This window comes from Klebsiella sp. CN_Kp091 (genome assembly GCF_040065095.1).
In the GTDB taxonomy this organism is placed as follows: Bacteria; Pseudomonadota; Gammaproteobacteria; order Enterobacterales; family Enterobacteriaceae; genus Klebsiella; species Klebsiella aerogenes.
In genome coordinates this window covers 285880-342817 of the sequence record NZ_JBEAIO010000005.1, presented here as the reverse complement: position 1 = coordinate 342817, position 56938 = coordinate 285880, and the positions used below count along the sequence as shown (strand labels likewise).

Annotated in this window: 54 protein-coding genes, 1 tRNA gene and 4 pseudogenes (2 of these 59 running past the window's edge); 29 read left to right on the top strand and 30 right to left on the bottom strand. The window is 54.1% G+C overall.

Translation table 11 applies throughout. The features are described 5' to 3' along the window. The 4 genes from ABLV17_RS06195 to ABLV17_RS06180 all read left to right on the top strand — a co-directional run. Positions 1-739, top strand: the 3' portion of a protein-coding gene (locus tag ABLV17_RS06195; protein WP_308958073.1) for an anaerobic sulfatase maturase. Its footprint begins 449 nt before the window's first position; the window shows 739 of its 1188 coding nt (coding positions 450-1188); the start codon falls outside the window, past its left edge; the stop codon is at positions 737-739. A 44-nt stretch (positions 740-783) separates the two neighbouring features. Then, positions 784-2517, top strand: coding sequence for an arylsulfatase (locus tag ABLV17_RS06190; RefSeq protein ID WP_087860305.1), 1734 nt, complete (start codon positions 784-786; stop codon positions 2515-2517). A gap of 88 nt (positions 2518-2605) precedes the next feature. Next, positions 2606-3382 (top strand): SDR family oxidoreductase, encoded by a 777-nt coding sequence (locus tag ABLV17_RS06185; RefSeq protein WP_308958072.1) that lies wholly within the window; start codon positions 2606-2608, stop codon positions 3380-3382. Positions 3383-3408: 26 nt separating this feature from the next. After that, entirely contained in the window at positions 3409-4200 is a 792-nt protein-coding gene (locus ABLV17_RS06180; RefSeq protein WP_348854138.1) for a MoaF C-terminal domain-containing protein, read from the top strand. A gap of 114 nt (positions 4201-4314) precedes the next feature. Here ABLV17_RS06180 and ABLV17_RS06175 read toward each other — a convergent pair whose 3' ends face one another. The 3 genes from ABLV17_RS06175 to ABLV17_RS06165 all read right to left on the bottom strand — a co-directional run bounded on the left by ABLV17_RS06175 (position 4315) and on the right by ABLV17_RS06165 (position 7372). Further along, entirely contained in the window at positions 4315-5268 is a 954-nt protein-coding gene (locus ABLV17_RS06175) for an aldo/keto reductase (protein ID WP_308958071.1), read from the bottom strand. A gap of 129 nt (positions 5269-5397) precedes the next feature. Further along, a complete protein-coding gene (locus tag ABLV17_RS06170) occupies positions 5398-6174 on the bottom strand; it encodes an ABC transporter substrate-binding protein (RefSeq protein ID WP_015367838.1) in 777 nt (258 codons plus the stop codon). A 19-nt stretch (positions 6175-6193) separates the two neighbouring features. Then, positions 6194-7372, bottom strand: a complete 1179-nt coding sequence (locus tag ABLV17_RS06165; protein WP_032714021.1) for a M20 aminoacylase family protein — start codon at positions 7370-7372, stop codon at positions 6194-6196. Positions 7373-7608: 236 nt separating this feature from the next. On the opposite strand from ABLV17_RS06165, the gene ABLV17_RS06160 reads away from it, so the two are divergent. Then, positions 7609-8199 (top strand): YSC84-related protein, encoded by a 591-nt coding sequence (locus ABLV17_RS06160; protein ID WP_308958070.1) that lies wholly within the window; start codon positions 7609-7611, stop codon positions 8197-8199. 89 nt (positions 8200-8288) lie between these two features. Here the strand turns inward: ABLV17_RS06160 and ABLV17_RS06155 are convergent, their stop codons facing one another. The 7 genes from ABLV17_RS06155 to ABLV17_RS06125 all read right to left on the bottom strand — a co-directional run bounded on the left by ABLV17_RS06155 (position 8289) and on the right by ABLV17_RS06125 (position 13334). Then, on the bottom strand, positions 8289-8753 hold the full coding sequence (locus ABLV17_RS06155) for an RcnB family protein (RefSeq protein WP_113373789.1): 465 nt from the start codon (positions 8751-8753) through the stop codon (positions 8289-8291). Between the two features lie 174 nt (positions 8754-8927). Beyond that, positions 8928-9353 (bottom strand): hypothetical protein, encoded by a 426-nt coding sequence (locus tag ABLV17_RS06150; protein ID WP_045393394.1) that lies wholly within the window; start codon positions 9351-9353, stop codon positions 8928-8930. A gap of 115 nt (positions 9354-9468) precedes the next feature. Beyond that, positions 9469-10611, bottom strand: coding sequence for an HlyD family secretion protein (locus ABLV17_RS06145; protein ID WP_308958069.1), 1143 nt, complete (start codon positions 10609-10611; stop codon positions 9469-9471). Continuing rightward, positions 10611-10946, bottom strand: a complete 336-nt coding sequence (locus ABLV17_RS06140) for a DUF3302 domain-containing protein (RefSeq protein ID WP_020079414.1) — start codon at positions 10944-10946, stop codon at positions 10611-10613. The genes ABLV17_RS06145 and ABLV17_RS06140 overlap by 1 nt, the downstream gene beginning before the upstream one ends. Before the next feature lie 93 nt (positions 10947-11039). Next, a complete protein-coding gene (locus tag ABLV17_RS06135; protein ID WP_087860312.1) occupies positions 11040-11696 on the bottom strand; it encodes a helix-turn-helix domain-containing protein in 657 nt (218 codons plus the stop codon). Between the two features lie 103 nt (positions 11697-11799). Beyond that, a complete protein-coding gene (locus tag ABLV17_RS06130) occupies positions 11800-12738 on the bottom strand; it encodes a LysR substrate-binding domain-containing protein (RefSeq protein WP_087860313.1) in 939 nt (312 codons plus the stop codon). Between the two features lie 110 nt (positions 12739-12848). Next, positions 12849-13334: a DUF1097 domain-containing protein gene (locus tag ABLV17_RS06125; protein ID WP_271032031.1), complete on the bottom strand. Its 486-nt coding sequence runs from the start codon at positions 13332-13334 to the stop codon at positions 12849-12851. A 259-nt stretch (positions 13335-13593) separates the two neighbouring features. Here ABLV17_RS06125 and ABLV17_RS06120 point away from each other — a divergent pair, with 259 nt between their 5' ends. The 6 genes from ABLV17_RS06120 (at position 13594) to ABLV17_RS06095 (ending at position 20541) form a co-directional block, all read left to right on the top strand. Then, the gene (locus ABLV17_RS06120; RefSeq protein ID WP_271032055.1) at positions 13594-14199 is read left to right on the top strand and encodes an ankyrin repeat domain-containing protein; all 606 of its coding nucleotides are present in this window, start codon (positions 13594-13596) and stop codon (positions 14197-14199) included. Positions 14200-14238: 39 nt separating this feature from the next. Continuing rightward, positions 14239-15102, top strand: a complete 864-nt coding sequence (locus ABLV17_RS06115) for a DUF2877 domain-containing protein (protein ID WP_271032030.1) — start codon at positions 14239-14241, stop codon at positions 15100-15102. Further along, positions 15092-16639 (top strand): acyl-CoA synthetase FdrA, encoded by a 1548-nt coding sequence (gene fdrA, locus ABLV17_RS06110; RefSeq protein ID WP_271032029.1) that lies wholly within the window; start codon positions 15092-15094, stop codon positions 16637-16639. The genes ABLV17_RS06115 and fdrA overlap by 11 nt, the downstream gene beginning before the upstream one ends. Beyond that, a complete protein-coding gene (locus ABLV17_RS06105; RefSeq protein WP_271032028.1) occupies positions 16639-18057 on the top strand; it encodes a DUF1116 domain-containing protein in 1419 nt (472 codons plus the stop codon). Before fdrA ends, ABLV17_RS06105 begins: the two co-directional genes overlap by 1 nt. Before the next feature lie 127 nt (positions 18058-18184). Next, positions 18185-19135, top strand: a complete 951-nt coding sequence (locus ABLV17_RS06100) for a carbamate kinase family protein (protein ID WP_271032027.1) — start codon at positions 18185-18187, stop codon at positions 19133-19135. 17 nt (positions 19136-19152) lie between these two features. Beyond that, entirely contained in the window at positions 19153-20541 is a 1389-nt protein-coding gene (locus tag ABLV17_RS06095) for an amidohydrolase family protein (RefSeq protein WP_271032026.1), read from the top strand. A 58-nt stretch (positions 20542-20599) separates the two neighbouring features. Here ABLV17_RS06095 and lysS read toward each other — a convergent pair whose 3' ends face one another. From lysS to cadC, 5 genes are all read right to left on the bottom strand, one after another. Continuing rightward, complete coding sequence (gene lysS / locus ABLV17_RS06090) at positions 20600-22117, bottom strand: lysine--tRNA ligase (protein WP_015704650.1); 1518 nt, start codon at positions 22115-22117, stop codon at positions 20600-20602. Positions 22118-22321: 204 nt separating this feature from the next. Next, complete coding sequence (gene dtpD, locus ABLV17_RS06085) at positions 22322-23794, bottom strand: dipeptide permease DtpD (protein ID WP_015704649.1); 1473 nt, start codon at positions 23792-23794, stop codon at positions 22322-22324. Between the two features lie 60 nt (positions 23795-23854). Continuing rightward, positions 23855-26002: a lysine decarboxylase CadA gene (cadA, locus tag ABLV17_RS06080; protein ID WP_015367858.1), complete on the bottom strand. Its 2148-nt coding sequence runs from the start codon at positions 26000-26002 to the stop codon at positions 23855-23857. 82 nt (positions 26003-26084) lie between these two features. Then, a complete protein-coding gene (gene cadB, locus ABLV17_RS06075) occupies positions 26085-27422 on the bottom strand; it encodes a cadaverine/lysine antiporter (RefSeq protein WP_015367859.1) in 1338 nt (445 codons plus the stop codon). 365 nt (positions 27423-27787) lie between these two features. After that, positions 27788-29314, bottom strand: a complete 1527-nt coding sequence (gene cadC, locus ABLV17_RS06070) for a lysine decarboxylation/transport transcriptional activator CadC (RefSeq protein ID WP_271032025.1) — start codon at positions 29312-29314, stop codon at positions 27788-27790. A 205-nt stretch (positions 29315-29519) separates the two neighbouring features. Between cadC and ABLV17_RS06065 the strand changes: the two genes are divergently transcribed. Beyond that, complete coding sequence (locus ABLV17_RS06065; protein ID WP_271032024.1) at positions 29520-30626, top strand: alkene reductase; 1107 nt, start codon at positions 29520-29522, stop codon at positions 30624-30626. A 110-nt stretch (positions 30627-30736) separates the two neighbouring features. Here ABLV17_RS06065 and ABLV17_RS06060 read toward each other — a convergent pair whose 3' ends face one another. The 3 genes from ABLV17_RS06060 to ABLV17_RS06050 form a co-directional block, all read right to left on the bottom strand. Then, positions 30737-31009 carry a DUF1471 domain-containing protein gene (locus ABLV17_RS06060; protein ID WP_015367862.1) on the bottom strand — a complete coding sequence of 91 codons (273 nt, stop codon included), beginning with the start codon at positions 31007-31009 and terminating at the stop codon, positions 30737-30739. Between the two features lie 227 nt (positions 31010-31236). Continuing rightward, positions 31237-32157 carry a Kdo(2)-lipid IV(A) acyltransferase gene (locus ABLV17_RS06055; RefSeq protein ID WP_087860324.1) on the bottom strand — a complete coding sequence of 307 codons (921 nt, stop codon included), beginning with the start codon at positions 32155-32157 and terminating at the stop codon, positions 31237-31239. 287 nt (positions 32158-32444) lie between these two features. Then, positions 32445-33281 carry an alpha/beta hydrolase gene (locus ABLV17_RS06050; RefSeq protein WP_045393439.1) on the bottom strand — a complete coding sequence of 279 codons (837 nt, stop codon included), beginning with the start codon at positions 33279-33281 and terminating at the stop codon, positions 32445-32447. A 603-nt stretch (positions 33282-33884) separates the two neighbouring features. Here ABLV17_RS06050 and ABLV17_RS06045 point away from each other — a divergent pair. Beyond that, positions 33885-34751 (top strand): GNAT family N-acetyltransferase, encoded by an 867-nt coding sequence (locus ABLV17_RS06045; protein WP_308958068.1) that lies wholly within the window; start codon positions 33885-33887, stop codon positions 34749-34751. A 118-nt stretch (positions 34752-34869) separates the two neighbouring features. Then, entirely contained in the window at positions 34870-35769 is a 900-nt protein-coding gene (locus ABLV17_RS06040) for a LysR family transcriptional regulator (RefSeq protein WP_087860325.1), read from the top strand. Here ABLV17_RS06040 and ABLV17_RS06035 read toward each other — a convergent pair whose 3' ends face one another. From ABLV17_RS06035 to uraH, 5 genes are all read right to left on the bottom strand, one after another. After that, positions 35770-36570 (bottom strand): substrate-binding domain-containing protein, encoded by an 801-nt coding sequence (locus ABLV17_RS06035; RefSeq protein ID WP_271032021.1) that lies wholly within the window; start codon positions 36568-36570, stop codon positions 35770-35772. A 9-nt stretch (positions 36571-36579) separates the two neighbouring features. Continuing rightward, positions 36580-37887: an MFS transporter gene (locus ABLV17_RS06030; protein ID WP_308958067.1), complete on the bottom strand. Its 1308-nt coding sequence runs from the start codon at positions 37885-37887 to the stop codon at positions 36580-36582. Positions 37888-38142: 255 nt separating this feature from the next. Continuing rightward, positions 38143-38979, bottom strand: coding sequence for a 5-dehydro-4-deoxy-D-glucuronate isomerase (gene kduI, locus ABLV17_RS06025; protein WP_308958066.1), 837 nt, complete (start codon positions 38977-38979; stop codon positions 38143-38145). Positions 38980-39037: 58 nt separating this feature from the next. Then, positions 39038-40036: a 2-keto-3-deoxygluconate transporter gene (gene kdgT, locus ABLV17_RS06020; RefSeq protein ID WP_087860329.1), complete on the bottom strand. Its 999-nt coding sequence runs from the start codon at positions 40034-40036 to the stop codon at positions 39038-39040. A gap of 402 nt (positions 40037-40438) precedes the next feature. Further along, a complete protein-coding gene (uraH, locus tag ABLV17_RS06015) occupies positions 40439-40840 on the bottom strand; it encodes a hydroxyisourate hydrolase (RefSeq protein WP_271032019.1) in 402 nt (133 codons plus the stop codon). A 384-nt stretch (positions 40841-41224) separates the two neighbouring features. On the opposite strand from uraH, the pseudogene ABLV17_RS06010 reads away from it, so the two are divergent. Then, positions 41225-41365 (top strand): annotated as a pseudogene (locus ABLV17_RS06010) (hypothetical protein); the annotation flags it as partial. Here the strand turns inward: ABLV17_RS06010 and ABLV17_RS06005 are convergent. The 3 genes and pseudogenes from ABLV17_RS06005 to ABLV17_RS05995 all read right to left on the bottom strand — a co-directional run bounded on the left by ABLV17_RS06005 (position 41364) and on the right by ABLV17_RS05995 (position 43260). After that, positions 41364-42017, bottom strand: a complete 654-nt coding sequence (locus ABLV17_RS06005) for a hypothetical protein (protein ID WP_271032018.1) — start codon at positions 42015-42017, stop codon at positions 41364-41366. The pseudogene ABLV17_RS06010 and the gene ABLV17_RS06005 sit on opposite strands and share 2 nt — an antisense overlap. 368 nt (positions 42018-42385) lie before the next feature. Further along, positions 42386-42740, bottom strand: a pseudogene (locus ABLV17_RS06000) (phage head-binding domain-containing protein); the annotation flags it as partial. 88 nt (positions 42741-42828) lie between these two features. Then, positions 42829-43260, bottom strand: a complete 432-nt coding sequence (locus ABLV17_RS05995; protein WP_308958065.1) for a hypothetical protein — start codon at positions 43258-43260, stop codon at positions 42829-42831. 688 nt (positions 43261-43948) lie between these two features. Between ABLV17_RS05995 and ABLV17_RS05990 the strand changes: the two genes are divergently transcribed. The 4 genes and pseudogenes from ABLV17_RS05990 to ABLV17_RS05975 form a co-directional block, all read left to right on the top strand. Further along, a complete protein-coding gene (locus ABLV17_RS05990) occupies positions 43949-44233 on the top strand; it encodes a hypothetical protein (protein ID WP_271032016.1) in 285 nt (94 codons plus the stop codon). A 15-nt stretch (positions 44234-44248) separates the two neighbouring features. Continuing rightward, positions 44249-44416: a DUF2737 family protein gene (locus ABLV17_RS05985; RefSeq protein WP_271032015.1), complete on the top strand. Its 168-nt coding sequence runs from the start codon at positions 44249-44251 to the stop codon at positions 44414-44416. Further along, positions 44416-44595 (top strand): hypothetical protein, encoded by a 180-nt coding sequence (locus ABLV17_RS05980; RefSeq protein ID WP_271032014.1) that lies wholly within the window; start codon positions 44416-44418, stop codon positions 44593-44595. Before ABLV17_RS05985 ends, ABLV17_RS05980 begins: the two co-directional genes overlap by 1 nt. Continuing rightward, a pseudogene (locus ABLV17_RS05975) lies at positions 44576-44704 on the top strand (hypothetical protein); the annotation flags it as partial. The gene ABLV17_RS05980 and the pseudogene ABLV17_RS05975, both read left to right, overlap by 20 nt. A 7-nt stretch (positions 44705-44711) precedes the next feature. Here the strand turns inward: ABLV17_RS05975 and ABLV17_RS05970 are convergent. Beyond that, positions 44712-44788: transfer RNA gene (locus ABLV17_RS05970), tRNA-Arg, on the bottom strand. A 319-nt stretch (positions 44789-45107) separates the two neighbouring features. Between ABLV17_RS05970 and folD the strand changes: the two genes are divergently transcribed. The 5 genes and pseudogenes from folD (at position 45108) to ABLV17_RS05945 (ending at position 47941) form a co-directional block, all read left to right on the top strand. After that, on the top strand, positions 45108-45974 hold the full coding sequence (gene folD, locus ABLV17_RS05965) for a bifunctional methylenetetrahydrofolate dehydrogenase/methenyltetrahydrofolate cyclohydrolase FolD (protein WP_087860332.1): 867 nt from the start codon (positions 45108-45110) through the stop codon (positions 45972-45974). 1 nt (position 45975) lies between these two features. Next, positions 45976-46188 carry a ribosome-associated protein YbcJ gene (ybcJ, locus tag ABLV17_RS05960; protein WP_015367876.1) on the top strand — a complete coding sequence of 71 codons (213 nt, stop codon included), beginning with the start codon at positions 45976-45978 and terminating at the stop codon, positions 46186-46188. A gap of 118 nt (positions 46189-46306) precedes the next feature. Then, positions 46307-46673: pseudogene (locus ABLV17_RS05955) on the top strand (metal-dependent hydrolase). 9 nt (positions 46674-46682) lie between these two features. Next, positions 46683-47114, top strand: coding sequence for an STM0539 family protein (locus ABLV17_RS05950; protein ID WP_113373776.1), 432 nt, complete (start codon positions 46683-46685; stop codon positions 47112-47114). Further along, a complete protein-coding gene (locus ABLV17_RS05945) occupies positions 47111-47941 on the top strand; it encodes a DUF2145 domain-containing protein (protein ID WP_271032013.1) in 831 nt (276 codons plus the stop codon). The genes ABLV17_RS05950 and ABLV17_RS05945 overlap by 4 nt, the downstream gene beginning before the upstream one ends. Before the next feature lie 45 nt (positions 47942-47986). Here the strand turns inward: ABLV17_RS05945 and cysS are convergent, their stop codons facing one another. Then, positions 47987-49372, bottom strand: a complete 1386-nt coding sequence (cysS, locus tag ABLV17_RS05940; protein WP_045393462.1) for a cysteine--tRNA ligase — start codon at positions 49370-49372, stop codon at positions 47987-47989. Positions 49373-49545: 173 nt separating this feature from the next. Between cysS and ppiB the strand changes: the two genes are divergently transcribed. The 5 genes from ppiB to mnmH all read left to right on the top strand — a co-directional run bounded on the left by ppiB (position 49546) and on the right by mnmH (position 53645). Beyond that, positions 49546-50040, top strand: a complete 495-nt coding sequence (gene ppiB, locus ABLV17_RS05935) for a peptidylprolyl isomerase B (protein WP_015367878.1) — start codon at positions 49546-49548, stop codon at positions 50038-50040. A gap of 3 nt (positions 50041-50043) precedes the next feature. Beyond that, complete coding sequence (lpxH, locus tag ABLV17_RS05930; RefSeq protein WP_271032012.1) at positions 50044-50766, top strand: UDP-2,3-diacylglucosamine diphosphatase; 723 nt, start codon at positions 50044-50046, stop codon at positions 50764-50766. 119 nt (positions 50767-50885) lie between these two features. Next, positions 50886-51395 carry a 5-(carboxyamino)imidazole ribonucleotide mutase gene (purE, locus tag ABLV17_RS05925; RefSeq protein WP_087860339.1) on the top strand — a complete coding sequence of 170 codons (510 nt, stop codon included), beginning with the start codon at positions 50886-50888 and terminating at the stop codon, positions 51393-51395. Beyond that, the gene (gene purK / locus ABLV17_RS05920; RefSeq protein WP_087860340.1) at positions 51392-52459 is read left to right on the top strand and encodes a 5-(carboxyamino)imidazole ribonucleotide synthase; all 1068 of its coding nucleotides are present in this window, start codon (positions 51392-51394) and stop codon (positions 52457-52459) included. Before purE ends, purK begins: the two co-directional genes overlap by 4 nt. 109 nt (positions 52460-52568) lie before the next feature. Continuing rightward, complete coding sequence (gene mnmH / locus ABLV17_RS05915) at positions 52569-53645, top strand: tRNA 2-selenouridine(34) synthase MnmH (protein WP_271032011.1); 1077 nt, start codon at positions 52569-52571, stop codon at positions 53643-53645. Between the two features lie 107 nt (positions 53646-53752). On the opposite strand, the gene ABLV17_RS05910 is transcribed toward mnmH, so the two are convergent. Together ABLV17_RS05910 and ybbP are read right to left on the bottom strand one after the other, a co-directional pair. Continuing rightward, on the bottom strand, positions 53753-54898 hold the full coding sequence (locus tag ABLV17_RS05910) for a porin (RefSeq protein ID WP_087860342.1): 1146 nt from the start codon (positions 54896-54898) through the stop codon (positions 53753-53755). Positions 54899-55079: 181 nt separating this feature from the next. Further along, a protein-coding gene (gene ybbP, locus ABLV17_RS05905) for a putative ABC transporter permease subunit YbbP (RefSeq protein WP_213317127.1) crosses the window boundary here: on the bottom strand, positions 55080-56938 show its 3' portion. It continues 556 nt past the right edge of the window; 1859 of the gene's 2415 nt are visible here — the last part of the coding sequence; its start codon lies beyond the right edge, outside the window; it ends in the stop codon at positions 55080-55082.

Below are 56938 nucleotides of genomic sequence, written 5' to 3'. Positions count from 1 at the left end.
CCACCGTCCTGATAAACGCGGGCAGGCTTCCTGGCCGGCTGCGCTGCGCGGTATCGCCCTGCTCCACCAGCATCAGGTGGAGTTTAATCTGCTGGTAGTGGTGCATAACGAAATCGCCGCCCACGCGGGGGCGATTTATGACCGGATGGTCACGCTTGGCGCGCGCTATCTGCAGTTCCAGCCGCTAATGAGCGAAGGCGCGGCGCTGCGCGAGGGTTATCAGCTCAGCGCCGATAATTGGGGGCGTTTTATGGTCGGTATCTGGCGACAGTGGCAAAAGCGCTGCGATATGGGGCGGGTGTTCGTCATCAATATCGAACAGGCGTGGGCGCAGTACTTTACCCATAGCAGCGGCAACTGCGTGCATAGCGCCCGCTGCGGCAGCAATCTGATGATGGAGTCTGACGGCCAGCTTTACGCCTGCGATCATCTGATCAACGCCGAACATCGGCTGGGCCGTCTTGACGAGCAGACGCTCGCCGCGGCGGTCGACGCGTCTGTTCAGCTCCCTTTTGGCCAGCAAAAAAGCCGGCGCCGCGAATGTCAGACTTGCGCTGTAAAAATGGTCTGCCAGGGCGGCTGCCCCGCACATCTCAACGCCGCTGGCAACAACCGCCTCTGCGGCGGCTATTACCGGTTCTTTAGCGAAATCCTCGCGCCAGTACGCCCCTTTTCCCGCGACCTTAACGGCCTGAAGGCCTGGCGGGCCGCGTTTGTTGGGTCTGCGCATACTGCGTAGCGCCTTACCCTGATGATATCCCCCTCTGAACAGGAGAGTCAGTCGTGAACAAAAAAGCCATGGCCGCGGCGGTCAGCATGATCCTCGCCGGCGGCGCGCACGGCGCGCAGAATGAGCATCCAAACGTCATCGTGATTATCGCCGATGATATGGGTTATTCCGATATCAGCCCCTTCGGCGGTGAGATCCCCACCCCCAACCTGCAGGCCATGGCGGAGCAAAGTATCCGCATGAGCCAGTATTACACCTCGCCGATGTCGGCCCCGGCGCGTTCGATGCTGTTGACCGGCAACAGTAACCAGCAGGCCGGGATGGGCGGCATGTGGTGGTACGACAGTACCATTGGCAAGGAGGGTTACGAGCTGCGGCTGACCGACCGCGTCACCACCATGGCCGAGCGCTTTAAAGATGCCGGCTATAACACGCTGATGGCCGGCAAATGGCATCTCGGTTTTGTTCCCGGCGCCACGCCGAAGGACCGCGGTTTTAACCACTCCTTCGCCTTTATGGGCGGCGGCACCAGCCATTTTAACGATGCGATACCGCTCGGAACCGTCGAGGCGTTCCACACTTACTATACCCGCGATGGCGAGCGCGTCTCCCTGCCAGATGATTTTTACTCCAGCGAAGCTTACGCCCGCCAGATGAATAGCTGGATTAAAGCGACGCCGAAGGAGCAGCCGGTCTTCGCCTGGCTGGCGTTTACCGCCCCTCATGATCCCCTGCAGGCGCCGGACGAGTGGATTAAGCGCTTTAAAGGCCAGTATGAGCAGGGTTACGCCGAGGTCTACCGCCAGCGCATCGCCCGCCTGAAAGCATTGGGAATCATTCATGACGACACCCCGCTGCCGCATCTGGAGCTGGATAAAGAGTGGGAAGCGCTAACGCCAGAGCAGCAGAAATATACGGCGAAAGTGATGCAGGTATATGCGGCGATGATCGCCAATATGGACGCGCAAATCGGCACGCTGATAGAGACGCTGAAACAAACCGGGCGCGATAAAAATACCCTGCTGGTATTTTTAACCGATAACGGCGCCAACCCGGCACAGGGTTTTTATTACGAATCTACCCCCGAATTCTGGAAGCAGTTCGATAACAGCTATGACAACGTGGGCCGCAAAGGATCATTTGTCTCCTACGGCCCCCACTGGGCGAACGTCAGCAATGCCCCCTACGCCAATTATCACAAAACCACCAGCGCCCAGGGCGGCATCAATACCGACTTTATGATCTCCGGTCCCGGCATTACCCGGCGCGGTAAAATTGACGCCTCAACGATGGCGGTGTACGACGTGGCGCCGACGCTATATGAATTCGCCGGCATCGATCCCAATAAATCGCTGGCGAAGAAACCCGTGTTACCGATGATTGGCGTCAGCTTTAAGCGCTATCTAACCGGTGAAGTCCAGCAGCCGCCGCGCGGCAACTACGGGGTTGAACTGCATAATCAGGCGGCCTGGGTCGATGGCGAATGGAAGTTGCGGCGGCTGGTACCTCGCGGCCTCAACGCCGGCGATGCGCCGTGGCAGCTGTTTAACCTGCATGACGATCCGCTGGAAACGCATGACGTCGCGGCCCAACATGCCGATCGGGTCAAAACGATGAGCGACGCTTACGAGGCATTCGCCAAACGTACGATGGTCACCAAAGCGCAGGGCAAGATGATCGATTACGTCGGTATCGATAACAAAACCGGGCGTTATCTGGCGGTCGATCCGGCGACCATGAAGCCGGTGCCCGCGCCGCAGGCTATTCCTGTGAGCGAGGGCAAATAAACGAACCCGGCTATCGTTCTTCCGGGCGATAGCCGGAAGCTAACTCGCTTTCTAAGGTAATCCTGAACCCCATTACTGGAGAGAGCGAATGGCGAGAGTCGTGGTGATTACCGGCGGTGGAAGCGGGATCGGCGCCGCCTGCGCGCGGTTGATGAGCGCGGCGGGCGATCGGGTGTTTATTACCGGCAGACGCGAAGCGCCGCTACACAAGATCGCCGTTGAAACCGGCGCGACGGCGCTGGTGGGCGATGCCGCCGACGGCGACGTCTGGCGGGAACGGCTGCTACCGCCGATTCTCGACCAGACTCACGGTATTGATGTACTCATCTGCAGCGCCGGCGGCATGGGCAATAGCGCCACCGCCGATACCAGCGATCGCCAATGGCGCGAGGCGCTGAACGCGAACCTGAATAGCGCTTTCGTCAGCGTGCGCGCCTGCCTGCCTTCACTGATTGCCTGCCGCGGCAATGTGCTGTTTGTCGCCTCCATCGCCTCCATCGCTGCCGGGCCGCAGGCCTGTGGCTATGTCACCGCCAAACACGCGTTAATTGGCCTGATGCGCTCCATCGCCCGTGATTACGGCCCACAGGGCGTCCGCGCCAATGCGATTTGTCCCGGCTGGGTCACCACCCCGATGGCGGATGAAGAGATGATCCCACTGATGCAGCAACACGGGCTGTCGCTTACCGAAGCCTATCAACGGGTGTGCCGCGACGTTCCGCTACGCCGCCCCGCCAGCCCCGAGGAGATAGCCCTGGCCTGTCAGTTTCTCTGCTCGCCGCAGGCCGCCATCATCAGCGGCGCGACGCTGGTCGCCGATGGCGGGTCCAGCATCGTCGATGTTCCAACGCTGGCGTTTACTTAGCGCCCCCACTCTACTCAGGAGCTCACATGACTTCAGAAGCCGTATTTATCCAGGTCGGCGCGCTGGCCGATGGTTTCGCCCCGCACGGCAACCTGCTGGCCACCGCCAGTCTTCCCGCAGGCGAACGCTTTACCTTTTATGCCGCCGGGAGCGAGCCGCAGCAGTTGATTATCGAAGATGAACAAACGCTTAGCTGGAACGGCAAACGCGCGCCCTGGCGGGCAACCGCCCTGCGCCCCGATATTCTGTTTATCGATTTTCTTGACCCGGAGCGCGATAACGCCAGTATCAGCGCGGTATGCAACCTGACGCAGCGCAACGCCACGCTGGTATACGGCCAGCTACCTGACGAAGCCGCCGCGCGACTGGACGCCTTCAGCCGGGTAGAGCAAGGGTTGCCGCTGACCGCCGTCGAGGCGCGATTTGTCTTCGCCCGCCTGGATGCCCAGCCGGGACCGCTGCCTGACTTTACCACCGCGCTGGTCGGCATGCGCAATCAGTACACCTATAGCCCGACCGAGCGTTATGAACACATCTATCTCAACGATAATTTTTACGCCTGGCAGTGTCTCGATGGCGTGGAAAAGGGGCTGGCGGATGTCGATCGCTGCCATTACGTGCAGGTGGCTGAGGATCTCTATTTGTTCGTCTGGCGGGAGAAAATCATTCCCACGCTGGGGGTTATCCTTATCGATCTTAAGCAGATGCGAACCGATGGCAAGATCATGGGCTATCAGGGCAGTGATTTTGGCGCCTTGAGCAAATTCCCGGTCGGCGCGAGCGCGAAGATCCTCAACGTCACCCGCCATCAGGAATAATATTGCGTTGCCGCAAAATCCCCGGTGGCGCTAGCGCTTACCGGGGCTACGGCACTGTGCGATTTGGTAGCCCGGACAAGGCGCAACGCGCCGCCTCCGGGGAGAGCGACTGACTCAGGCGCTGGCGCTGTCGAGCCGCGCCAGTTGTTCGCTGCCGAGGTTCAGCGCCGCCGCGCGGGCGAAGCTTTGCACCTGCGCCAGGCTGGTGGCGCTGGCAATCGGCGCGGTAACGCCTTCCCGGCTCATCAGCCACGCTAACGCCACTTCTGCAGGCTTCGCGCGCTGTTCTTCCGCCACCGCGACCAGCGTGTCAATAATCCGCATTCCGCGTGGATTGAGATATTTAGCGATGCCGCTGCCGCGCTGGCTTTGCGCTAAATCGGACGACTGGCGATACTTGCCGCTCAGGAAGCCGGAAGCCAGGCTGTAGTAGGTCACCACGCCTATATCGCGGCTGACGCAGAGATCGCGAAGCGCCCCTTCAAAGGCGGAGCGGTGATAGAGGTTATATTCCGGCTGCAGCACCTGCCAGGCCGGTACACCGCCTTTACGCGCCACTTCCAGCGCCGACGATAGCTGCCCGGCGTCGAGGTTCGAGGCGCCAATCGCCCGCACCTTCCCCGCCTGCTGCAGCGCCTGGAATGCCTCTAACGTTTCATCGATGGGCGTTTCGGGATCCGGCCAGTGGGCAAAATAGAGGTCGACATAGTCGGTATTGAGGCGGCGCAGAGAGTCGTCGATCGCCTGATGGATCCAGGCTTTCTTCAAGCCTTTATGCCCAGCAATACCTAAGTCTGAACCTACTTTAGTGAAGATTTTAACTTTATCGCGCATCCCGGGACGCGCCTGCAGCCAGCGGCCAATAATAGTTTCGGATTCACCGCCCTGATTGCCTTCCGCCCAGCGGGAGTACACATCCGCCGTATCGATAGCATCAAAACCGTGGTCAACAAAAGCATCAAGAATGGCAAAACTGGTTTTCTCATCGATGGTCCAGCCAAAGACGTTGCCGCCAAATACTAATGGGGCGATGGAAAATCCGCTTTTGCCCAATGGACGTGTCATCATGCCGATACTCCTTAGCTTATATTCTGTTTCCCTCAGATAACCGCAGGGGGTCTGAAGAGGATGTCGAGTGGATAATCAGAAAAGGAATCTTGCGGCGGGCAGTCCATGCCCGCAGGGTACACTCTGACATTATGTCCCGGAATAAACGTCAAAGCTAAAATATTTCCCGGCCAGTTTTTTGTAGGTGCCGTCGGCAAGCATTTTCGCAATCGCGCCATTTATCTCTTCGCGCAGCGCATCGTCGCCTTGACGCAGGCCAATCGCCGCCCCGGCGCCAAACAGTTTATTATCCTGCAGTTGTCCGCCAACAAAGGCGAAATCCTTGCCCTGCGGCTGCTGCAGGAAGCTGTAATCGGCCATCATGCCGGAGAGCACCGCGCCATCGAGACGACCTGATTCAAGGTCGCGAACGACGCTATCGGCCCCCTGATAGGCGACAATGTTAATCCCCTGCGGCCGCCAGTACTGGTTAACGTAAGTTTCCTGCGCCGACCCCTGTTCGACGCCGATAGTTTTCCCCTTCAACTGCTCTGGCGTATTGCCTTTGAGGGTATTTTTGCGCGCCACCAGAAACACCGGCCCGTTGTACAGCTTATCGCTAAAGGCAATCTGCTCTTTACGTTTTTCGGTCATATACATCCCTGAGAGGATCGCGTCGAATTTACGCGCCTTCAGCGCCGGGATGATGCCGTCGAAGTTGCTTTCCACCCACACGCACTTCGCCTGCAGCTGCTGACAAATCGCGTTGCCTAAATCGATATCAAATCCCGCCAGCTTGCCCTGCGGATCTTTCCATTCAAACGGCGCGAAGGTCGGGTCAACGCCAAAACGGATCTCTTTCGCCCCGGCGGCCAGCGCCGACGTCGACGCCATTAATGCCAAACATAACAACAGTGATTTTTTCATTCGAGATTTTCTCCAGGGATTAACGGCAGTGCGCTTGCACTAAACGCGCGAACAGCGTCGCGCCGGTGCTGATAATGTCATCGTTAAAGTCATAACCGGGGTTATGCACCATGCAGCCGCCCTTCTCGCCTTTTTCACCGTTGCCGAGCAGGAAGTAACAGCCCGGACGCTCGCGCAGCATAAAAGCGAAATCTTCGCTGGCGTTCATTGGCGATACCGACTCCAGCACCCCTTCGCGGCCAAAGACTTCCAGCGCCAGCGCCTGGGCGAAATCGGTCTCTTCGTTACTGTTGGTTAATACCGGGTAAGAGTCGTAAATCTCGACTTCGCTGCTGGCGCCATAGCTTTTGGCAGTAAACTCGGTCAGCTCTTGAATACGCTTAATCAGCAGATCGCGAATTTCCGGTTTCATCGCCCGCACGCTGAGCTCCATCACCACGCTCTCAGGAATCACGTTCGAGGCGATGCCGGCCTGGAAAGTCCCCACGCTGACGACCGCCGTTTCACCCGGCGGCACGTTGCGCGCGACGATGCTCTGCAACGCCATCACCAGCGCCGCGCCGGCCACGATAGGGTCGACGGTGCGTTCCGGATGCGCGCCGTGGCCGCCGTAGCCGGTAATCGTGATTTTGACCGTGTCCGCCGAGGCCATAAAGTTGCCGGCATAGAAGCCCAGCTTGCCAACCGGTAGCCCCGGCATATTGTGCAGGCCGAAGATGCGTTCGCAGGGGAACTGCTCAAACAGGCCATCTTTAATCATCAGATCCGCGCCGCCGATGGCTTCTTCCGCGGGCTGGAAAATCAGATGCACCGTGCCGTTAAACTGGCAGGCCGGCGAGGCGATATATTTCGCCGCCGCGAGCAAAATCGTGGTATGTCCATCATGGCCGCAGGCGTGCATTTTTCCAGGTACCGTGCTGGCCCAGGGTAAATCGGTGGTTTCATAAATCGGTAATGCGTCCATGTCGGCACGCAGGCCAATAGTGCGCGGCGAATCGCCTTTACTCAGGCTGCCGACGACGCCGGTTTTACCGAGGCCGCGGGTCACCTGATAGCCCCATTCTGTCAGCTTACCGGCAACCAGCTCGCTGGTATTAAACTCTTCCAGACTTAATTCCGGATTGGCATGTAAATAATGACGGATAGAAATCATTTCATCTTCCGTGGCTTTAATTTCTGGAATTACACAATCAGACATGCCGTTCTCCGGGAATAGATTAAGAACTTAACAAGTTATCCTGGCTCAAAGTTTATGCAAGTAGCATTTCTAATTGCTGGAACGTCATCCATCATATTTTTAATACAGAAAAATCGCAGAACAATAGCCATTAAAACTGGCAAAATTTAAATATAAACGTTTATTTTATGGGCTCCATACCAACACTTACTCTACCATCCCCGCTTTAATTCAGTTTTAAATAAAAATAAACAGCCATGAAATATCATTTACTTTTACTTACCTGCGCGCTGACGCTGACAGGCTGCAGCGCTGAGGGCGACACCGCCAGCCAGCAACGCGCCAGTATTCAAAAGATGCGTACCAACACGCTCAGTAAACTCTATAGCCTGTACCCGGAAGCACGTAGCGATATCCAGCATTCAAAGGGCTACGCGGTCTTCGCCAGCAACAGTAGTAAGATATTAGTCTTTGGCTTCGGCAGCGGTTACGGCGTCGTTAAAAATAGCGCCACCGGCAAAGATACCTATATGAAAATGGCCCAGGGCGGCGCCGGTGTGGGTATGGGCGTGAAACAGCTGCGCACCGTACTGGTATTCCACGATAAAGACGCCTTGAATACTTTCATTACTAAAGGCTATATGGTCGGCGCGGATGCCAACGCGGCAGCGAAATATGACGACAACGGCATCGCCCCGATAGGCGCGTCGGCCAACGGCGTGGCGAAAGATACCGCCTCGCTGCCGTCAAAAGTCAACGTTTATGAAATCACCGAGAAAGGTTTGGCGGCTCAGGCAATGGTCAACGGTTATAAATACTGGCCGGATGACGAGCTGAATAAAAGGTAGGGCTTTGCGGTCCGTACAAGTTAGCATCAATAAGCCGGGTCAGACGCTAGCCTGACCCGGCGCGAATGCCATGCCACTGATATCATTATTTAATGACCAAGGGCGCCGCTTACCAGTATTGAGGTAATGATTCCTGTCGCCGCGGCGATCAGCACGTAATTGCCATCAATATAAGACCAATGATGGCCCTCCGGCGGGCGCGGCAGGCCACGCTCGTTCCAGTTACTGACGCGATATTCATCACCGCGATAACGCTCCGGCGCCGGATGGCCTTTACGGAAATCGTTCCCCCTCCAGGCGAAATGATCCTGCTCATGGCGTTCCTGGCGACGATCGTCATGACCGCTACGCTCCGGGCCGCGGTGGTCATTGTTGTCCTGATGGTTATCGCCAGGACCGCCCGGCTGGTGGCGTCCGTTTTGGTCGCCCTGTTTCGGGCCATTCTGCCATACCTGCTGTTGCCCCGGACGATGGTCATCATTTGGGCCATCGGCAAAAGCCTGAGCGCTCAGCACGCAGGATAAAATAACCGCCAGAGAAATAATCTTTTTCATAGTACACCTCCTGATATATTTCTTTTTTACCCTGCAAATGTGGAGAAATAGTGATTAGCAAACTATCCAGGACTATTCCTGGCTAAATCAGGAAGGCAGCAAACAATAAATTCAGCGAGCGCCAGACGTAAAAAAGGCCGCTTGCGCGGCCATTTTATTCTCAGTGAGTCCGTTTTACTCAGAGACTTTATTCTTTAACTCTTCAGCGCCTTGCTTGGTTTTATCCCAGCCTTTCTCGCTGACTTCTTTGGTCTTATCCCAACCTTTGCTGGCGCCTTCTTTAGTAGCGTTCCAGCCTTTCTCGGTGCCTTCTTTGGTCTTATCCCAACCCTTCTCGGCGCCTTCTTTGGTTTTGTTCCAGGTTTTCTGCGTGCCTTCACTTACCTGGCTGCCGACGCTATCGCTTTTCCCTTCAGCAGCATGTTTGGACTTGAGCTTCATCTCTTCGCCCTGATTCTGCGCCTGGTGCAGTTTTTCTTTCGCCGTGTTGGCATTCTCATGCGCTGCGGCCACGGTGTCATCGGTTGCATGTGTAGTGGTTGCTGCGAATACCGGAGAAGCGACCAGAATAGCGGATAGTGCAATCATTGCTTTTTTCATATTTTTCCTCTCTTAACGCGTGCTTTATGTTACGAGTCACATTCAGCATGGCATAAGCTCCTGCGCTTAGCATTAGGAAAAGTTCTTAAAACTGCCTCACCGCTATTCCGTCGTTTTAGTGATCGAGATAAAGATAGCTTTCCCAGCTTTTCATGCGGATGAGGATCTTTCTTATCAGCGACAGGTGCTCAAAATGCTGCGAATAGACGGCGGCTTCGACGTCCGCGCCCTGCGGCAGCTGATAATTTGCCAGACGATCGTCGGTCACTTTTAATACCACCAGCGCTCGACCGCGCGCCGCCAGATCGTTGGCCGTCAGCAACGTTCCCTGCCCCTGAAACTGGCTTTCGCCAATCGCCGGCAGCACTTCCGCCACCTGCGCTTTAAACACGGTTCCGGGAATAGAGGGGAACAGCAATTCAGCCTGTTCACCTTTTTGCAAACGCTGCAGCGCGTTTTGACGGAATGCGGCGACGTATTCACGTGAATTCACATTATCCGTTGGCACAAACGTCATTACCGGCTTCAACCCCAACGCGGTGGACATGGTCCCAGGACGCAGACCGACGGTACTGACGTAGCCGTCAGACGGCGCGCGCACCACCGTGTTATCGAGCTTAAATTGCGCCTCACGCAGCTGCGCCAGCAGCGAAGCAACTTTGGTGTTCTCGCCGTGCACCACCGAATTGAGATCGTTATGCGCCTGTACGACCTTTGCCCGGGCGGCGTCAACCGCCGCCTGCGTCGCTTTCCAGTTCTGGCGACGCGTATCGACCATCTGATCGGAAAAGGCCCCTTTATCATGACCTGCCTGGAAGCGGGCGTATTCACGCTGGGCCCGGTCGCGCTCGGCGACCGCTTTGCTTAAATCAGCCTGCGCGCTGGTTAACCCCGCATCCAGCGACAACGCATCCTGGCTGGCCGCTTTCACCTGAGCGGTCAGGTCGTCGACTTTCGCCTGGAACGGGGTTGGGTCGATGGTGAACAAGATGTCGCCTTCATGCAGCATCTGATTTGGTTTCACCGGCACGCTGGTGACTCGACCGCGGGTTTGCGAAACAATGGGCACCGTGCGATAAACCTGCTTCCCGACTTCGCTATAGGGGAAGTTATAATTCATACCGAGGATTAACATGCCAATCAGTATCACGCCACCTAATACCGCAGTGGGAACCGTCCATTTATTTAATGGAATACGGAATACTTTAAATATCACGATACACAAGGCGGCATAACACAGCAGTAATAACGTTTCCATTATTTACCCTCCTGATTGACGGCGCTATTTTTCAGACGGTTTAATTCCGCCTGCATCGCATCCAGACGCTGATGTAAATCGTGCTGGTCGGTCTTTAACTGCTGCATTCCCCAGCCGCGGTCTTCTCGCCACAGCGTGGCCCAGATCCACAGCAGCGGCCACAGCACGTGCAGGGTGAACAAGCTCACCCAGCCAGCGTAATGAATCGCATCCTGGTGCGGATGATTTCTTTTTTTGGCTATTTCATAAGGAATATCGTGGATCACGATAATTCCATAAAATAAAATCAGCACCACCGCAATCAGGATGGCTAAAGCAATATAATCCAGGGTCATAAAATAACTCCAGAATGTGTGACGTATTTCACATTCACTTTATACAGGCGTCAGCAAGCCGGGCATAACCGCCCTGATAACTGACCATATTAATCAGAATTTATCCGGTATTTTTCGGTCGATAGAAATGAGTTGACCTTTTTTCACCGTGATATAACCGCCTTCTTTTAACGCCGCTAAAACCTGATAAACATAGCTGCGCGAAAGATTGGTCCGTTTAATAATAAAAGCGGACAGGCTTTCACGTTTTCCACTATCGATCTCGTTACGGTACAGATAACGCGATAACATCGATTTTATGGTCTGAAAACCGGACAGGTTGCCGCGCTCGTTGTGCGCATCGAGAGCAAAAATGCCCATGTAGGCCAGAATGGTCGTCAGTTCTTTCATATACTCCGGCGAAGAGTAAAAGAAGATACGCTCGAAATCCTCCACGCTGATTCTGGCGAAACGGCAGCGGTCGAGGCATTGATATAGCAGCTCTACCGCCGGGCAGTAATACTCAAGCAGGCCCAGCGGCATATGCTCAATCACAATACCCAACAGGTTGTCAGGGTCGTTGACTGCGAGGGTGATTTGCCCGGACAGCAGAAAGTAAATGAACCCATCCTGCGGCTGAAAACGCTCGCCGGCGGCGCACTCGACGTTTTCGCTACAGGCGATGACGTGCGGGAGATGCGCATTTAACTGCAGCTTCTGGTAGCACGCATGAATACGACCAAAACTGCTATTCAACTTCCCCGTATCCATTGCCGTACTTTCCCGTATCACCGACGTCATCAAATATATATAAGGCAAAGCGAGGGGAAAAGTCCACAGCTGGAGTTTTGGCGTAAAGATATGTGTGGCAAGACTATTTCGCCTCTCCACGATGCAATAAATCAGCATATACAGCCGTTAAAATCCCGCCGGGGCGAAATTGCTTTTTTATCCACTGCGTCACCTGGCCGGTGGCGGCATGCTGCGTCGCCAGCAGCATGCCGGAATCCTGACGCGGATTGTGGATCTGACGGATCACCAACAGTTTCTCAGCTATCGCTTCGTTCACCATATAGTCAGGTAAAAAACCGATCCCCTCACCGAGGATCTGACACTGGCATTTAGTATTGAAGTCAGGGACCAGGATCGCCTCCTGACCATGCAGCAGCCAACCGACCTTTTTATTGATCGTGCTGGCGGTGTCCTCAACCATGATATTGGGATAGAGGCGTAACTGGCTTTCCGAAATAGGTTCGGGCATAAACGCCAGCGGATGATCCGGGGCAATAGCAAACACCCAGCGGATCGCGCCGATCTCGGTGTAATCAATACCGCCGCCGTCGAGCAGCGTGTCCGGCGCGCCGATGGCAATATTCGCCTGGTTATTGATGATCGAATCCCAAACGCCGTTGTATACCTCGGTGGTGACGGTTATCTGACAGGTGGGAAACTGTTTTTTCAGCACCTGCAGCAGGCGGGCGGTATGGCGCGGCGTGTATAGCAGTTGATTAATGCAGATGCGCACCCGCGCTTCGATACCTTGCGAGATAGTATCTATGCTGCGCTTTATCGCATGGAAATCATTAAGCAGATCGGTAGCCTTGCGAAACAGATAGTAGCCGGATTCCGTCAGTTCAATGCTGCGGGTGTTGCGGGTAAACAGCACCACGTCCAGCCCGGCTTCCATCCGTTTGATGGTATAGCTGATGGCTGAGGTGGTTAACCCCAGCTCGTCGGCCGCCTTGCTGAAGCTGCCAAAACGCGCCGCGGTGGTGAATGCCAGCAGATTTTCTTCAGTAAAAATCGAGTTCATGCGCCCTTCCCGCCTCCGCTAAACCATACCTGAGCTGAATGTATTGGTTACTGTGGCGAGGGGCAATCATTTTTGAACAATGCTTAATACCCGTCGCGACTTCAGGCACGCTACTTACTGGTCGCCTCGCTGAGTTTGCGCCCGCTATATTCTGAAATAAAGCCGACACAATTTCCCGCCAGAAATCCCAACAGCGTCACCGTCCAGTTCAAACCGGTGGCGAAAAAGAGCGTCATACCGAGGAAACCGCCGGGAATAAACGAGGTTAGCGTAAAGCGCCCCTGCCAGACGATGACTGCCGAAAACGGCACCGTGGTAATGACGCTTGCCCAGAATCCCGACATACCGCTGGCTGAGGCGAGAGCGCCGGCGGCCAGCGCCGCCAGCCACGCCCACACCGCTCCGGAATAGTTAACGCACAGGCTTTTGACAAAGCCGGATTGGCCTCCCCCTGCCGCATAGAAACTACAGAACGCCACGAAGCCAATGGTTCCCAATAATTCCCAACCATGCTGCAGCCCAACGTGCGAGGAAATCAGCTGCCAAACGCCTGCGCAAATCCCGACGGTGATCCCCGTAGCGGTGAGTCCGTTCATCTCTTTCCCCTCTGAAAAATAGATTGATGACGTTGCTTTCTGACGGCAACTATATCGAAAGAAAACCCGATTGCGTTAAGGGGTATAAGCGTAAAGAAGTAAACATTGCTCTGCCGCACAGTCTGCATCAATTATTGAAATTTATTCAATAATCTACCGGATTATGGCGAATAAAATTTAAGCGGGTTCTTTTATCTATTTCTGGTTGCTATGCTCAAGCCATCGAGAAAGTCTCAGCCGCAACAACAGGAGCAAGATGATGGCCACGGAAAATATTATTGCTGACTATTTTTTGGCTGCAGAGCAGGGAAATATCACGAAATTAAAAGCCTGCCTGGCAAGCGGTGTCGATATTAATGCCAGTAATCGTCAGGGGCGAACCGCCATTACCCTCGCCAGCCTGAATAAACATTATGCTTGTGTCTCGGTTCTTATTGCCGCTGGCGCGGATATTAATAAGCAGGACCAGACCTGTTTTAACCCGTTTTTAATTAGCTGCCTGAATAACGACGTCGAACTACTGCGCTTAATTTTGCCGGCAAATCCCGACCTCGAACGATTAACGCGTTTCGGTGGCGTAGGCCTGACCCCGGCCTGTGAAAAAGGCCATCTTGAGATCGTAAAAATATTGCTGGCGGAAACTGACATTAACGTTAACCACACCAATTTCGTTGGCTGGACACCGCTACTGGAAGCGATTGTCTTAAACGACGGCGGTGCGACGCAACAGGAGATCGTCAGACTGCTGCTGGACCACGGCGCCAACCCGCATATGACCGATAAGTACGGTAAATCGCCGCTGGAGCTGGCATGGGATAAGGGATTCAGTGAAATCGCCCACCTGCTGGTCGCCGCCGGAGCCTGAGGAAGGAGAATCGCCATTAACACCCCCTCATGGCGGTGTGTGCAAGCGCTAACTGCGGATGAGAGCTTTCTCGCGCAGCGCGGCGGCGGACAGGTCGAGCAGGTTTTCACTCATGCGGTGAACCTGCTCATCCCCGGCAAACCAGGGCTTCTGACGCTGCTGTGTGAAACCTCTGACAATGCGCCTAATAGCTGTAGGTTAGCACTCACCCACTTTGACAACCTGCTCCGGCCAGGGGAAAGCGTCCGGTTTACCGATTCAGGGATTTACATTGGCGATAATACATGGATAGACATCCACCGTTGTGAGCGCTGGCAAACGCCGCGGGCAGTATTAAACGCGGCAACATTTAGCCAGATAGCCTGGCGACGATGGCGCAACATTATCGTTACGCAGTTACATGAGGATGACACGTTATTTCTCTATCGCGGCGACAATCCCTTTTATCACGCGATGCGTCATGAACTCCAGCAGCGACGGGAAACCTTATTTAAAGCGCTTGGCGAAAATAAAAATATCAGCGCCGCCGTGGCGAACATGATCGGATTAGGCATTGGCCTGACGCCATCGGCGGATGATTATTTGCTAGGTCTAAGCGTTATTTTATTCATAAAGGGGCACCCGGCTAATCAATACCGGGAAGCATTTATAACCGCGCTGCAGAGCGCCCGACAAAATACTACGCCGCTCAGCGCGATAACGCTGGAGGCAGCGATAAACCAACGTTATCGCGAAAGTATCGCCGTGTTGATTAATCTGCTGGTTAATCAACCGACAACCTTTTCTATTAAGGCTATTGCCGATATTAAAAATATTGGCTCAAGTTCCGGCAGCGACATGCTATTGGGCATGGCGGATGCCTGCGCGCTGAGCCAAACGTATGGAGGGAATAATGTCAGTTAAAATAGTGGTGAAGAAGAATACCTATTTTGATTCCGTCTCATTAATGTCGATTTCCACCCGCGCTAATAAGCTCGATGGCGTAGAGCAGGCATTTGTGGCGATGGCGACGGAAATGAACAAAGGGGTGCTGAATAACCTGGGACTGCTGACGCCGGAGCTGGAAGCAGCGAAAAACGGCGACCTGATGATTGTTATCAAGGGCAAAGACGGCGCCGATAGTGAACAAATACTCGGTGAAATAGAAGCGCTGTTCAGCAAAAAGGCCGACAGCGGCCAGCACGAAGCGCGCTACGCCACCCTCGCCAGCGCCAAAAAACATCTTCCGCAAAGTAACCTCGCGATTATCTCGGTCAACGGTCTGTTTGCCGCTCGCGAAGCGCGCCAGGCGCTGCAAAACGATCTTAACGTGATGCTGTTTTCCGATAACGTCTCTATTGACGACGAACTGGCGCTGAAACAGCTGGCCCACGAAAAAGGGTTATTGATGATGGGGCCAGACTGCGGCACCGCCATTATTAACGGCGCGGCGCTGTGCTTCGGTAACGCGGTTCGCCGCGGCAACATCGGTATTATCGGCGCCTCTGGTACCGGTAGCCAGGAGCTGAGCGTCCGTATCCATGATTTCGGCGGCGGGATCTCGCAGTTAATCGGTACCGGCGGTCGCGATCTGAGTGAGAAAATCGGCGGCCTGATGATGCTCGACGCTATTCAGATGCTGGAAGCCGATCCGCAAACGGAAATCATCGTCCTTGTTTCTAAACCACCGGCTCCAGCGGTGGCGAAAAAAGTGCTCGAACGCGCTCGCGCCTGCCGTAAACCGGTAGTGGCGTGCTTCCTCGGCCGCGCCGAGCCTCCCGCCGATGAGCAAGGTCTGCAGTTCGCCCGCGGCACTAAAGACGCGGCGCTGAAGGCTGTCCTGCTGAGCGGTATTAAGCAGGAAAATCTCGATGTGCATCCGCTGAACCAGGCGCTGATTGCTGACGTTCGCGCGCAGCTCACGCCACGGCAAAAGTACATTCGCGGCCTGTTCTGCGGCGGTACCCTGTGCGATGAAACCATGTTCGCGGTACTGGAAAAACACGCGGATGTTTATAGCAACATTCAGCCGGATCCGGCCTATCGTCTGAGCGATATCAATCGCAGCATCAAGCACACTTTCCTCGATTTCGGCGATGACGACTTCACCAACGGTAAGCCGCACCCGATGATCGACCCGACCAACCGCATCAGCCGCCTGCTGCAGGAGGCGCGCGATCCCGAAGTGGCGGTCATCGTCATGGACTTCGTGCTGGGCTTCGGATCGCATGAAGATCCGGTGGGTTCGACGATCGCGGCGATCAAAGAGGCCAAAGCCATTGCCGCCGCCGATGGGCGCCCATTGACGATCCTCGCTTACGTGTTAGGTACCGACATCGATACGCCGTCGCTGGAGCAACAGCGCCAGATGCTACTTGACGCTGGCGTCATTCTGGCCAGCAGCAGCACCAATACCGGTTTGCTGGCGCGTGAATTTATCTGCAAAGGGGAGCAAGCCTGATGAGCCAGTCGCTATTTAACCAGCCGTTGAACGTAATTAACGTCGGTATCGCCATGTTCAGCGACGATTTGAAAAAGCAGCATACCGCCGTCACCCAGCTCGACTGGACGCCGCCGGGCCAGGGCAATATGCAGGTGGTCGAGGCGTTGGATCGCATCGCCGACTCGCCGCTGGCGGATAAAATCGCCGCCGCCAACCAGCAGGCGCTGGAGCGTATTATTCAGTCGCACCCGGTACTCATCGGCTTTGATCAGGCCATTAACGTCGTGCCGGGCATGACGCCAAAAACTATTCTGCACGCCGGCCCGCCGGTGGAATGGCAAAACATGTGCGGCGCCATGAAAGGCGCGGTCACCGGCGCGCTGGTCTTTGAAGGGCTGGCAAAAGATCTGGATGAAGCGGCCGAGCTTGCCGCCTCCGGGGAAATTACCTTCTCACCCTGTCACGAACACGACTGCGTGGGTTCGATGGCGGGCGTAACGTCGGCGTCGATGTTCATGCACATCGTCGAGAACAAAACCTACGGCAATATCGCTTATACCAATATGAGCGAACAGATGGCCAAGATTTTACGCATGGGCGCCAACGATCAAAGCGTTATCGATCGCCTGAACTGGATGCGCGACGTGCAGGGTCCCATGCTGCGCGACGCCATGAAGATCATTGGCGAAATCGATCTGCGCTTAATGCTGGCGCAGGCGCTGCATATGGGCGATGAGTGTCATAACCGCAACAACGCTGGCACCACCCTGCTGATTCAGGCGCTCACGCCGGGGATTATTCAGGCCGGTTATCCGGTAGAGCAGCAGCGCGAAGTGTTCGAATTTGTCGCCAGCAGCGATTACTTCTCCGGGCCGACGTGGATGGCGATGTGCAAAGCGGCGATGGACGCGGCCCACGGTATTGAATACAGCACCGTGGTGACCACCATGGCGCGCAACGGCGTCGAGTTCGGACTGCGGGTCAGCGGCCTGCCGGGACAGTGGTTTACCGGCCCGGCCCAGCAGGTGATAGGCCCGATGTTCGCTGGTTTTAAACCAGAAGACTCCGGCCTCGATATCGGCGACAGCGCCATTACTGAAACCTATGGCATCGGCGGTTTCGCCATGGCGACGGCGCCGGCTATCGTCGCGCTGGTCGGTGGAACGGTAGAAGAAGCGGTCGATTTCTCTCGCCAGATGCGTGAAATCACCCTTGGCGAAAACCCGAACGTCACCATTCCGCTGCTCGGCTTTATGGGGATCCCGACCGCGATCGACATCACCCGCGTCGGCAGCAGCGGTATTTTACCGGTGATCAACACCGCCATCGCCCATAAAGACGCCGGGATCGGCATGATTGGCGCCGGTATCGTCCATCCGCCGTTCGCCTGTTTCGAAAAAGCGATCCTCCGCTGGTGCGATCGTTACGACGTTTAACGTTGTAGCCCGGGCGAGGCGTTTGCGCCGACCCCGGGAAATCCCCGGCAGCCCTACGCCTGGCCGGGCGACTACCACGACCACACAATAACAATAACTACATCACCTTCTGTAGCGGAAGCCAGATATGAAAGAACTTATCGTCGTTGCCATTGGCGGCAACAGCATTATCAAAGATAACGCCAGCCAGTCGATCGAGCATCAGGCCGAGGCGGTCAAAGCGGTGGCCAGCACGGTGCTGGAGATGCTGGCATCGGACTATAACGTGGTGCTAACCCACGGTAACGGCCCGCAGGTTGGGCTGGATTTACGCCGCTCGGAGATAGCCCACGAACGAGAAGGTCTGCCGCTGACGCCGCTGGCCAACTGCGTCGCCGATACCCAGGGCGGCATCGGCTACCTCATTCAGCAGGCGCTGAATAACCGCCTCGCCCAGCGCGGCGGACAAAAGGCGGTCACCGTCGTCACCCAGGTTGAAGTCGATAAAAACGATCCCGGCTTTACCCATCCGACCAAGCCTATCGGCGCGTTCTTCAGCGAAAGCCAGCGCGATGAATTGCAGCAGGCGCATCCTGAGTGGCGCTTTGTGGAAGATTCGGGTCGCGGCTATCGCCGGGTGGTCGCCTCGCCGGAGCCGAAACGCATTGTCGAAGCGGAAGCTATCAAGGCGCTGACCCGGCAAGGCTTTGTGGTGATCGGCGCCGGCGGCGGCGGGATCCCGGTGGTACGCAGCCCGCAGGGCGACTACCAGAGCGTGGATGCGGTGATCGATAAAGATCTCTCAACCGCCCTGCTGGCCCGCGAAATTGATGCTGATATTCTGGTGATCACCACCGGTGTGGAGAAAGTGTGCGTTAATTTCGGCAAGCCTAATCAGCAGGCGCTGGGTTGCGTTGGCATCAGCGAGATGAGCCGCTATATGCAGGAAGGGCATTTCCCGGCAGGCAGTATGCTGCCAAAAATCGTCGCCAGCCTCACGTTCCTGCAACACGGCGGCAAACGGGTGATCATCACCACGCCGGAATGTCTGCCAGCCGCGCTACGTGGCGAAACGGGAACCCATATTGTGCATGACTGACACAAAAGGAAGAAAGAATGAATAAAGACAATAGCCGTCGCGAATTTCTTACCCAAAGCGGCAAGATGGTCACCGCCGCCGCGCTGCTGGCAGCGGGCGCGCCGGCGGCGTATGCCGCGGGAAGCCAATCGTCCGCGGCCGCCTGCGATAATAAAGGCGCGGTCAACGTCGCCGTTAAACATTACTACCTTGATAACGTGCTGCTGGAAAGCGGCTTCGAATATGAAAACGGCGTGGTGGTTCACACCCGGACCGAGCTGCAAACGCTGGAAATAAAAGACGGCAAAATCGTCGCCCTGCGCAGCAATAATAGCCACCCGGATGCCACGCTGCCGCGCTACGATGCGGGCGGCAAACTGATGCTGCCCGCCATGCGCGACATGCATATCCATCTGGACAAAACGTTTTACGGCGGCCCGTGGCGCTCGCTTAACCGCCCGGCGGGCACCACCATTCAGGATATGATCAAGCTTGAGCAGAAACTGCTGCCGGAACTCCAGCCTTATACGCAGGCGCACGCCGAGAAGCTTATCGACCTGATCCAGTCCAAAGGCTCCACTATCGCCCGCAGCCACTGCAACATTGAGCCGGTGTCCGGGCTGAAGAACCTTGAGAATCTGCAGGAAGTGCTGGCGCGGCGTAAACCAGGCTTCGATTGCGAAATCGTCGCTTTTCCGCAGCACGGGCTGCTGCTGTCGAAATCGGAATCACTGGTTCGCGAAGCGATGCAGGCCGGCGCCCATTATGTCGGCGGTCTCGATCCGACTAATGTCGATGGCGCGATGGAGAAATCGCTCGATACCATGTTCCAGATTGCGCTGGATTACGACAAAGGGGTGGATATTCACCTGCATGAAACCAGCCCGGCGGGCGTGGCGGCGGTGAACTATATGGTGGAAACCGTGGAGAAGACCCCGGCGCTGAAAGGCAAGCTGACCATCAGCCACGCTTTTGCGCTGGCGACGCTGAACGAGCAGCAGGTCGATGCCATCGCGACCCGCATGGCGGCGCAGCAAATCACCATCGCCTCCACCGTGCCGATCGGCACTCTGCACATGCCGCTCAAGCAACTGCGCGAAAAAGGCGTCTTCGTGATGACCGGTACCGATAGCGTGATTGACCACTGGTCGCCCTACGGACTGGGCGACATGCTGGAGAAAGCCAATCTCTACGCCCAGCTGTATATCCGCCCCAATGAGCAGACCCTGTCGCGCGCGCTGGCCATCGCCACCGGCGACGTGCTGCCGTTGAATGACAAAGGCGAGCGCGTATGGCCAAAAGCACAGGACGACGCCAGCTTTGTGCTGGTCGATGCCTCCTGCTCCGCCGAAGCCGTGGCGCGAATTTCGCCGCGTACCGCCACCTTCCATAACGGTAAGATGGTCTGGGGCAGCGTCGGAGCCTGATGGCAGCGTCATGTAAAAAACCCCGGCAAGCCGGGGTTTTTTCATTTACCAAACACGATTACTTCTGCGGACGCATGGCCGGGAACAGGATAACGTCGCGGATGGTGTGGCTGTTGGTAAACAGCATCACCATGCGGTCGATACCGATACCCAGGCCGGCGGTCGGCGGCAGGCCGTACTCCAGCGCGGTGACGTAGTCTTCGTCATAGAACATCGCTTCGTCATCGCCCGCCGCTTTGGCGTTGACCTGATCCTGGAAACGCTGCGCCTGATCTTCCGCATCGTTCAACTCGCTGAAACCGTTACCGATTTCGCGGCCGCCGATGAAGAACTCGAAGCGGTCGGTGATTTCCGGGTTCACGTCGTTACGGCGGGCCAGCGGAGAAACTTCCGCCGGATATTCGGTGATGAAGGTCGGCTGAATCAGATGCGCTTCCGCCACTTCATCAAAGATCTCCGTGACGATACGTCCCAGACCCCAGCTTTTCTCAACCTGAATACCGATAGATTCCGCCAGCGCTTTCGCCGCGTCGAAATTATCCAGATCCGCCATGTTGGTTTCCGGACGGTGTTTCTTGATGGCTTCACGCATGGTCAGTTTTTCAAACGGTTTGCCGAAGTCAAACACCTGGTCGCCATACGGCACTTCGGTTTTGCCCAGCACCGTCTGCGCCAGAGTGCGGAACAGCGACTCGGTCAGTTCGATCAGGTCTTTGTAATCCGCATACGCCATATACAGTTCCATCATGGTGAACTCTGGGTTATGACGTACGGAGATCCCTTCGTTACGGAAGTTACGGTTGATTTCGAAGACGCGTTCGAAGCCGCCAACCACCAGACGTTTCAGATACAGTTCCGGCGCGATACGCAGGTACATATCCAGATCCAGCGCGTTGTGATGGGTGATGAACGGACGGGCGGAAGCGCCGCCGGGGATCACCTGCATCATCGGGGTTTCGACTTCCATAAAGCCGCGGGCAACCATGAACTGACGCATGGTGGCGAGGATCTGCGAACGGATACGGAACGTATGACGCGACTCTTCGTTGGCGATCAGATCCAGATAACGCTGGCGATAGCGGACTTCCTGATCCTGCAGGCCGTGGAATTTATCCGGCAGCGGGCGCAGGGCTTTGGTCAGCAGACGCAGCTCGGTGCAGTGAATGGAGAGTTCGCCGGTTTGCGTTTTGAACAGCTTGCCGCGGGCGGCGATGATATCGCCGAGATCCCATTTTTTAAACTGTTCGTTGTAGACGCCTTCCGGCAGGTCATCGCGCGCGACGTACAGCTGAATGCGGCCGCCGACGTCCTGAAGGGTAACGAAAGAGGCTTTACCCATGATGCGGCGGGTCATCATACGGCCAGCAACAGAGACTTCAACGTTCAGGGAAGCGAGTTCATCGTTATCCTTCGCATCGAATTCAGCGTGCAATTGGTCAGAGGTATGATCGCGACGGAAATCGTTCGGGAAAGCGACGCCCTGCTCACGCAGCGCAGCCAATTTTTCGCGACGAGTTTTCAGTTCATTATTAAGGTCAATTGCCTCATCGGCACCTTGTGCTTGTTGTTCAGACATGTTGGTTCCTCATAACCCTGCTTTCAAACTAGCTTCGATAAATTGAACCAGGTCACCATTCAGCGCGGCCTGTCTCTGGTAACACACCAGAGAACAATCTTAACGACTCTGGATTCACTACAAGCTGATCTCACTCAGCTATGGCTTCACTAACGGTATTTTTTATCGTTGGCTTCCGCGCCTGCCAGAATATCCACCTCCTGCTCACTTGGCTGTTGAGTTAATGTCCCCGGTCGCGCTGCGCTGGCCGGTGCTGCAAATCGCGGCAAAGGCGACAATGACAATCACCGCTACGCAGCCGATAGTCCATTCACCCATCTGCGAGAAGAAATGCTGATAGGCGGCAATCGCCGTGTCGCTGATTTGCGATTCGGTGGTTTGCTGCGCCACCACCCCGGCCAGCCAGTTGGCGACCGCGCCGGTGGCCAACATATAAATGCCGGTTAATACGCCGGTGACGCCGGGCATGTTCAGACGGGTTATCTGCGCCATCGCCACCGGGTCAATAAACAGTTCGGCAAAGCCCATCATTGCCAGCCCGGCGACCATCATGCCCATCGAGGCCTGACCATCAGCCGCGCCGTGGCGGGCATTCAGCGCCAGCAGCATAAATCCACCGCCCATCAGCAGCAGGCCGAAAGCAAATTTCAGCCACACTTTTAACACCGAGCGGGTTCGCCCTTCCGGGCGGATAAGCCACGCCAGGATCACGCCGGCGGCCATCACCGCCACCGCGTTAACCGACTGGAACAGCGCGGTCGGTACTTCAATATTGAACAGCCGGCGATCAACAAAGTGGTCGATAAACAGGCTAATCGAGCTGCCGCCCTGCTGCGCCAGCACCCAGAACAGCGTTCCGGTCAACATCAGCAGAACGATTTGCCACAGCGCGCGGCGGTGCTGCGGCGATTTGATCATGATCCGCGCCACCATTTGCGCGGCGAACAGGCAGACAATCGCCAGCAGATAACCGGACCAGTTGTTTTCTAACAGCAAGGTGAAGAACACCGGCGCCAGGCACAGCATCACCACCAGCCAGCCCCAGGTCGGCAACACGAATTTCACCGCACGCAGCGCCTGTTTGTCGACGCCGCGGGTGTCGCGGAAGTAGCGGCTGCCGCTTAAGAAAATCATCAGGCCGATAAACATGCCGATCCCCGCCAGCGCAAAGCCGATATGCCAGCCGTACCACTGCGCCGCCAGCCCGCAGGCAATGGGGGCGGCTATCGAACCGACGTTACCGGCGGCATACAGCAGCGAGAAACCGCCATCGCGACGATGGTCGTCAGCGGCGTACAGTTCGCCGAGCAGGCAGCTGATATTGGATTTGAACAGACCATAGCCGCAGATAATGATCGCCAGCGCCAGATAGAGGCTCCAGGTGGAATCAGATTCGACGCCCAGCACCACGTGGCCGAGGGTCATCAACAACGCCCCGGCAATCACCGCCGTGCGGTTGCCGAGCAGGCGGTCGGCAAGCCAGCCGCCGAGAATGGGGGTTACGTAAACTAAAGATGCGTAGGCGCTGAACAGACTGATGGCGTGGCTATCGTCAAAGCCAAGTTGGTGGGTGAGATAAAGGATGAGTAAGGCGCGCATGCCGTAAAAGCTGAAGTACTCCCAGATCTGGATCGCTACGATGTAGTAAATCGCGCGCGGCTGTGAGGGTGTTTTCATAGGTTCTCCTTGCAGCGTGAAAAAAGGGAAGTGGCAAGCCACTTCCCTTGTGTGCGTCTATTACTTGTTGTTTTCTTCTTTCAGCACTTTAACGGTGTAACGACCATCCGCCTGACGATATGCGCCGTGGATATCGGTTTCGAAGCCCGGGTAGTGAGCGCCGATTTCGCACAGCATCTGCAGGAACTCCAGTACCGGGCGGCTTTCTTCGGTGATCATCTCACCAGGCATAACCAACGGTACTCCCGGAGGATACGGCAGGATCATGTTGGCGTTGACGCGGCCTACCATCTCTTCGAGGTACACTTCTTCAGTCTGACCGTGCAGCTCTTTCTGGAACGCGGCATACGGGGTCATCACCATGGATGGCAGCACTTCGAATGCGCGGAACATCAGGTCCGGCAGGTTGTGATGCTCAACCAGTTTATGGATGTTCTGCGCCAGGTCCTGAATACGCATGTTTTCATAGAATTCAGGATCTTCACGGTACAGAGACGGCAGCATGTTTTTCACCCGCAGGTTCAGGTCGAACGCGCGTTTGAAGTCGGTCAGCGCACGCAGCAGGCTCAGCGCTTTTGTCTTATCGATACCGATGCTGAACAGGAACAGCAGGTTGTACGGACCGGTTTTCTCAACCACGATGCCGTGTTCGTCGAGATATTTCGCCACGATGCTTGCCGGAATACCGAAATCATCCATGGTGCCGTCTTTCTTCATCCCCGGAGTCAGCAGCGTGACTTTGATAGGGTCGAGGTACATGTGCTCGTTATCGATGTTTTTGAAACCGTGCCATGCGCTATCGGAGCGCAGCGGCCAGCATTCAGCGCCATCGATATGTTCCGGCTGCCATACATCGAAGAACCAGCCTTCAGACTCGCCTTTCAGACGTTTGATCTCTTTACGGAACTTGATCGAACGTTCGATAGAACCGTCGATCAGGCGTTTACCGGCGTTACCGCGCATCATCGCCGCCGCGGTTTCGGTGGAAGCCACGATACCGTAGTGCGGAGAAGTGGTGGTGTGCATCATGTAGGCTTCGTTGAAGGTTTCTTCGTTAACGTCGCCTTTCACGTGGATCATCGAAGCCTGAGAGAATGCCGCCAGCAGTTTATGCGTGGACTGGGTTTCGTAGATCACTTTCCCTTCAACGCGACCGCCGCTCATCCCGCATTTGCCTTCATAGATCGGCGAGAAGTTGGTGTAAGGCACCCATGCGGAGTCAAAGTGGATGGATTTCACATCCAGGGTTTTCTTGATGAAGTCGGTGTTATACAGCAGACCATCATAGGTTGAGTTGGTGATAACCGCGTGTACCGGCCAGGTCGCATTCGGCGTCTCTTTCACACGCTTGGCGATAGTCGCGTGCTGGAATTCGCTCTGCGGGATACCGCCGAGGATACCGTAGGCGTTACGGGTCGGACGGAAGTAGATCGGCGTAATGTCGCTCATCATCATCAGGTGAGTCAGCGATTTGTGGCAGTTACGGTCAATCAGCACGGTGCTGCCGGCAGGCGCGGAGTACATACCGACGATTTTGTTAGCGGTTGATGTACCGTTGGTCACCATGTAGCTGCGTTCAGCGTTGAAGACGCGAGCGATATACTCTTCCGCTTCTTTGTGCGGGCCGCTGTGGTCAAGCAGTGAACCCAGTTCAGAAACCGAAATGGAGATATCGGATTTCATGGTGTTGGAACCAAAGAAATCATAGAAGATGCTGCCTACCGGGCTTTTCTGGAACGCGGTACCGCCCATGTGGCCTGGGGTACAGAAGGTGTATTTGCCTTCACGTACATATTTGAACAGCGCTTTGGTCAGCGGCGGCAGAATGGTGTCGATGTATTCGTCAGTGTTCTGTTTGATTTTGTTCGCGATATCTTCAGCGGCGCCCAGCGCATATTCGAAGAAGCGAACCTGCATGCGCAGATCGTTGAGGCTAACGTCCAGAGTGGAGTAGGTGTTAGCGAAAGCGTACAGCGGCATGTACTCGTTCATTTTGCTGATTTCTTCGCACAGTTCGAGATTGTATTTATCCCAGTCGAAGATCACGCCGCACAGACGAGAGTTGTTTTCGATAAGTTTTAATAAGTCGTCACGGTCGTTCGGGTAGACAATACGGAAGTCCAGGCGTTCGAGAGCACGATGCAGTTCACGGATGGGTTCTTCTTTGAAGTAAACACCCATGTGATTCATGATTGCAATAACGTTCATAGTCAAATCTCCAGATGTAGAAAGCCCCTCCCGTCTCGATGTGACAGGTGATGGAAGGAGCCTCAGGAAAAAGGGTTACTGATTAGTGCGCGTTAGCGGGGCTGTTGTTATCCGTTGCGTTGTTCTGCTGGCGCTGGTGCATTTTGCGACCGTAGAACATCAGGATAATCAGGCTAACGATAAAGGTGCCGGCCAGTTCGAAGGAGCTTGCGCCCATCAGCGCGATGAAGCAGAACACGCAACCCAGTACCGAACAAATCAGGCTAACGAAGTTGCGGATGTTGATGCCTTCGAAACGAATCAGGTCAACACAGGAGTAGAAGTAAGGCAGCATGGTCAGCAGTACCGCGATACCGGTCAGCTCGCCGAACAGGTCAGATGCTTTACCACCGGCGGAGTTCATCAGGGTAATCAGCACCATCAGCGCGGTCATTTTCACCGCGGCCAGCAGCAGGCCTTTTTTCGGGATACCGTTGCTATCGACTTCGCCATACACTTTCGGGAAGTTACCGTCGTTGGCGGCACGTACACCGGCCTGGCCAACCAGCATCATCCACGAGCCCAGAGAAGTCAGGCAAGCGAAGGCGGTGAAAGCGGAAACCATCGGAGCAGCCCAGCCGCCGAGAATGGTAGAGGCGCTAATTGCGAACGGCGCACCGGACGCGGCCATCTGAGAAGCAGGATACATACCGGCGATAACCTGAGTCGCGGCGATATAGACGATACCGGCCATCGCCGTACCCAGCATGGTTGCCAGCGGTACGGTACGTTTCGGGTTTTTCACCATCCCGGTACTCACTGCGGCGGATTCTACGCCAACGAAGGCCCACAGGCAGAGCAGGATACTTTTAATGACCGCGTGGCTATCAGTGGTGCTGGAGGTGTTCCAGTTCGCCTGATAAGTTGCCGCGTCAAACCAATGCCAGCCGACGACCGCTGTCATTACCACCGGAATAAGCACCAGTACCAGACCAATAGTGGTCAGACGGCTTACCCAGGTCCCGCCGAGCATATTAACGAAAGTAAAGATCCACACGATGGCAATACAGGCAATACCTGCTGGCACCGGGTTATTTAAAATTGGGAAGAACGTAGAGAGATAAGAGACGGCGGTAATACCGATTGCCAGGTTACCAATCCAGTTTGCATGATAATAAAGGACGCCGGTCTGGAAACCGAAGGCCGGAGAAATTTCCCCTGCGTAAGCAATTGGACCACCCTGCTGCGGGTTCTTGGTCGCCAGTCGGGCATAAACATAAGCCAAAGACATCGCGCCAATAATAGAAATCACCCAACCCCAAATGGCAATACCACCGATGCTGGCGAGGTTCGCAGGTAATAGTGCAATACCGCTCCCCATCATATTACCGGCGACTACGCCGGTACAGGCAAATAGCCCGATCTTCTTGGCAGAACTCATGGTTGTTTTTCTCCTAAGTTTATTTGGGAGGTACAGATCATGATAGAGAACCATTTATTGACCCGACCAACTGCCAACAAGATTACTGATTCGTACGAGATAAATCCTAAAGATAAAGTGAAATAACTACAAACATCAGACAAATGATATTTTGACCTTTTTCGATTAACATATAAACATGACATGTTGATATCAAAAAAAGATAAACATCGCCTATTTACAAAGGGTTAGACGTGCATACCGGTGTTGAAATTGTGTTACCAGGCAGGAAAATAACGCTTATTTCAGGTAACAATCAGAGTGCTCATGAGATACATAAATTTAACCTCATCATACTCAAAACCATGAGCATGATGAGGGTTTACTTATTCTGAAGCGAGGAAATTGTCGAGATATGGTACTACGCGGGTGACGGAGGTCTGGAATACTCCGTTTTCAATCCAGTACAAGGTGTTTTCGCCAGGGCGTAAATTAAACGCCGTCAGGTAGGCATCCGCAGCTTCGCGGTTCTGTCCTTTCATCTCATAGACTTTACCGAGCAGCACGTAATTCATCCACGACATTTCTAAATCAATGCCTGTGTTGATAGCGCTGTACGCCTCATCTATTTTCCCTTTGCCTAACATATCTACCGTTTTTATCTGGTAGAAGATCGCCATATCTTTAATACCGGGCATTTCACCCACTTTTTCAACCTCGGCATACAGCGTCGCTAATTGTTTTTCATCCAACGGCTGCTGCGAATGACGTAATACATCCACCAGCGCTTTTTCGGCGTAAGCATAAATAAAGTCCGGCGATTGTTTAATGACGTCATCGAGTATATCGCTGGCTTTACCTAATGAATCGACATCACCTTTCATTAACAGCTGATGGGCCTGATAAAGACGGGTTAATGAAGGGCTTTGCGCGGGTTGATACTGTTTCAGCATCGCTTTCATGCGATCCGGCCACGGCTGCATTAGCGCGGTTGACAGACTATCCAGCAGGTCATTCTGAATGGTGAGCTGGTTATCCATGGTAATAAAGTAGCGTTTATCGAGCATCGTCGAGCCGTCGGCGTTATCGACCAGTTGCACCGACATAAAGCACTGCTGGGCGCGATAGTGGCGCTGATTAACGAATTCGATGGTCAACGTTTTACCCGAACTGCTGGGCTCGTTGATGTTGTAGTTGGTTTTATCGTGGACCATAAAGGTCGAGAAAGTGTTGAGCGAGGTGGTTACCAGGCTGCCCAACCCTACCGCATAGGCATGCTGCGATGCCCAGTTGTTGCATGAACTGCCGTTTACCAGGTGTATGTCGATATCGCGCGGGTTTAGCAGCAGGCGAGTTTTGGTTTCCGGCGGCCGCGATTCTATCGACGACAAGGCGACTAACGCGACGCAACTGCCCAACGCCAGCAGGAACAGCGTCCACACCCAGAAGGTGGTGATCCGTTTACGTTTTTCCGGCACTGCCGCCGCCGCAGGCGAGGCAGATGAAGGAGAAATAGTCGGTGGCGACGTTTCAGGAACGGTGACAGGGGCCACTGGCGGGACAATCGGCGCCAACTCTTCACCCTCTTCCGTACACCAAATTACCGGGACCGTCAGCTTGTAACCGCGTTTGGGCACCGTCGCAATATATTCCATGCTGCCGTCATCGCCGTCTTTCAGTGACTTACGCAACTCGGAAATACTCTGGGTGACGACATGGCTGGTCACCACGTTGCGCGTCCAGACGTGATCGATAAGCTCGTCCCGGCTAAGTACCTCGCCAGGATGTTGAGCAAAGTAGACCAGAAGATCGATTAAACGCGGTTCGAGAGTAAGCTGACGTCCGTTCCGGCTAATTTGGTTTACAGAAGGAGTAACGAGCCATTCCCCAACGCGAACAACAGGTTGTTGCATAAAAAAACCCCAGGACGAAAAGGGAAAGGCGCGATAATACCACATTTCGCCTACCTAATTATGCGGGTGGTCAATACCCCACACGTTTGGCATACGCTACCCCCTTTATATACAAATCAGTTAACAGTCTATGAACATCGTTGTCATTTAATCCAAAATAGCCAGGGTCTATGCTGCGTCCATCAAGTCGTTAAGGAGACGCATTATGTTATTCGACCACTATTCTTTGCCGGCCCTACCGTTAAACAACCGTATCGTGATGCCGCCGATGACGCGTTCCCGCGCCGGGGCCGGTGACGTCGCTACCGATCAGATGGCGGAGTATTACGCCCAACGCGCCAGCGCCGGTTTAATTATCAGCGAAGGCACGCAGATTAGCCAACAGGGACAGGGTTATGCCTGGACGCCTGGCATCTATAATGAAGCGCAGATCGCCGGCTGGAAAAAAGTCACCGCCGCGGTACACCAGGCGGGAGGCAAAATTTTTGCCCAGCTCTGGCACGTAGGGCGTGTCTCCCATACCGTACTGCAGCCGGGTAATGCCGCACCGGTTTCTTCATCTGCAATTCAGGCTGAAGGAGTGAAGGTCTTTGTCGATGTCGAAGGACGCGGTCCGGAAAACGGCGTTGGTGAAATGGTGCAGCACTCGATGCCGCGCGCCCTGACTCGCGAAGAGATCCCGGCTATCATCGAACAATATGCACAGGCCGCGCGTAACGCTATTGCCGCCGGTTTTGATGGCGTTGAGCTACACGGTGCGAATGGCTATCTGATCAATCAGTTTATTGATTCTCGTGAAAACCAGCGTACCGATGAGTACGGCGGTTCGTTAACCAATCGCCTGCGTTTCCTCAAAGAAGTGGCGCAAGCCGTTGCCGATGCGATTGGTAAAGAGAAACTGGGCATCCGCCTGGCGCCGCTGACCACCTTGATGGGGTCGAAAGATGATACGCCGGAAGCCACCTATCTGGCGGCGGCCAGCGTCCTCAATGATATCGGCATCGCCTATATCCATATCGCCGAAGCCGACTGGGATGATGCGCCAGTGATGCCCGCTGCCTTTAAAGAAGCGCTACGACAGGTGTTCCGCGGCACAATGATTTATTCGGGGAAATACACCGTAGAACGTGCCGAAGAAGCGCTGGCCAAAGGCTGGGCCGACCTGATTGGTTTTGGTCGCCCGTTTATCGCCAACCCGGATCTGCCGTATCGTCTGCAGCACAACCTGCCGCTCAATCAGCCAATCAGAGAGCAGTTTTTCGGCGGTGGTAAAGAGGGCTACCTCGACTACCCTACCATCGACGCGAAGTAAACAGGATATATCGCTTCACAGTACTTAAATAAAAAACCCGGCAGCGCGGTGGCATGCCGGGTTAAAAATCAGACTTTCGACGTTTATATATAATTAATCAACGTGATTAATTATTTATACACTTCCGCCGTTGCTTCAAAGTTCGGCCCGTGTTCGCGCGCCGCGGTAATAATGTAATATTTACCGCCCTTCTCATCTGCCAGCTTAGAAAGCTGATCGTGAAGATCAGAAGGTGAAGAGAATTGCCCGCCAGACGGCCCCACAGAAATACTGCCCACGTGAGTCAGTTTGAAATGCGAAGCTTCTTCTTTAGTAATTAATTGCGCAGCAGAGGCGCCAAAGGCAACAGCAGAAAGAGCTAAAGCGACTAATACCTTTTTCATCCTACATTCTCCTTGGATTGAGCCTAATTGAGGCTCTTTCAGTATATACTCGTCATACTTCAAGTTGCATGTGCGTTGGCTTTCCTCGCTCACCCCAGTCACTTACTAGAGTAAGCTCCTGGGGATTCTCTGCGTCGCCGCCTGCCTGCAACTCGAATTATTTAGAGTATAGACACTAGATTAATAAGCGCGCTATTTATCGGATTATTTTTCACCGGCCACCGCGCTTAGTAGCGCGACGGAACCCCTTCCGGACGGGTCTTAAAACGACGGTGCAGCCACATGTACTGTTCCGGCGCCATCAGGATACATTGCTCAATAATTTTGTTCATCCAGCTGGCGGTAGTTTCCGGGGAATCCAGCGGCGGCGTCGCCTCTGGCTGCAGCGCAATCAGCTCATACCCGGCGCCGTTGGGCTTTCTTCGCGGAACAAAAGGAACGATGGTGGCTTTTGACATTCTCGCCAGCATCCAGGTCCCGGTGGTAGTCGCAGCATTATCAACATTGAAAAAGGGAACGAATACGCTGCTGGCGCGACCATAATCATGATCCGGAGCGTACCAGAGGATTTCTCCCTCTTTCAGTGACTTAACCATACCTTTCAAGTTCTTACGATCCAGCATCGTCTTGTTAGAACGCAGACGTCCCCAGGTTTGTAGCCAGTCGATCAGCGGATTATCGTTTGGCCGGTAAACGCCAATCCCCGGCGTGAACATGCCAAACATCCGCGCGCCGAGCTCCAGAGTCAGAAAGTGAATGCCAATCAGCAAAATACCCTGCTTCTGTTCCTGCAGTTCAACGACTTCGTTGACGCCGCTGGTCTCGGTCCAGCGCTCGACGCGATGGGTCGGCCAGAACCATGCCATGCCGGTTTCCATCAACCCCATGCCCAGAGATTCAAAATTCTTAACCAACATTTCATGGCGCTGCGCCGGGCTGAGATGTGGAAAACAGAGCTCAAGATTGCGCTTCGCAATACGTACCCTTCCGCGCAAAAAATGCATGGATAAACGCCCTAACCCATGGCCCAGACGATAGATCAGCGGATAAGGTAGTTGTACCACCAGCCACAATAAGCCAATACCCAGCCATGCCGGCCAGTAACGCGGGTGTAATAATGAAAGAGAGAATTTGGGTAAATGCGACATCTGAGTATTGCTCTTCAGGATCCTTGATTTACATACCAGCGGGAGGCCTCAGTCCGAATTTGCGGATAAGGTACCCGATCCATAACATTTAGTTTTTTCCTATTCGTGCGGTAATACGCGTACAAGCATAGACTATAACCTGTACGCTGCCCTGGTATTAAACGAACTATGTAACAAATTTATTATTAATTTTTTCGTACAGCGGCACGCAAACTAAAGTTTGCGTTATTCATCTTCAACAATAAATAAATAGCCTCCGAAGAAACGTCTTCGAAGGCTGAATATCGTTATGAACGAATGAAGGCCAGCAGATCGGCGTTAATCACATCCGCATGTGACGTGTGCATACCATGCGGTAAGCCCGGATAAATTTTAAGCTCGCTATTCGCTAAGAGTTTATCCTGCAAAATGGCGGCATTTTTATAAGGAACGACCTGGTCGTCGTCACCCTGCATAACCAGCACTGGCACCGTAATCGCTTTCAGATCTTCTGTCTGGTCGGTTTCAGAGAAGGCTTTAATCCCTTCATAGTGGGCTTTCGCGCTACCGGTCATCCCCTGGCGCCACCAGTTTTGAATGGTACCTTGCGAAACCTCTGCGCCATCGCGATTAAAGCCGTAGAACGGTCCACTGGCAACATCGAGATAAAACTGCGAGCGATTGGCGGCAAGCGCCTTGCGGAAACCGTCAAACACTTCGATGGGCGTACCGCCAGGGTTATTGTCGGTTTTGACCATCAGCGGCGGTACGGAACTGATTAATACCGCTTTAGCTACCCTGCCCTGCGGTTGGCCGTACTTGGCCACATAACGCGCGACCTGGCCGCCACCGGTTGAATGGCCAACGTGGACAGCGTTATGCAAATCCAGACTTTCCACTACCGCCGAAGCATCGGCCGCATAGTGATCCATATCATGGCCTTCGCTTACCTGGTCGGAACGCCCATGTCCACGGCGATCGATAGCGATGACGCGAAAACCCTGTGCGAGGAAAAACAGCATCTGGTTATCCCAGTCATCAGCGCTTAACGGCCAGCCATGGTGGAACACAATCGGCTGAGCCTCCTTCGGACCCCAGTCTTTAAAATAAATATTAACGCCATCTTTAGTTGTTACGAATGCCATATCAGGAACTCCTCTCTTGAAAATATGACAACTTCTCATTAACATTCAATTGGTTACATTCAGCGCTGATATGAAGCCTTTCCCTTGCTTGCGAAAAACCTCAATGGCAACGGCGCCATAAAGTGTAGAAGATGATGGCTCATTTAGCTCATCTCTCAGCAATTTAATATCAACGCAGCAACTAAAATACGCCATATACTGTTGAGCGTTAGTGCATATTACCTATTGATAAAATATGCCTTTCCGATATTTTTTATTTATAGATAAATATCAGTGCGTTATGTCAAAAAGGAATAATTAAAATATTTTCCTCTTATACTTACGTTTTACTGTAAATTTCTCTCAAATAGATTTCTTCAGATTATTCCCCGAGAAAAAAGAATAAACCAAATTCCACCGCAGGTGCGTCTCACTGACCTTATCCACGCAGAATATTTGCTATTAATTGTGAGCCAGGCAACGTCCTGAGCGATGCCCTTCCGCCAATGCTGTACAAAGCGCAGAAAACCGCCATACTCAGGCGCAAAGCCTGTGATTTTCAAGGGGTAAAATTTGCCTGTAGCAATCCCGGATAGTAAAACGAATAAGAAAGGAATGACTGCGATGCACTACAAATTGGTTAAGCAACTCAAAGATGATAATACATTAAGAAAGAGCTTTATTGATTTAGCCATCAAAACGTTCGATCTATCCTTTGACGCCTGGTATCAGCAGGGGTACTGGAGTGAATCCTATATCCCTTACGCTTTCGTTGATAAGAATAAAGTTATCGCCAACGCCTCCGCGAATATTATTGATCTGGTCTGGCAAGGCCAACCCCGACGCTATATTCAAATAGGTACGGTAATGACCAACATTGATTACCGTAATAAAGGGCTTGCCGGACAGTTGATACAACATATTCTTGATGACTGGCGTGGCAAAGCGGATGCTTTTTTCCTGTTTGCCAATTCTACTACCGTCGACTTCTATCCCAAATTTGGCTTTACGCGGACCGACGAATATCAATATGTTGCGCCCGTTTCGCCTACACCCGGCGACTTCCGTAAACTGGATATGGATAGTGCGCAGGATATCGCCCTGCTTAAGCACTACTACCAGAAATCCAACCCCTTTTCACAGCTACGAGTGGAAAATAACTTCGGTCTGCTGATGTTTTACTGTTCGGCGTTTATGAAGCATTTTGTCTACTACTCGGAGAAAAACCAGGCCGTCGCCATTGCGATGCAAAGCGCCCATGAGCTGATCTGCTTTGATATTTTTTGCGATGCCGGACAATCCATGGCGACCATTATCAATGAACTCGCCCAACCGCAATCGCAACAGGCGGTGCTCGGTTTTACGCCGAAGGAAGCGCGCCTGGGCGAGTACGAAAAAATAGACGGCGACGATATGTTGTTTATCTATTCGACTAAAGAGAACATCTTCCACGACAACAAATTAATGTTCCCGCTACTGGCGCACGCCTGATGCCGGGCCGCAGGTCATCTATTTAACCTGCGGCTGGTCGGCGTTGTTTCTTCCTGGAAAACAAAATAAACAGTACAATCAATTGTTGTTTTTTTGTTAAATCCAGGAGAAACGCCACTTGCCCCTTTTTGATCTGCAGGATCTCTACGCCTTTTTAGCCCTCAGCGAGCACGGCAGCTTTCGCTACGCCGCCGAGGCGATTTGCATTTCGCAATCGGCGTTAAGCAGGCGAATCGAGAAGCTGGAAACTGCTTTAGGGGTGAGATTGTTTGAAAGAACCACTCGCCGGGTGACGCTCACACAAACCGGCAGAGCTTTCGCTCCAAAGGCGCAGCATCTGCTTTCCGAATTCGAAGATGCCCTGGACGGCATTAGCGACCGCGCGGCTTTCGGCAACGGGCTGGTGACGGTCGCCTGCGTTCCTTCAGCCGCCAACTATTTTATGCCCCAGGTCATTACGCAATTCCGTCAACGTTTTCCTAAGGCGCGGATCAAGGTTATTGATACCAGCGCCGGAAATGTTTATAGCGCCGTGCAAAATCGCCAGGCGGATTTCGGCCTGAGTTTTCTCTCTGAGATCGCGTCTGATGTGGTGTTTACGCCGCTGGTTCATGAACGTTACCTGGCGGTTTGCCGACGCGACGATCCGCTGGCGCAGCGTAACAGCCTCTGCTGGCAGGAGTTTTTTAACCGCGATTATATCTGGCTCGATAAGATCTCCGGCAATCGCCACCTGCTGGATGGCGCCCTGAGCGATGTAGGGCCACGACGCACTGCGGTTTGTGAAACCCGCCATGTCACGACGATGCTGGGTATGGTGGATGCCGGCCTTGGTATCGCGGCAATACCGGCGATGGCGCTGCCGGCCTACGCGCACCACGCGTTAGCCAGTATTCCGCTAGTGGAACCTGAAGTGAAAAGGCAGGTGGGGCTGATAAAAAAAGCGGGCAGAGCGTTACCCCCTCTGGCCGCCGAACTCGAAAAAGCCATTACTGATTTTTACCATCCCACCGCATAATTAGCCCTCTTCCGGTAATTCGCAGGCGTTGGAGGGTAAAGGATCCATGCCTGTGCGACGAATTTCCGCCTGCGCCGGGACTGAAGCCAGATAGCACAGCAACTGCTTCGCCTGCGACTGCGCGGATGAATCGGCAACCACGGCGCCCGCGAAGCGAGTAACGTATTGCACTTCATCCGGCAGACGGCCAACGAACGTCACGCCGCTGACCGGCAACAGCTCGCTAACCTGCTGAAACCCTATCGCGTAGTCCCCTTTCGCCACCAGCGAAGCAACGGGGATTTTTTCGATCATTTTTGCTTTGGGGCTTGCCTGCGCGGCGATATCCAGTTTTCGGAACAGTTCCTTTTCAACATAACGCCCGCTGGCGCTATCCGAATAGGCGATGGATTTCGCCTGCAGCAATGTTTGTTTCAACGCGGCGACGCTACTGATATCCGGCACCGGGGAGCCCTTTGGCACAACGGCGCCAATTCGTGAGTCCGCCAGTTCAATACGCGACCCCGGCATCACTTTGCCCTGCTTCTGCAAATCATCCAGAGCGTATCCCACCATTATCACCACATCCGCTTTTTGCCCTGTCGCCAGGCGGTTCGGTATCGCCTCCGCGGATTTCCCCATCGAGGGACCATGAATGATATGTAAGGTATTGCCGCTTTTTTGCTGATAGTCGGGCGCCAGTTTATCCAACGCCGCGGAGAAGCCGCCGGAAATCATCACCGTGATCTCCTGCGCGGCGGCAACATGCGCATAGCCGCAGGTGAATATCACTAACGAGAAAACCCATGATTTACGTTGCATATTCACCTCTTAACCTAAAGAATTTTGCGTTTTCAATGCCTGCCGGGAAACGCGTTGATAGAGATACAGCGTCGCCAGTAGCGCGCAGATTGCCGCAAAACTCATCCAGTAGCCGGGCGCCGCCTTATCCCCGGTGACTTTAATTAGCGCGGTGGACATCGCCGGCGTGAAACCGCCAAACAGAGCGGTCGCCAGGCTGTAAGCCAGAGAAAAACCAGCGACCCTGACCGACCTGGGCATAATTTCCGTCAGCGCGGGGATCATCGCGCCGTTGTAGATGCCGTAAATAAAAGAGAGCCACAGCAGCACGGACAACATCATGGCGAAGTCCGGCATGCGGGCCAGCAACGATAACGCAGGCCAACTGGTGAAAATAGCCAGCAACGTCATGCTGACCAACACGGGTTTACGCCCAAACTTATCGGAAAGCATGCCGCCGATAGGCAGCCAGATGAAATTAGAGATAGCCACCAACAGCGTGACCAGCAGGCTATCCGAGGCGCTTAATAACAGCACGTTTTTGCCAAAGGTTGGCGCGTAGACCGTGATCAAATAGAACGCGGTAGTGGTCATGGCCACCATTAACATCCCCGCGATCACCACCCGCCAGTTTGCCAGCAGAATCGTCAGCGATTGTCCTAACGTCGGATGTTCCTTACGCTCCGAATACTCCGCGGTTTCATTCAGGTTGCGGCGTAAAAAGAAGATAAAAGGCACGATCAGGCAGCCAATCGCGAACGGAATTCGCCATCCCCACTGATGCAAACTCGACTCACTGAGCAGCATATTGAGCAGATAGCCCAGTGAAGCGGCCACCATAATCGAGACCTGCTGACTGGCGGATTGCCAGCTGGTATAAAACCCTTTACGTCCTGGCGTCGCCATTTCAGCGAGGTAAACCGAGACGCCGCCCAGCTCAGCACCGGCAGAAAAACCCTGCAACAGTCGGCCGCACAGCACCAGCGCCGGTGCCCACAAACCGATAGTCTGATAACCTGGCACCAGCACGATCAGGATGGTCCCCATCGCCATAATCGACAGCGTGCCGATTAAGCCTTTGCGTCTGCCGACCTTGTCAATCCAGGCGCCTAACACCACCGCGCCCACGGGTCGCATCAAGAACCCGGCACCGAAAACGGCGAAGGTCATCATTAATGAGGCGAATTCATTTTCGGAAGGAAAAAAAGTATGGGCGATATAGGTGGCGTAAAAACCAAATAAAAAGAAGTCAAACTGCTCAAGAAAATTCCCTGAGGTCACTTGCAGGATCACTTTGGCCCTGGCGCGAAACACTGAAGTAGCGGCAGTTGCGGACATCACACTCTCCCTGATTAACTGAATAGTTAACTCTCATTAACATTTAGGTAACCGTAAGAGTGCGGGAAGTTGCGAAAGAGAATAAGCGCATTTTGCGCATCTATTGATGCGTAAGACACATTAATAAAGTCGGCTATCTACGCGACACCAACAATGACGGGGCAAAGGGTCTTACCCCCCGCCCCGCCTCTAAACACTGATAGTGTGAACTCCGCTGCATTTCCCCCCAAGGCAATCCGGGCTTGAGGGGGAGTTTTAGCGTAGATCGCGTACGGCGACGTGATCCATATCGTCAAAGACCTGGTTCTCGCCGACCATCCCCCAGATGAAGGTATAAGCGCGGGTACCTACGCCTGAGTGAATCGACCAGCTTGGCGAAATTACCGCCTGCTCGTTATGCATCACAATATGACGGGTCTCCTGCGGCTGCCCCATAATGTGGAAGACGCAGGCGTCCTCATCCATGTTGAAATAGAAATAGACCTCCATCCGCCGCTCATGGGTATGGCAAGGCATGGTGTTCCACAGGTTGCCCGGCGCCAGTTCGGTCAGGCCCATGCTGAGCTGACAGGTTTCCAGCACATCCGGCACGAAATACTTATTGATGGTGCGGCGGTTGCTGGTCAGGTTGTCACCCAGCGTCACCGGCGCTACATCGGCAGGGGTGACTTTCTTCGTCGGATAAGTGGTATGCGCCGGGGCGCAGTTGTAGTAAAACTTCGCCGGTTTTGCGTGGTCGATGCTGGTAAACACCACCTCTTTCGCCCCCTTACCGACGTACAGCGCCTCACGGTGGCCGATTTCATAACATTGGCCATCAACGGTAATACAACCCGGGCCGCCGATATTAATCACCCCTAACTCACGGCGTTCGAGGAAATAGCTTACCCCAAGCTGTTTACCGACTTCTCCGCCCACCGAAACGCCGCGCTGCACCGGCATGACGCCGCCAACAATAATGCGGTCAATATGGCTGTACACCATGGTGTATTCGTCAGCCACAAACACTTTTTCAACTAAAAATTCATTACGCAGCCCCTGGGTATCCAGAGTTTTCGCATGCGCGCTGTGGATACTTTGTCTTACGTCCACGTTAGCCTCCAGGCAGATTCTTGAATGATAAAGCCCTCCTGCGGAGGGCGATAATAAGTTAGTGATTCGCGGATGGTGCAACATTTACCGCAGGTGCTTTCACCGCCTGCACGTTGCCAAAGCGTCTGGCATACAGCGCGGTAATAATCGGTACTAAAATCGCGGTGACGATGACGCTTGCCGCGACTAGCGCCGTCGCCGAAGCCGCCACCGGTTCAAAGGCCGGATTAATCTGCGCGATGATCACCGGGTTCGCGACCGCCGCGCCCGCTGCGGAAGAGGCCGCGACGCCAGCCGTCCCGTTGCCGCCGCCGATAACCCGGTCAGCAATAATCAGTGGGATACCGGTAATGATGATGACCGCCACGCCAAGCACGATCCCCAGCAGTCCGGTATCCAGAATCACGCTCAGGTTGATAGTGTTGCCCAGCGCAAAGCCAAAGAACGGAATCAGCACCGGGGTGGCTTTGCTAAAGAAAGCGCGGAAGTCGTGGTCGAGGTTACCTAAGGCAAAGCCCACCAGGAATGGCAGCACCGCGCCGATAAAATGGTGCGGCTCGAAGGAAGCCAGACCGGCGGAGCCAAGGATAACCATCGTCATCAACGGCCCGGACTCCAGCGACATCAGCACAAACGCGCCGGACTCTTCTTTACTGCCGTACTGATTCATCAGGCTGGCATACAGACCGCCGTTGGTCATATCCATTGCCGAGACAATAGCCAGCACCGACAGTCCGGCAAAGAAACCGGTCTGGACGCCATTTTCCGGAATGACCATCGCGGCGATAAAGGCCACAATCCAGGCGACGGCAATTTTGGTGATCACTAACGTGCCGGATTTACGTAATACGGTACCGGTGGCGCGCAAATCGATCGATGCGCCGATACAGAAAAACCACACCGCCAGGATTGGCACCGTCCCACCAATCATGCCTTTAGTGAATGAACCAAAGTAATTACCGGTATCCGGCGCAAGGGTATTAAGCACCGCGCCAAGCAGCAATGGGACCAGCATCATGCCGCCTGGGATACGTTCAATGGTTGCTTTGATTTTCATGTTTTATCCTCATCTCCACCCCACCTGTACGGCAAGGATGTGACTTATTCTTTCAATAGCGTTTGAAAAAATTCTTTCTGTTCATTGCATTACGAACAGATGAGAAAAGTCAGGAGTCTCAGGGTTGTGCGCACCACACTGATACCATGCCGTTATCATTGATCATGTGAAATAATGATTCAATGAAAACAAAACAGCGTTTTAGTTACCGTCATCACATATCAAAAAGAAATCGAACGAAGGATCGTTTATTGAAAACAAAAGGGAGGTATAGCCACGACGTTGCGGCAATCAGGGGCGGGATGAAATGTTAGATAGATGTTTTAGTGAATTCGGTGACATGCGCCGGACAAAGCAAGACACGACGGTCTTCGCTTTGCCCGGCCAGGAAATGTGCGTGGATCAACTACCGCGGTAGGTAGAGTAGCCATACTGGCTCAACAACAGCGGGATATGTAGCTTTTGGTTCTGTTCGGTTACGCTGAAAATAACCGGAATGACGGGAAAGAAGGTGCTCATATTATGACTTTTAAAGTAGTCACCGGTTTTGAAGGTCACTTTATACACCCCAGGTTCCATATTATCGGCCAGCGGATAGAGCGACTTGATACGGCCATCGGCATCCGTTTTACCGCTGGCGATATGCTGCCAGCCGCTGCCCTGCTGCTTATCGAGCTCAATCTGCACCCCTTGAGAAGGCAGACCGGTCTGCTGATTGAGAATATGTACGCTTAGTGTCCCTTCCGGCGCCGCAAGCGCGCTGAAACTCAACAATGAAATAACGGAAGCGATAATTAACTTCATGAGCGATGACCTTATTAAGCAAGTGAATGTGTCATCACTATAGTCAGCGTGCTGGGAAATAAAATTAAACTTTTCGTTATTAATTAACGGGTAATAGCAGCGCGGATCTACGTCAGAGGCTTGTGTTGGATGGAGGAATCGAACGTAAGAGAAGCGATAATGGCACGCCCTACAGGATTCGAACCTGTGACCTACGGCTTAGAAGTACGTAGGTTTATGGGTTTTAAGCACCTGAATCACATCAAAATAAAACACAATAAAAATAAAAATCAATGACATACATACAAATGCAAAATTGATAAATAGAGACTTGCGTTGATAAGTGTAGCCCTAATTTACTTACACCAGCCGTTACATTAACTTAAGAGATAATCTCCAACAGGAACTACCCAAATGGCTTCATCAAGACAAAAACTCACCTTTGAGCGTATTCGTAAATTTGAATTACCGGAAGGGAAGGCACAAGCTTTTCTCTGGGATGCAGATGTAACAACCCTAGCTTGCCGTGTAACAAGAAGCGGAGCTACATAGTAAATCCAGATACCGCCTTAATATCTGGCGTTATTTTGTGCATAAACGTCACGGTTGTTGCCGTTGCCATTTTTACTTGAGTGTTTGAGTTCCATGATGTTAGTGAGGTAAATGGAGACCGTAAGGCATCCAGTGGTCTTAACCATGCATACTTCCTATTCCATCCATCCACAATGTTATTCAGGAAGTAAAAGAAGAGGAATTGCGTTGATGAACCACCAACTGCAAAGCTTTTTGGCCTGAACTTAAGGTAGTTTCCAGTCGCATTACCATTGCGGAATAAAACCTCTTGCAGACAGTTAACGCTATTTACATTGCTAAATGTTGCATACTTTCCTGTGATGGCCAGGGCTTGATCACATCCAATGCCAGTGATTCCTTCAATTATGTTTGGCTTTGCTTGGTCGTTCATTGTGTCATCAACGTAAAAAGTGGACACTGCAGACTTAGCATTGCCCATTCGGATATTACTTACATGACAACCTTTGCTGTTATTGATCAATACCCCTTCAGATAACGCCGTTCTCCCTAAATTCGGTACGGAAATATCCCTAATAACGCAGTCCTCAGTGAAGTTAGTAGCCGCAAAACTGCCATTGCTAGTCCCATCAGTTAGCGGTTTCTCTAACGTTGCAATTATATGCATTCTTGGCTGAGTTGTAGTTAAATTCGCGTGAACTCCCTACAACCAAGCCACCCCTACCATATGAAGATAATGGATTAATGCAGACTATCTTTGCCCCAAATGCATGGATAGTTACGTTACTTGGAATGAAATTAATAAAGTCGATGTAATAGGTTGCTCTTGGGTTAAGGCATACAATCCCACCGCCTGTAGCGCGAAGATATTCGAACATAAGGAAGAAACTGTAGGAGTTCTGGTGTGCTTTCGACTCGTCTCCAGTAACCGCCCCCCCACGCCTCTGGAGATGTCCACCCACCAAACAAATCGTAAAGGGTTCCGGAGCCTGGGATTCCGATTAATGATATCCCTGCCTCGCCATCATTTGATTCAAGTTCTCTTCTAAACTGGTCTGGGTCATACATTTAAAATGTTAGGAAAGTAAAACTGTTGCGCTCCATAGGCGTCATAAATAGCCATGCTATGGCCTTGCACGGTAACAAACTTTGATACCTGACCGTTGTACACGGGGTAGCCGCCAGCATTAATGATAATTGGCAGTGAAACAGGAACGTGCGACCCATCCTCGTTTTCCAGATACACCTGAATTTGGTTGTCTGGATTTACTGGATCAGTATCAATCTGACCTATATAGATTTTCCCATTGGACGCAGCCTTAAAAGAGCGAGCCAACGTGAAGAGCTGATTTGGCATACTTACAACGACATTCGCGGTGATATCTGACATTTCCTGTGCTCCGGACGCAAGTGATCCCCACAGCAGAGCTGCGGTAAATTTTGGGGTATAAAAAAACCCCGCAGAAGCGAGGTTCGTTTTAGTTAAAGAAAGGGTTTAGTGTATCTTCTGACTTCAGGAAGGGTATGTGATTCCTTGAGTATCCAACGATAACAATCTCAGTGCTCGACACCTTTGCATAATGTATGCACTCATTAGATTGCATGCCGCCCGGGTTGAACTTCAAATCAATCGTTTGGCTTTTGAAAGGTGCATTATTCCATGTTGGTCCGCAGTGATAATGCCAATAGTTTTCAGCCTCATAACCACTTGTCCCTGGAATAGTTTCGTAATCGTCATAAACCCAAGAAGGCTTATTTTTGCCTCGCAGTGCATAACCATTACCTATGTTATGCATAAACTCTGCTATAACCGCCTGCTCTTGAGATGTCAAATATCCCCAATCTGCAGCAAACTCAGTATCGTATTCGCCGTCTAAAAAAGCATCAGATAACGTGGCAGTTATTTTCAATTATGCCTTCCTGCGGGACGAAGACCTTGCATTCGCCATGGCAATGATAGCCTCGGGGCTCATTCCTTCCTGGTAAGATACGCTAGATCTTGACACAGATTTGCTGCGGCCTAGGATAGCGCGACCGATGTCATCCCAGCTATCTTGTGCTTTTTTGGGTTCGCTAGTTATGCGCATTGCTGCAAATACTGCCATATCTCCTCCTCATCACCACTGGTGATTTCGTGTTCAGTATACAGCTACAATCCGCTTGTTAGCAATATCAGCTTGATATCAGGGAAGTGTAGGGTCATAAAAAACCCCGCCAGGCGAGGTTAGTTATTGGTTGTGTTTACTATCCGAGGACTTTTTGCATCCTTGCCAACTCCAATCTCCAGTTGATAGGGGGCATTGATGATGTTGCTATATGCTTGCTTTCTCTTTGAAGTAAGCGCCCAGCCCGATCGATAAATCCTGTTAACATTCCTAAATTGCCTGATATCTTTCTAGCCCAATCACTTCCAAGCAACTGGAGAGCGGGAAGAATTTCTTCAGAGTCCTCTTTCAGGATTAATGAGATACTCCATAGGCAAACCAGATCGTAGAGCTCACTATCATTGAACTGTTTATTAATGCTTATACCTTTTGCGCCGGTAACTCTTCCCTTCCCTCGCCACACCATTCATACCATTTAATCTGGAGCATAAAAATGTCATCACCTCTTCACGAGGCGGGTTACTTACGCCCACCGAAAGCATCAGGAAGCCGCGAAGAGGTTTTTGCGCGATGCTTTGAGGCTATCGCAAATAACGATTATCAGACGCCGAGCATGGAAGCTCGTATTCAGGAACGACTCGAGAAAGATGTCTGGTACGACAATCTTGAGGCAAGCAAATACCCTCAATTCCTACCAGTCGGACCGATGCGCCCAACTCGTGAAGATGAGCGCTTCAAACTTTATCGCACACGTTACGGCATGATTAGTAATAACTGATTCGGAGATTTCATCATGATAGGCCGTTCTTACGATCCATCTATATTCCCAGATGATTTATCAGTACGTCGCAGACAAAGAACAATGCCGCCAAGAGATGAGTTGATGAAGTGTAATAGCTTCCAGTCGGTTAACGAGAATAAGTCTCTGGATGCTTTGCTGAAGAAGATGAGGGGTATGTGATGGATTACAGCAAGATGAGTGATGGAGAGATTAGCGTTCGGATTGCGTACTTTCTAAAACAAAAATACACAGCAACAATTCATCCACATGATGATTCTGGAGCACAATTATCATGGAACTGGCTTAATACAGTGGCAACCGCAGGATATTTCCCATTAATATGCTCACCTGGCACCTAACCATTTAACGGAACCAGCACGGCAAATTGACTCGATTTTTGAGGACGATGTCCCAAATATGTCCCACAAGGAAAAATCAGCGATTGGGAGGGAGCTGATAAGTATTTGATTTTAAATGGCACGCCCTACAGGATTCGAACCTGTGACCTACGGCTTAGAAGGCCGTTGCTCTATCCAGCTGAGCTAAGGGCGCACTGAGAAGCGGGAGCTTCGGGAGGTGCAATCGCGTGAAATTATACGGTCAACCTCCGGTGAGTCAATGCATTTTGCCGGGAAAAGGCAGCAGCATAGCGAGCTTGTCGATTATTAACGCGATGTCTGGTTAAGGATTGTTCGCCCCGTTCGTTCGCGACTGGCCCCTTCCGCCGCCACGGCGCGGAAAAATAGCCTGTTTTTACCTCCTCGCGGCGGAAAACCGATAAAAACGCAAACGATAACTGACAGCGGGGCTGGCTTCTGACAAAATATCCACATCCCCCTTTCGTAAAGTGACAGATGGAATCCTCTCTCTGATGGCAGCAAAAATTATTGACGGTAAAACGATTGCGCAGCAGGTGCGCTCTGAGGTCGCGGAAAAAGTGAAGGCTCGCGTAGCGGCCGGAAAACGCGCCCCCGGGCTCGCCGTTGTGCTGGTCGGCAGCAACCCTGCGTCGCAGATTTATGTCGGCAGCAAACGCAAGGCATGTGAAGAGGTGGGCTTCGTCTCCCGCTCTTACGATCTCCCGGAAACCACCAGCGAAGCCGAGCTGCTGGAACTTATCGACACGCTTAACGGCGATAACACTATCGACGGCATCCTGGTGCAGTTGCCGCTGCCAGCCGGTATCGACAACGTTAAAGTCCTTGAGCGCATTGCCCCGGACAAAGACGTCGACGGCTTCCATCCGTATAACGTTGGTCGCCTGTGTCAGCGCGCGCCGCGCCTGCGTCCTTGTACGCCACGCGGCATTGTCACCCTGCTTGAGCGCTACAATATCGACACCTATGGCCTCAACGCGGTGGTGATCGGCGCCTCTAACATTGTCGGCCGTCCGATGAGCATGGAGCTGCTGCTGGCGGGCTGCACCACCACCGTCACCCACCGTTTCACCAAAAACCTGCGCCACCACGTCGAAAATGCCGATCTGCTGATTGTCGCGGTTGGTAAACCAGGCTTTATTCCGGGTGAATGGATTAAAGAAGGCGCCATCGTGGTGGACGTCGGCATTAACCGTCTGGAAAGCGGCAAAGTGGTCGGCGATGTAGTGTTTGAAGATGCAGCGGAACGCGCGTCCTACATTACGCCCGTGCCTGGCGGCGTTGGCCCAATGACCGTAGCGACCCTCATTCAGAATACGCTGCAGGCGTGCGAAGAGTATCACGACATTCAGGAGGCCTAAGATGGCGAATTTTTCTCTGGGCAAACACCCGCATGTTGAACTGTGTGATCTGCTGAAGCTGGAAGGCTGGAGCGAAAGCGGCGCGCAGGCCAAAATCTTTATCGCTGAAGGGCTGGTGAAAGTCGACGGCGCGGTGGAAACCCGCAAACGCTGCAAAATCGTCGCCGGCCAAACGGTGACCTTTGACGGTCAAAGCATTACCGTTATCGCCTAACCCTCTCTGGCGCCGGTCCCGGCGCCAGCGCTCTCCCGCAGGAAAATCAGAATAATGCGGGGATGTAATCCTCAAATACCCTACTGATAATAGGCTTTTATTTGTAGAATATAAGCCAATGCCAACCATCATCACTGATGCCGCCGTTCCGCTGTGTCTGGGGTTAGGGCTGGGATGCAAAATCATTCCCCCTCGCCTGCTGCTGGCTGGCGTGGCGTTGGGCATTTCTTAGTATCTGCCTCTTATCCCATAGCCTGCTCGATGCCATCACCGATGGTGGTAAAGGCGTCGGCTGGCTGTGGCCCTGGTCCGATCAACGCTTCTTCCTGCCCTGGCAGGTGATTAAAGTGGCGCCATTCGCGCTATCACGCTATGCCACGCCTTATGGACATCAGGTGATCCTCTCCGAGATGCAGTGGGTCTGGCTGCCTGTTTGCGTACTGGCGTTACTACTCTGGTTGTATCGTCAATCTATTCAACGTTAAGGGATTAACATGCATAAAACGACCATCCTCGCCGCTGCAGCACTGCTGGCGGTTTCTTCCACCATTCGCGCCGAGGATCATACCAACGCCTATGCCGTCTCTTCGACCATTACCAGTATCGGCAGTTCAGTGCTGGTGAGCGGTATCATTCTCTCCCCGGTCCTGCTTCCCGCCGCGCTTATCGCCGCTTCTGTCGACAAAAATAAAGAGCAGAAAACCGCGCTGTTGACCACCAAAGATCTTAAGCAGAACACCGTCAAAATGGTGCTGCCGCTGCAGGTGGTCGAAGAGGCGGAGCTTAAAGCCGGGGACAAGCTGACGCTGGAGAAAGCCCCGGAAGGCACCGGCGCATTGCTGAAAAAAGAAGATAAAGTCCTGGCCCATATGGTGAATCAAGAGGACGCCTCGCTCTCCGCTAACCAACCGTTGTCGGCGAAATGAAGCGCCTGGCGCTCGCCTTGTGCCTGAGCGTGACATCAGTAAGCGCAACGGCCGCCAGCACCGATTGCGGCACGGGGTCGCCATCGGCGGAAACCATTGCCGCAACCATGCATCAGGCACAGTTGCTCAAACAACAATTAAATAGCGAGCCGGAAGCGGTGGTTATTTTAGTCCGCCAGGGTCAGGATATGTCCAGCCGCGGGTTAACCTGGTCCCATGCCGGCTACGCCCTGCGACAGGCCGATAACAGCTGGCGGGTTTATCATAATCTGAATACCTGCGGCACCGCGCGGTCAGCGCTGTACGTGCAGGGATTATATGAGTTTCTCGCCGATGAACTGGTTAACCAGCAGATAGCGGTTTTACGCCCGCGCGGCGAACTTAACGCCGCCTTACAAGCACTTTTGCACAGTCCTGTCAAACTGAACCTGTTCCACAGCCCGCGCTATAACCTGATCGCCTGGCCCTTCTCCGGGCCGTATCAGAACTCTAACGGCTGGCTGCTGGAAGTCTTTGCCCGAGCGGGCGATAGCAATATCTGGTCACGTGAACAGGCCAGACATTGGCTCTTACAGCAGGGTTATCAACCCTCGTTAGTTAAGGTCACGCTTTTCGAACGCCTTGGGGCAAAAATGGTTGCCAGCAATGTTTTTACCGACGATCAGCCGGAACAACTATTGGCAAATGGCAAAGTAGGTTTAAACAGCGGCGATAGCATTATTCAGTTTATTGCCCGTTACAGCCGCAAAATATCCTCCTGCCAGCATCTGAATCTGCCCGAATCCGTATGCGTTTTTCAGCCAACACCACTGGAAGTCAGTCCCTAACGCAAAAAGGCCACGCAAGCGTGGCCTTTTCATTAGCAATGGCGCTTACTTACGACGCCAGGTGGTACCCTGCGGACCATCCTCCAGCACGATACCCATCTCGTTAAGACGGTCGCGCGCCGCATCCGCCGCCGCCCAGTCTTTCGCTTTACGCGCATCCAGACGCTGTTGGATAAGCCCTTCGATTTCCGCCACTTCGCCATCATCGGCCTGCGCGCCGCTCTGCAGGAAAGCGTCCGGTTCCTGTTCAAGCAGACCCAGCACCGATGAGAGCTTACGCATATGGGCCGCCAGCGCGTTCGCGGCAGCCGCGTCTTCCGTTTTCAGACGGTTTACTTCACGCGCCATATCGAACAGTACCGAATAGGCTTCCGGGGTGTTGAAGTCGTCATCCATTGCTTCGATAAAGCGTGCTTCGAAGGCTTCGCCGCCCGCAGGCTGTGCGGATTTGTCGGTTCCGCGCAGCGCGGTGTACAGACGCTCCAGCGCCGAACGCGCCTGCTTGAGGTTCTCTTCGCTGTAGTTCAACTGGCTGCGATAGTGGCCGGACATCAGGAAGTAGCGGATGGTTTCGGCATCGTAGTACTTCAGCACATCGCGGACGGTGAAGAAGTTACCCAACGATTTCGACATTTTCTCGCGATCGACCATCACCATTCCGGAGTGCATCCAGTAGTTGACGTATTCGCCGTCGTGGGCGCAGGTCGATTGCGCGATTTCGTTTTCGTGATGCGGGAACATCAGATCCGAACCGCCGCCGTGAATATCAAAGTGATTACCCAGCTGTTTGCAGTTCATCGCCGAGCACTCAATGTGCCAGCCCGGACGCCCTTCGCCCCACGGAGACGGCCAGCTCGGCTCGCCCTCTTTCGACATCTTCCACAAGACGAAGTCCATTGGGTTACGCTTGACGTCAACCACGTCGACGCGAGCGCCCGCCTGCAGCTGGTCGAGATCCTGGCGCGACAACAGACCGTAGTTAGGGTCGGTCGGTACGTCGAACATCACGTCGCCGTTATCCGCCACATAAGCGTGACCACGGGCGATCAGCTGCTCGGTGATTTCGATAATTTCGGCGATATGGTGGGTGGCGCGCGGCTCGTTGTCCGGGCGCAGAATGTTGAGGGCATCAAAATCTTTGTGCATTTCAGCGATCATGCGATCGACCAGCGCGACAAAGCTTTCGCCGTTTTCATTAGCGCGCTTAATGATTTTATCGTCGATATCGGTAATGTTGCGCACGTACTTCAGCTTGTAACCAAGGAAGCGCAGGTAGCGAGCGACAACGTCGAAGGAGACGAAGGTGCGGCCATGGCCGATATGACAGAGATCGTAAACGGTAATTCCACACACGTACATGCCAACTTCCCCGGCATGAATAGGTTTAAATTCTTCTTTTTGGCGCGTCAGTGTATTAAAAATTTTTAACATCGAAGATTCCGTGTAGACGTGTGTGGATATAAGTCGCTTATTCTAACCCTAATTCAAACCGGAAGCAGCACACATTGCAAGGTGCATCGACCCCCGCGGTTATGCTATAACAGCCACCTATGTCATACCCAACCTTGGGTTCAGCACTACAATCATCGGAACAGGATGCAAAAATGGTTACTTTCCACACCAATCATGGCGATATCGTAATCAAAACGTTTGACGACAAAGCGCCGGAAACAGTTAAAAACTTCCTGGACTACTGCCGCGAAGGTTTCTACGACAACACCATTTTCCACCGTGTTATCAACGGCTTCATGATTCAGGGCGGCGGTTTTGAACCGGGCATGAATCAGAAAGCGACCAAATCTCCGATTCAGAACGAAGCCAACAATGGTCTGAAAAACACCCGTGGTACGCTGGCGATGGCCCGTACCCAGGCGCCGCACTCCGCCACCGCGCAGTTCTTCATCAACGTGGTCGACAACGACTTCCTGAACTTCTCTGGCGAAAGCCTGCAGGGTTGGGGCTACTGCGTCTTTGCCGAAGTGGTTGAAGGTATGGACGTGGTCGACAAAATCAAAGCGGTTGCCACCGGCCGCAGCGGCATGCACCAGGATGTGCCGAAAGAAGATGTTGTGATCAAAAGCGTCACCGTCAGCGAATAATTCGTGGCGACACTTTTTATTGCAGACCTGCATCTGCAAACAGAAGAACCGGCGATCACCGCCGGTTTTCTGCGCTTTTTAGCCGGCAGCGCCCGCGAAGCGGACGCGCTGTATATTCTCGGCGACCTGTTCGAGGCCTGGATCGGCGATGACGATCCGAACCCGCTGCATCAGCAAATCGCTTCGGCCATCAAAGCCGTCGTCGACGCCGGCGTACCCTGCTACTTCATCCACGGCAACCGCGATTTTCTCGTCGGCCAGCGCTTCGCCCGCCAGAGCGGCATGATCCTGCTCACTGAAGAAGAGCGGCTGGATCTCTATGGCCGTGAAGTGTTGATTATGCATGGCGACACCTTATGTACCGATGACCCCGGTTACCTGGCGTTTCGCGCTAAAGTTCACACCCCGTGGATCCAACGTCTGTTTCTCGCCCTGCCGCTGTTTATCCGCCGCCGCATCGCCGCCAAAATGCGCGCCGATAGCCAAGCCGCCAACAGCAGCAAATCGATGGAAATTATGGATGTGAATCCGCAGGCGGTAATTGACGCGATGGAGCGGCATCAGGTGCAGTGGCTGATTCACGGCCATACCCATCGCCCGGCCGTCCATGAACTCCAGGCCAACGGGCAGCCCGCGTGGCGCGTGGTCCTCGGCGCGTGGCACAGCGAAGGGTCAATGGTGAAAGTCAGCGCCGACGGCGTCGAACTCATCTATTTCCCGTTTTAATTTCGCCAACGATTTCCCTGTATTTCCGCCGACGCAACCGTTTTCCTTGCCGGGATATCGTGCTATTCTCTGTGGCCTCTAAAGCAGTGTGAAGCACACCCACAGGAGTTTTCAGACGCATGTCTTCCCGCAATAATCCGGCGCGTATCGCCATCGTGATGGGGTCCAAAAGCGACTGGGCTACCATGCAGTTCGCCGCAGAAATCCTTGATACCCTGAACGTTCCGCACCATGTTGAAGTGGTCTCCGCCCACCGTACGCCCGATAAACTGTTTAGCTTCGCCGAAGGCGCGGAAAACAACGGTTATCAGGTGATCATCGCCGGTGCGGGCGGCGCGGCGCATTTGCCGGGCATGATTGCAGCGAAAACCCTGGTGCCGGTGCTCGGCGTGCCGGTTCAGAGCGCAGCATTAAGCGGCGTTGACAGCCTCTACTCTATTGTTCAAATGCCGCGCGGCATCCCGGTCGGCACGCTGGCCATCGGTAAAGCCGGCGCCGCTAACGCCGCCCTGCTCGCCGCGCAAATTCTCGCCCAGCATGATGCCGAACTGCACCAGCGCCTGAGCGCCTGGCGTCAGGCGCAGACCGATGAAGTGCTGGATAACCCGGACCCGCGAGGTGCGGCATGAAACAGGTTTGCGTCCTCGGTAACGGACAGTTAGGCCGCATGCTGCGTCAGGCCGGTGAACCGCTGGGCATCGCCGTCTGGCCGGTCGGTCTCGAAGCCGACCCGGAAGCGGTACCATTCCAGCAAAGCGTCATCACCGCTGAAATCGAACGCTGGCCGGAAACCGCCCTGACCCGCGAACTGGCGCGCCATCCGGCTTTCGTCAACCGCGACGTTTTTCCGATCATCGCCGACCGCCTGACCCAGAAACAGTTGTTCGACAAACTTGGCCTCGCCACCGCGCCGTGGCAGCTACTGGCGGATAAAAGCGAGTGGCCTGCCGTGTTTGCCCGCCTGGGCGAACTGGCTATCGTCAAGCGCCGCGTCGGCGGCTACGATGGCCGCGGGCAGTGGCGCCTGCGCGCTGACGAAACCGCACAACTGCCGGATGATAACTACGGCGAGTGCATCGTCGAGCAGGGAATTAACTTCTCCGGCGAAGTGTCGCTGGTCGGCGCCCGCGGGCGCGACGGCAGTACGGTGTTTTATCCGCTGACCCGCAACCTGCACCAGGATGGCATTCTGCGCGCCAGCGTCGCCTTCCCGCAGGCCAATGCGCGCCAACAGGCGCAGGCCGAAAGCATGCTGACGGCGATCATGAACGAGCTCGACTACGTGGGCGTGATGGCCATGGAGTGCTTCGTCACCGCCGAGGGACTACTGATCAACGAACTGGCGCCGCGCGTGCACAACAGCGGCCACTGGACGCAAAACGGCGCTTCCATTAGCCAGTTTGAACTGCATCTGCGCGCCATTACCGATTTACCGCTGCCGCCGCCGGTGGTCAATAGCCCGTCGGTGATGATCAACCTGATCGGCAGCGATCTGAACTACGACTGGCTGAAGCTGCCGCTGGTGCATCTGCACTGGTACGACAAAGAAGTCCGTCCGGGGCGTAAAGTCGGGCACCTGAATCTAACCGACAGCGATACCGATCGCCTGAGCGCCACGCTGGAAGCGCTAAAACCACTCCTGCCGGTTGAATACGCCAGCGGCGTTTTCTGGGCGCAGTCGCAGCTTAATTAAGCCATTCGTGCCGGGGATTTGATCTATCCCCTTCCCCGGCACGCCCTTCGGCGCGTAGAATCCCCACCTCGCAGTAAGCACATCTGGTTTTAACTCAAAAGGACGACCCATGGAAAATGGGACACACTATCGCGCCATCCTCTGCGCGGATACGCCGCTTATCGACGTTCGCGCGCCGGTGGAATTCCAGCAAAGCGCGATGCCCGCGGCGATTAACCTGCCGCTGATGAACGACGAAGAACGCGCCGCCGTCGGTACCTGTTACAAGCGCCAGGGGCCGGAAGCGGCATTATCCCTCGGCCATAAGCTGGTCGATGGCGACCTGCGCGCCAGCCGCCTGAAGGCGTGGCTGACAGCCTGCGCCCGCTATCCGCAGGGCTATCTGTGCTGCGCCCGCGGCGGCCAGCGCTCGCATATCGTGCAGCAGTGGCTGCGGGAAGCGGGCGTCGATTATCCGCTGATTGTCGGCGGCTACAAAGCGCTACGCCAGGCGGTAATACAGGCTACCGAGGAGCTGGTACAGCGCCCCATCGTGCTGATTGGCGGCTGCACCGGCAATGGCAAAACCCAGCTGGTTTGCTCGCGCCCGGACGGTATCGATCTCGAAGGCCACGCCCACCACCGCGGCTCGTCATTTGGCCGAACGCTGCTGCAGCAACACCCACAGGCGACGTTCGAAAACCATCTGGCGGTCTCCCTGCTTAAAAAGGCGGAACAACAAACACGTTGGGTGCTGGAAGATGAAGGCCATATGATCGGCGCGAACCACCTGCCGGAGTGCTTGCGCATCCGCATGGCGCAATCGCCGCTGGCGGTGGTGGAGGATCCCTTTGACGTTCGTCTCGAACGGTTGCGCGAAGAGTACTTCGATCGTATGCATCGCGACTTTATTACCGCCTATGGCGAAGAGAAAGGCTGGCAGGAATATAGCGAGTATCTGCATCATGGGCTGTTTGCCATCCGGCGTCGGCTGGGGCTACAGCGCTTTGCCCAGTTAACCGAACTGCTCGACGCGGCGCTGTTGCAGCAGCAGCGTTCCGCCAGTACCGAGGCGCACTTCGCCTGGCTGGTACCGCTGTTGAATGAATACTACGACCCGATGTATCGCTATCAGTTGGGGAAAAAAGCCGGAAAAATCATTTTTCGCGGCAACTGGCAAGAGGTCGCCGCCTGGCTGGCGAAGTAGTTCCCCCAACCAGACGGCTTCCCGGGTAGCGGCTAGCGCCTTACCCGGGCGACTCCCGCTTAACGCAGCGCAAGCCGGGGAAATTCCCAGCTTGCGGCAACTCATCGTCAGAAGTCGTAGCGCAGACGCACCAGGTTCATATCGCCCAGATCATCGGTGCTGGAGGTAAACACGTGCTCGTAATCAACACGGAAACCGTAATCCAGCTGGAAGCTAATACCCAAACCGTTATCAATACGCTGATAGTTGCGGCCATTCACATACTCCAGGCGGTCGCCCATAAAGTACGGCTGAATAGATTTAACAGCGTATTGATTGATCGGGAATTTATAGCCGGCAAAGTATTCAATACCCCAGGCATCGCCGGCGAAGTAGTTATGAACATCGGTTTTCTTGGTAGTCAGGAAGTTCTGATACCAGCCGCCGCCGAAGGAGAAAGTCCAGTTATCCGGGGTCCAGCTCAGCGCGGTACCAACAATATTCTGGTCATAGGTTTTGCTATCGGAGCTTGACGGGTCGCGCATTTCGGCGCGGGTGTAGTTCCACGCGGTACCCCAGGTCAGGTCCTTCATGATGTGGTAATCCGCACCGATAGAACCGCCGCCTTTACGCTTGTAGCGTAGGCCATTACCCGGCAGATATTCGCTATCTTCAAACAAATAGGATCCGTACAGATCGACATCGCCCACGGTTTTCTTATATTTCAACATATTGCGTGAACGATAAGAACCATCGTAGTCGCCATTGATACCGTTACCCGGGGCCTGACCAATCATATCGTAGTCCCAGATATCGGTTTTCACGCCGACGACATCATAGTAAATACTGTTCTGCTGACCGTAGGTTAAGGTACCCCAGGTATCACTCTTCAGACCGGTATAGAGCATACGACGGGAGGTATTGTTCGCCCCTTCCGCGTAGTGATTGTCCCAATCGAACAGCGCCGGAATATTGACGCCCAGTTCGTAGTAGCTGATCCAGCTAATATCATCAAACAGATAGTAATCAGCCGCAAAACGGAAACGGGTGCCGCCATCGAAACCGTTACGCTTGTAGGAACCTTTATCGCCATCGCCGGTCATCATATTGAACTGCGGACGAATACTGCCGCCGACGGTAAAGTTAAGGCGACTTAACGGATCGCCCGCCTGCGGATCTTGTTTCAGCAGCGTAATCTCAGCCTGGGATGCAAAAGAGGTTAACGCTAATGCTGCGCCGATCGAGATCGCCAGCGCTTTTATTTTATGTGCCATGCTTTTTCCTTGAGTAATAAGCAACCTTATATTTGCCAGTTGAATATTAACTGCGAATTAGCACGACGTGTTGTTGGTTTTTTAATGTTTTGTGCGCTTAAAAATCAAGGAATTATCATTTTGTGCCGTTAAAATAAAAGCGCCGCGAAATTGCGCGGCGCTTCATAAAAATGAAATCTATTTACTGGTTAAATTGTCGGAATAACGCTTTGCCTTTTAATAAGCGTAATCCCAACCATCCGCCGCATAATGATAATAAAATAGCGCCTGAGAGTGGCAGCATAACCCACAGCCGCCAGTCCGGCGTCCATGGGAAATCAAACACTTTTGTTTGCAGCATCGCCAGCGCTACCTCGGCGCCAATGGCCGCCACCAGCCCCGACACCACGCCAAGCAGGGCGAACTCCGCCCACAGCGTGGTACGCAGCAAGCTTTTTCCAGCCCCCAGCGTCCGCCAGACGACCAGCTCCTGATGCCGCTGACGCATCCCGACCTGCACCTGAGCCAGCAGCAGTAATACGCCGCAGGCGGTGACCAGCACCACCATGACTTCCAACGCCCGACTTACCTGCGTCAATACCTGGCCGACCTGGCGCAGGATGGCGCCGATATCCAGCAGGCTAACGGTGGGAAACTCGCGGTTAAGCTGGGTCAGCATCGCGTTGCCATTATCCCAGCGGAAGCTGGTGAGCCAGCTTTGCGGCTGCCCATCCAGCGCCCCTGGCGGGAAAATAAAGAAGAAGTTTGGCCGCAGGCTCTCCCAGTCAACTTTGCGCACGCTGGTCACCTTAGCGTTAAATTGCTGGGTGTCGCCGGTAAAGGTGACGCTATCACCGATCCTGACGCCCAACCGCTGCGCCAGCCCCTCTTCAATTGACACCTCGCCCGCCTTCGGCGGCCAGCTCCCGGCCACCAGCGGATTATGATCCGGGCGCTGCTCGCTCCAGGTGAGATTCAGTTCGCGATTCAGCGCTTCGTCTTTATTCCCTTCCGTCGTCTGACCGTTAATCTGCGTCAAACGCGCGCGCACGATGGGATAAAACTCCGCCGCCCGGGTCTGGTGTTCGGCCAGGAATGTCTTCACCGGCACAACCTGTTCGGGAGCGATATTAATCAGGAAGTAGTTCGGGCTTTCCGGGGGTAACTGCTGCTGCCAGCGTTCGAGCAGATCGCCGCGTAACACCAACAGCAGAGCCAGCAGCATAAACGACAGTGAAAACGCCGCCAGTTGGCTCAGCGTTGACCACGGCTGGCGCAACAGGCGGTTCACCGCCAGGCGTAGCGGTAACGCTTTCAGCGTTAAGCGCTTGAGCAACCACAGCAAGGCCCAGCCTACCAGCCCGCACAGCAGCGCCAGCACCAGCGCCCCGACCAGCACCGACCATAGCAGCGGACTACCGCCCATCAGCCAGGCTAGTCCGCCCACGACAACCGCGCAGACCACGGGAATATAGTGTTTCAGCGGCCAGACGTTAGCCACCACATCTTGCCGTAATACCCGTAGCGGCAGGGTCGCCAGCAGCAGCCGATAGGGCCGCCAACCAACCAGCAGCGAAATTACCACCATCGCGCCGATAGCCCATAGCCACGGCCAGCCGCTGGCCGGCGGCAGCGCGGCGGGCAGCACCGGTTTAAGCATCAACAGCAGGGCTTTTTCCAGCAGCAGCCCCATCGCGCCCCCCGCCGCCACCGCCAGCGCCAGCAACATCAGCCACTGACCGACGATAAGTTTACGTAGCTGCGCCCGCCCGGCGCCCAGCGTCTTAAGGATGGCGACCAAATCATAGCGGCTGCGGCAGTAATGCCCCATCGCGACCGCTACCGCAGCGACCGCCAGCAGCAACGTTAATAACGCGGACAGCAGCAAAAATTGCTGCGAGCGTTCCAGAGATTTCCCCAGCGCGCTATCATCCTGCTCCAGACCAATCCAGCGATGTTCCGCGCCAAGTTTCGGCAGCAGCCACCGCTCGTAAGCCGCCAGTTGCTGCGCGCTACCGGCGAACTTATAGCGCCAGGAGACGCGGCTGCCGGGCTGTACTG

Excerpts from the sequence above, each read along its gene's own strand:
- ABLV17_RS06185 (WP_308958072.1), top strand. The coding sequence starts at position 2,606 with ATGGCGAGAGTCGTGGTGATTACCGGCGGTGGAAGCGGGATCGGCGCC.
- ABLV17_RS06180 (WP_348854138.1), top strand. The coding sequence starts at position 3,409 with ATGACTTCAGAAGCCGTATTTATCCAGGTCGGCGCGCTGGCCGATGGT.
- ABLV17_RS06175 (WP_308958071.1), bottom strand. The coding sequence starts at position 5,268 with ATGATGACACGTCCATTGGGCAAAAGCGGATTTTCCATCGCCCCATTA.
- ABLV17_RS06170 (WP_015367838.1), bottom strand. The coding sequence starts at position 6,174 with ATGAAAAAATCACTGTTGTTATGTTTGGCATTAATGGCGTCGACGTCG.
- ABLV17_RS06165 (WP_032714021.1), bottom strand. The coding sequence starts at position 7,372 with ATGTCTGATTGTGTAATTCCAGAAATTAAAGCCACGGAAGATGAAATG.
- ABLV17_RS06160 (WP_308958070.1), top strand. The coding sequence starts at position 7,609 with ATGAAATATCATTTACTTTTACTTACCTGCGCGCTGACGCTGACAGGC.
- ABLV17_RS06155 (WP_113373789.1), bottom strand. The coding sequence starts at position 8,753 with ATGAAAAAGATTATTTCTCTGGCGGTTATTTTATCCTGCGTGCTGAGC.
- ABLV17_RS06150 (WP_045393394.1), bottom strand. The coding sequence starts at position 9,353 with ATGAAAAAAGCAATGATTGCACTATCCGCTATTCTGGTCGCTTCTCCG.
- ABLV17_RS06145 (WP_308958069.1), bottom strand. The coding sequence starts at position 10,611 with ATGGAAACGTTATTACTGCTGTGTTATGCCGCCTTGTGTATCGTGATA.
- ABLV17_RS06140 (WP_020079414.1), bottom strand. The coding sequence starts at position 10,946 with ATGACCCTGGATTATATTGCTTTAGCCATCCTGATTGCGGTGGTGCTG.
- ABLV17_RS06135 (WP_087860312.1), bottom strand. The coding sequence starts at position 11,696 with ATGGATACGGGGAAGTTGAATAGCAGTTTTGGTCGTATTCATGCGTGC.
- ABLV17_RS06130 (WP_087860313.1), bottom strand. The coding sequence starts at position 12,738 with ATGAACTCGATTTTTACTGAAGAAAATCTGCTGGCATTCACCACCGCG.
- ABLV17_RS06125 (WP_271032031.1), bottom strand. The coding sequence starts at position 13,334 with ATGAACGGACTCACCGCTACGGGGATCACCGTCGGGATTTGCGCAGGC.
- ABLV17_RS06120 (WP_271032055.1), top strand. The coding sequence starts at position 13,594 with ATGGCCACGGAAAATATTATTGCTGACTATTTTTTGGCTGCAGAGCAG.
- fdrA (WP_271032029.1), top strand. The coding sequence starts at position 15,092 with ATGTCAGTTAAAATAGTGGTGAAGAAGAATACCTATTTTGATTCCGTC.
- ABLV17_RS06105 (WP_271032028.1), top strand. The coding sequence starts at position 16,639 with ATGAGCCAGTCGCTATTTAACCAGCCGTTGAACGTAATTAACGTCGGT.
- ABLV17_RS06100 (WP_271032027.1), top strand. The coding sequence starts at position 18,185 with ATGAAAGAACTTATCGTCGTTGCCATTGGCGGCAACAGCATTATCAAA.
- ABLV17_RS06095 (WP_271032026.1), top strand. The coding sequence starts at position 19,153 with ATGAATAAAGACAATAGCCGTCGCGAATTTCTTACCCAAAGCGGCAAG.
- lysS (WP_015704650.1), bottom strand. The coding sequence starts at position 22,117 with ATGTCTGAACAACAAGCACAAGGTGCCGATGAGGCAATTGACCTTAAT.
- dtpD (WP_015704649.1), bottom strand. The coding sequence starts at position 23,794 with ATGAAAACACCCTCACAGCCGCGCGCGATTTACTACATCGTAGCGATC.
- cadA (WP_015367858.1), bottom strand. The coding sequence starts at position 26,002 with ATGAACGTTATTGCAATCATGAATCACATGGGTGTTTACTTCAAAGAA.
- cadB (WP_015367859.1), bottom strand. The coding sequence starts at position 27,422 with ATGAGTTCTGCCAAGAAGATCGGGCTATTTGCCTGTACCGGCGTAGTC.
- cadC (WP_271032025.1), bottom strand. The coding sequence starts at position 29,314 with ATGCAACAACCTGTTGTTCGCGTTGGGGAATGGCTCGTTACTCCTTCT.
- ABLV17_RS06065 (WP_271032024.1), top strand. The coding sequence starts at position 29,520 with ATGTTATTCGACCACTATTCTTTGCCGGCCCTACCGTTAAACAACCGT.
- ABLV17_RS06060 (WP_015367862.1), bottom strand. The coding sequence starts at position 31,009 with ATGAAAAAGGTATTAGTCGCTTTAGCTCTTTCTGCTGTTGCCTTTGGC.
- ABLV17_RS06055 (WP_087860324.1), bottom strand. The coding sequence starts at position 32,157 with ATGTCGCATTTACCCAAATTCTCTCTTTCATTATTACACCCGCGTTAC.
- ABLV17_RS06050 (WP_045393439.1), bottom strand. The coding sequence starts at position 33,281 with ATGGCATTCGTAACAACTAAAGATGGCGTTAATATTTATTTTAAAGAC.
- ABLV17_RS06045 (WP_308958068.1), top strand. The coding sequence starts at position 33,885 with ATGCACTACAAATTGGTTAAGCAACTCAAAGATGATAATACATTAAGA.
- ABLV17_RS06035 (WP_271032021.1), bottom strand. The coding sequence starts at position 36,570 with ATGCAACGTAAATCATGGGTTTTCTCGTTAGTGATATTCACCTGCGGC.
- ABLV17_RS06030 (WP_308958067.1), bottom strand. The coding sequence starts at position 37,887 with ATGTCCGCAACTGCCGCTACTTCAGTGTTTCGCGCCAGGGCCAAAGTG.
- kdgT (WP_087860329.1), bottom strand. The coding sequence starts at position 40,036 with ATGAAAATCAAAGCAACCATTGAACGTATCCCAGGCGGCATGATGCTG.
- uraH (WP_271032019.1), bottom strand. The coding sequence starts at position 40,840 with ATGAAGTTAATTATCGCTTCCGTTATTTCATTGTTGAGTTTCAGCGCG.
- ABLV17_RS06005 (WP_271032018.1), bottom strand. The coding sequence starts at position 42,017 with ATGCATATAATTGCAACGTTAGAGAAACCGCTAACTGATGGGACTAGC.
- ABLV17_RS05990 (WP_271032016.1), top strand. The coding sequence starts at position 43,949 with ATGTCATCACCTCTTCACGAGGCGGGTTACTTACGCCCACCGAAAGCA.
- ABLV17_RS05985 (WP_271032015.1), top strand. The coding sequence starts at position 44,249 with ATGATAGGCCGTTCTTACGATCCATCTATATTCCCAGATGATTTATCA.
- ABLV17_RS05980 (WP_271032014.1), top strand. The coding sequence starts at position 44,416 with ATGGATTACAGCAAGATGAGTGATGGAGAGATTAGCGTTCGGATTGCG.
- folD (WP_087860332.1), top strand. The coding sequence starts at position 45,108 with ATGGCAGCAAAAATTATTGACGGTAAAACGATTGCGCAGCAGGTGCGC.
- ybcJ (WP_015367876.1), top strand. The coding sequence starts at position 45,976 with ATGGCGAATTTTTCTCTGGGCAAACACCCGCATGTTGAACTGTGTGAT.
- ABLV17_RS05950 (WP_113373776.1), top strand. The coding sequence starts at position 46,683 with ATGCATAAAACGACCATCCTCGCCGCTGCAGCACTGCTGGCGGTTTCT.
- ABLV17_RS05945 (WP_271032013.1), top strand. The coding sequence starts at position 47,111 with ATGAAGCGCCTGGCGCTCGCCTTGTGCCTGAGCGTGACATCAGTAAGC.
- cysS (WP_045393462.1), bottom strand. The coding sequence starts at position 49,372 with ATGTTAAAAATTTTTAATACACTGACGCGCCAAAAAGAAGAATTTAAA.
- ppiB (WP_015367878.1), top strand. The coding sequence starts at position 49,546 with ATGGTTACTTTCCACACCAATCATGGCGATATCGTAATCAAAACGTTT.
- purE (WP_087860339.1), top strand. The coding sequence starts at position 50,886 with ATGTCTTCCCGCAATAATCCGGCGCGTATCGCCATCGTGATGGGGTCC.
- purK (WP_087860340.1), top strand. The coding sequence starts at position 51,392 with ATGAAACAGGTTTGCGTCCTCGGTAACGGACAGTTAGGCCGCATGCTG.
- mnmH (WP_271032011.1), top strand. The coding sequence starts at position 52,569 with ATGGAAAATGGGACACACTATCGCGCCATCCTCTGCGCGGATACGCCG.
- ABLV17_RS05910 (WP_087860342.1), bottom strand. The coding sequence starts at position 54,898 with ATGGCACATAAAATAAAAGCGCTGGCGATCTCGATCGGCGCAGCATTA.